Source organism: Stenotrophomonas sp. JAG2 (assembly GCF_041080745.1).
GTDB lineage: Bacteria > Pseudomonadota > Gammaproteobacteria > Xanthomonadales > Xanthomonadaceae > Stenotrophomonas > Stenotrophomonas maltophilia_AA.
Genome location: NZ_JBEUMH010000005.1, coordinates 1 through 56,930 on the forward strand (window position 1 = coordinate 1; position 56,930 = coordinate 56,930).

Sequence of the window (56,930 nt, forward strand, 5' to 3'; positions counted from 1 at the left end):
TGCGAGCCGCCTATTATGTCAGGCTTTTCGTTTCCGTCAACACCTTCTTTCGAAGCTTGTTGCCGTCGCTGCGGGTGGGTGTTCACCGGGGTGAAGACCGCGTCGCAGCGAGGGAGCGAATACTAAAGACTTCTGAAAATTCGTCAAGCGTTTTCGTCGATCTTTTTCATCAACGCGTCATCCCTACGTGCTGCTCATCAACAAGCGCGGCAGCACGCGCGTTGCGCGTGCTGCCGCTGGCTTGCTAACAATGCATCTCTTGTCATCAGGAATGCATGCGATGTCTGCGGTCGGCAAACGTTCGTTGTGGCGCGATCTCTCTCTGCCAGCGGTGATGGCAGGCTTCATTACGGTATTGGTGGGCTTCGCCAGTTCGGCGGTGATCGTGTTCCAGGCCGCACGTGCGGTGGGCGCAGATCAGGCGCAGATCGCTTCATGGATGTGGGCGTTGGGCCTTGGCATGGGCGTGACGTGCATTGGTCTGTCACTGCGTCATCGGATGCCCGTCGTCACCGCATGGTCGACGCCGGGTGCTGCCATGCTCGTGGTGGGTGCGAGCGCCGTCGGCTACAGCGATGCGATCGGTGCATTCGTCCTTGCCGCGGTGCTGGGGATGCTGGCCGGCTTCTCGGGGATCTTCGCGAAGGTGATGAAGCGTGTACCGATGGCGTTGGCCGCCGGCATGCTCGCCGGTGTGCTGCTGCGCTTTGGACTGGATGTATTCGTCTCCATGGGCACCCAGCTCGGGATGGCGCTGGCGATGTTCACCACCTGGCTGATGGGGCGACGGCTGTTCCCGCGCTATGCGGTGATCGCCACCCTGCTGGTAGGGGTGATGGTGGCGGCCGGCCAGGGCCTGCTGCATATGCAGGACGTAAGGCTGGAACTGGCGACGCCGGTGTTCGCGTGGCCGACGCTGTCATGGTCGGCCGTGTTCGGCATCGCCCTGCCCCTGTTCGTGGTCACCATGGCCTCGCAGAACATCCCGGGCGTGGCCGTGATCCGCGCCTCCGGCTACGACACGCCGGTGTCGCCGGTGATCGGCTGGATCGGGGTGGTCAATACGATGCTTGCCCCCTTCGGCGCCTTTGGGCTCAACCTGGCCGCCATCACCGCGGCGATCTGCATGGGGCGCGAGGCACACGAGGATCCGGCGCGGCGTTACACCGCAGCGGTGGCCGCCGGCGCCTTCTATATCGTGGTCGGGCTGTTCGGGGCGACGGTGGCGGCCGTGTTCGCCGCCTTCCCCAAGGAACTGGTGGCCTGCGTGGCCGGTATCGCGCTGTTCGGCACCATCGCCAACAGCCTGGCGATGGCGTTGCGTGAGGAGGCGGATCGGGAGGCAGCGCTGGTGACTTTCCTGGTCACTGCCTCGGGCCTGTCGCTGGCCGGGATCGGCTCGGCGTTCTGGGGGTTGGTGGCCGGTGGCATCTGCCTGGTGGCGCTGCGACCGCGCCCTGCCTGATACAGCCGGGGCAGCGCGCGACGAACGCCCTGCCCCCGGCCATGACTTACTGGAGCGGCAGCACCCGGAAGGTCTGGGTCAGGGTGTGGCTGGCCCCCGCCGCCAGGGTCACCACGTCCGGACCGGCGTTGGCCGCCTCCAGACATACATAGTTGCGCCAGCCTGCCCCGACATCGGCCATCCTGCTGGCGCCCGCCTCGCCCGGGTTCCACGCGACCAGCGAGCGGCTGCCGGTGGTGGTGATCTCGATGCGCCGCTTCAGGCCCGGGTCCTTGAGCAGGTAGCGTCCGCCGGCCTGCGTATAGATGCGGTCGCTGCGCCCGGGATCGCGCGGGTCGCGCAGGCTCCACTCGCCCTGCTGCTGGCGCGGCGCGGCATAGTCCTCGAACTTGTCCAGGTAGGACAGGCCGTCCAGGCCTTCGACGCTGACCTGCATCGCGTCGCTGACATGGAAGTAGTTGTGCAGGGCCTGGGTGAAGGCGACCGGCTGCCGGCCGGTGTTCTCGGTGATCAGGCGCTGCTCCAGGGTGCGGCCGATCCGCAGTTCCATGCGCAGGCGCAGGTCCAGGTTCTCCAGCACCGGCGGGGCCAGGGTCAGCACCATCGTGCCGTCGGCCTCGCGGCGTGCCTGCTGCAGGGTCCACGGCACGTTGCGGACGAAACCGTGCGAGGGCACGTCATTGCCCTGCCCCTGGCGGCCGAAGTAGGGCCAGCACACGGGGGTGCCGCCGCGGATCGGCGTCGGCAGCGGCTGGGCACTGGGCGAGAGCCACATCACGTCCTGCCCGCCCTTGGGCACATAGGACAGCAGCTGGCCACCGAACACGCTGATCGCGGCGGTGGCGAACGGGGTCTCGACCGTCCACGCGGGGAAACCCTGCACATCGGCCAGGCTGAGGCCGGGCACTTTGGGCAGGGCAGCGCGCGGCGCGGCCGGCGACTGGACGTACTGGGCGTGGTTGGGCGGCAGGGTGAAGACGGTGGATGCGGGCATGGTCGGCGTTGAAGAAGGAGGAGCACCGCGCAGGGCGGTAAGGATGCGCTGGCCGGCACGGCCATCCGCAGGGGTCCAGCCCAGGCGCTGTTGCTCGGCCTGGATGGCGCGGCGGGTCGCGGTGCCGATCATGCCGTCCGCGGTACCGATCTCGTGGCCGCGGGCCAGCAGCAGGGTCTGCAGCTCGCGGCGTTCGGTCCGGCCGATGCCGGGATCGTCGGTTGGCCAGGCCGCGACGATACCCGTTCCACCACGCAGGCGGTCGGCCAGCGTGGCGATGGCCAGCGCGTAGCTCTCGGCGGCGTTGTAGGCGTAGATCGCGTCGTAGTTGCGGAACACCAGCCAGGCCGGGCCCTTGGCACCGGTCGGGAGCAGCAATGCCGCGTTGCTGTCGGCCGGGAGCCCGGTAGGCGCCAGGGCACCCCCGGCGATCGGCACGATGCCCAGCGCGCGCCAGTCGGCCAGCGGCTTGCGCTGGGTGCGACCGGCCAGGCCGGCGTTGAAGCCGGCCGGAATCTTCACCTCGACGCCCCACGGCTGCCCGGTGCGCCAGCCGGCCTTCTTGAGGTAATTGGCAGTGGACGCCAGGGCATCGGGAATGGACGCGACCAGATCACGACGACCATCGCCATCGCCGTCCACCGCGATGCGCGCATAGGTGGATGGCATGAACTGGGTGTGGCCGAACGCGCCGGCCCAGGAGCCGGTCAGGCCTTCGGCACGCAGGTCGCCGGCGTCGATCAGCTTGAACAGGGCCAGCAGTTCGCCCCGGAAGAAGGGCTGGCGACGGCCCTCGCAGGACAGCGTGGCCAGCGACTGCAGCAGCGGGCGCTTGCCGAACACGCGCCCGTAATCGCTCTCCACCCCCCAGACCGCCACGATCGTGGCCGGATCGACACCGTACTCGGCCGATACCCGCGCCAGCAGATCACGGTGCTCGGCCAGGCGGGCGCGCCCATCCGCCACGCGCTGGGTATCCACCAGGGCGGCCAGGTAATCCCACAACGGGGTGGTGAACTCGGGCTGCGCATCGAGCAGCGGCAGCACGCTGGGATCCGGGGTCAGCCCGGCGGTGAGCACGTCGAACCGCTCGCCCGTGATGCCCTGCTTGCCGGCCTGCGCCTTGAGCGTGCCCAGGCACGTGGAGAAGGCATCCGGCGCCGCGATCGCGAGCGACGGTGCGCCGAGACACAGCCCGGCCAACAACAGGGGCGACCATCGCATTGGCGGGAATCCTTGCAGCCAGTGGACCTGCATCATAGCGGCAATGCCGCGCAGGTCAGGCCGGCTGCAGCAGGCGCAGGCCGAAGGCGGGATCGGTGGCGTTCCAGTGCGCCGTCACCTGCAGACCGGCGTCGGCGGCCATCCGGGCGAACACCGCGTCGGTGTACTTGTGGCTGTACTCGACGGTCATCGCTTCACCTTCGGCGAAATCGAAGCTCTGCCCATCCACATGCACGCGCTGGTCGCGCTGGCTGACCAGTTCGGTTTCGATGCGCAGGCGCGGCACGCTGTAGCGGGCGCGATGGCGGAAGCCGTCCAGATCGAAGTCGCTGCCGATGTCGCGATTCAGACGCCGCAGCAGGTTGAGGGTGAACTCGGCGGTCACCCCGGCGGCGTCGTTGTACGCGGCCTCGATCAACGCCGCATCCTTGTGCAGGTCGATGCCGATCAGGGCCATCCCCTCCGGACCCATGGTCTGGCGCATCGCCTTCAACAGCGCGACCGCCTCGTCATGGGCAAAGTTGCCCAGCGTCGAGCCGGGGAAGAACACCAGGCGGCGGGCCGGTTCGCGCTGCGGGGACGGCAGCTGCACCGGCTGGGTGAAGTCGGCACACACCGGCAGCATCTCGATGTCGGGCAGCGACGCGGCCAGCCGGCTGATGCTGTCCAACAGCGCGGCACGGGAGATTTCGATCGGGGTGTAAGCAACCGGATCGCGCAGCGCATGCAGCAGCAGTTCGGTCTTGCGCCCACTGCCGCTGCCCAGCTCCACCACGTGCAGGTGCGGGCCGACCACCTTGGCGATATCCCGCGCGCAGTCCTGCAGCAGCTGCAGCTCGGTGCGGGTCGGGTAGTACTCGGGCTGCCGGGTGATCTGCTCGAACAGCGCCGAGCCGTGGGCATCGTAGAAGTACTTGGACGGCAGCTGGCGCGGCGTGGCCGAGAGCCCGCGCAGGATGTCGGCGGTGATCTGGTCGCGATCCGGCTGCAGATCGGTCAGTGCGTCGAGCGCATCCCGGACCGAACTCATGCGGCGTCCCGTGCAAGGCGCACGCCGGCGAACTGCCACCGGGCCGACGGGGCGAAGAAATTGCGGTAGCTGGCGCGCAGGTGATCCGCCGGCGTCACGCAGCTGCCGCCTCGCAGTACCCACTGCCCGCACATGAACTTGCCGTTGTACTCGCCCAGGTTGCCCGGGAAGGTGCGGAAGCCCGGATACGGCCCGTAAGCGCTGCTGGTCCATTCCCAGACATCGCCGAACAGCTGGACCATGTCCCCGTCCTCCTCCGCGCCGCCGGGGTGCAGCTGATCGGTCTCGACAAAGCGCCCCCGCAGCGGACGGCCCGCGGTCGCCGCTTCCCACTCGAACTCGGTGGGCAGGCGGGCATCCTGCCAGCGCGCATACGCGTCGGCTTCGAAATAGCTGAGATGGCAGACCGGTGCGTGGGGATCGAGCGCGCGCCAGCCACCGAGGGTGAACTCGCGCTCCAGTGCGTCGTCCCAGTACAGCGGATGCTGCCAGTGCTGGTCCTGGCACAGCGTCCAGCCTTCGCTCATCCACCAGCGCGGCTCGCGGTAGCCGCCGGCCTGCACGAACTGGCGGTACTCGTCGTTGCTGACCGGGCGGTTGGCCAGCGCATGGGCGGGGACCAGGGCACGGTGCACCGGCGATTCGTTGTCATAGGCGAACGCAGGCTGGGTCGGCCAGACCGGCGCGCCGATCTCCACGATCTGCTCGGGACTGCTGATCCACTGCAGCGGCAGCGCAGGCGCCGGTGTCGCCACGAGGTCATCGCGGTAGGCGGGCTGCAGCGGGTTGCACCAGAACGCGTGCTTGATGTCGGTCAACAGCAGTTCCTGGTGCTGCTGTTCATGGTGCAGGCCGAGCAGCAACTGCTGCTGGGCCTGCCCGCTCAACGTGCTGGCCTGCAGTGCGGCGATCACGCGCTGGTCGATCTCGGCGCGGAAGCGCAGCACCTCATCCAGCGTCGGCCGCGAGAGCAGGCCGCGCTGGGGACGCGCATGCGCCGGGCCGATGCTCTGGTAGTAGCTGTTGAACAGGTAATGCCAGTCCGCATCGATCGGCACGTAGCCGGGCCGGGTCGCCAGCACGAAGCGCTCGAAGAACCAGGTGGTATGGGCCAGATGCCATTTCGCCGGGCTGGCGTCGGGCATGCTCTGCACCATGGCATCTTCGGCGCTGAGCGGCGCGGCCAGCGCGACCGTGCGTGCGCGCACACCGGCATAGCGGGCGGCCAGCGACGACGGCGGGGCGGCAGTGAGGGGAAGTGCGGCAGCAACGGCGGTATTCATTCCGATCAGGATCGACCAGCCGGGGTGAGTGCGACGTCATGGCACGGCATCGGTACGGTGACAGCTCAAGTTGAATACGCGCAGGCCGCTATCGGGGGAGACCCCTTGCCTGTGTTGTCCGGTTTGCACGCTGCAGCCTCGGCGCGCCGGCCCACCACTGGACCCCTTCTTGCGGACGCACCTGCTACGCCAGCCCAGCCACTATCTGTTCGTGCTGCCTGCCGTGCTGGTGGCCGTCGGGCTGTGGGGCGCCACGCCGGCGGCCGAGGTCGGCAATCCCGTGCACCGCCTGCTGCCGCTGGTGCTGGCCTGCCTGGGCGTCGGCCTGGGACTGATCTACGCCCGCGTGCGGGCCGTGTGCCTGATGCTGGCGATCGCGCTGGCCTTCGCCGTGCTGCACGGCGTGGTCGGCACCTTCCTGCGCGAGGGCACGATCTCGGCGCTGACCCCGCTGATCTTCCATGCGGTGTCCTGGTGGCTGCCGCTGCTGTTCCTGCTGCATGGGCTGTGGCCCGAGCGCGGGCGGCTGCGCCAGGACCTGCTGCTGCGCGGCGTGGTCAGTGGAACCGCACTGGGGATTTTCCTGCTGCTGGCCGCCCAAGGCCCCGACGGCATGCAGGCGCTGCTGTCGGACCGGCACCTGGCGTGGCTGCCCAGTGGCTGGAGCGCGCTGGCCCAGTTCCCGGCGCTGCTGTTCGTGGTGACCACCGCAGCGCTGGCGGCGCAGGCCTGGCGCCGGCCGCGGCCCCTGCACACCGCCCTGCTGGTCGCCCTGCTCTGCCTGTGGTGGATGTTGCCGCGGGTGTTCGTCTCTCCCGCGCTGTTGCCCGCGGTCAGCTGCATGGCCCTGCTGCTGATCACCTCGGCGATGCTGCAGGAAGCCTTCCACATGGCCTACCGCGACGAGCTGACCGGCCTCCCCGGACGCCGGGCCTTGAACGAGTGCCTGCAGCGGGTCGGCACGACCTACACCATCGCCATGGTGGACGTGGACCATTTCAAGCGTTTCAACGATACCCACGGCCACGACGCCGGCGATGACGTGCTCAAGCTGGTGGCCGCGCGCCTGGCCGACATCGGCGGCGGTGGCCGCGCGTTCCGCTATGGCGGCGAAGAATTCGCGCTGGTGTTCCTGGATCGGCCTGCCCCGGCCTGCGTAGCGGCGGTGGAGGCGATCCGCGCCCGGATCGAGGGCGGGCGCATGCACCTGCGCGACCGCGCCGCGCGCAGCCGCGATGATGCGGCAGGGCAGCTGCAGCGCGGGCGCGGTGGCAGCGGCGAGGTGGTGCAGGTGACGGTGAGCATCGGCGTGGCCGACAGCCGGGTCGCCAACAGTCCGCAGGCGGTGATCAAGGCCGCCGACCAGGCCCTGTATGCGGCCAAGGACGCCGGCCGCAACTGCGTGCGCGCGCATGGCCAGCAGGGAACCGTGCCGGTGCGCACGGCCGCGTTGGCTCAGGGCACTGCGTCGAGATAGAACCAGCGGCCGTCTTCGCGGACGAAGCGGCTGTGTTCGAGCATCTTCACCGCGCTGCCGCCGCCGACCTTGTAGCGCGCGGTGAAGCGGACCTGCGCGTGGTCGGCATCCGAGCGGGTATGTGCGTGGATCGTCAGCCCCAGCCACTGGGTGCGCTGCCCGGGTGCTTCATCCAGCGACAGCTCGGCCGGACGCGTGGACGGGTGCCAGCTGGCCAGCAGGTAGTCGGCCAGGTGGCGCACGTAGGCGCTGTAGCGCGAACGCATCAGCGCTTCGGCATCCGGTGCGGGGGTGCCGGCGTGATAGAGGCCGCAGCACGCGGCGTAGGCCAGCGGGCGGCCGCAGGGACAGGGATCGGAGGGGACGATGGTCATGGGGGTATTGTCGCGCGATGGGCGGGCGTATGCTGGCGCGCCTTCTGCCGCGATGTGCCGCCGTGCTTGAGCTGGTTCCCCCTGAGCTGTTGTGGTTGGTGGCGATCGCCTTCATCGCCGGCCTCGTCGATGCCGCCGTCGGCGGCGGTGGGCTGGTGCAGTTGCCCGGGTTGTTCACCGTCTTGCCGCAGCACACGCCGGCGATGCTGTTCGGCACCAACAAGTTCAGCTCGATGTTCGGCACCGCGGCCGCGGCATTCCGCTATGCGCGCAATGTGCGCTTCCCGTGGCGGCCGGTGCTGTTCGCGGCGGGCACGGCCTTCGTGTTCTCGTTTGCCGGGGCCACGGCGGTCAGCCTGCTGCCCAAGGACGCGGTGCGCCCGCTGGTGCTGGTGCTGCTGGTGGCGATGCTCGGCTACACGCTGTGGAAGAAGGACTTCGGTGCCCTGCACCGCCCGCGCGAGATCGGCCGCAGGGAGCTGGTGACCGCACTGGCGATCGGTGCGGTGATCGGGTTCTACGACGGCTTCTTCGGGCCCGGCACCGGCAGCTTCCTGATCTTCCTGTTCGTGCGCTTCTTCGGGCTGGACTTCCTGCGTGCGTCGGCCGCGTCCAAGGTGGTGAACCTGGCGACCAACGTCGCGGCGATCTCGTTCTTCGTGCCGACCGGCAACATCCTGTGGCTGTTCGCGCTGCCGATGGCCGCGGCCAACATCATCGGCTCGGTGGTCGGCACGCGGATGGCGCTGCGCGGTGGCACGCCCTTCATCCGCAAGCTGTTCGTCGGCCTGGTGGTGGTGCTGATCGCCCGGATGGGCTGGGATACCTTCGCCGGTTAGCCGGACGGGCCAGCCCTGGGGCTGACCCGTCGATGGCTCAGCGCTTGGGCTTGGCCGGCTTCTTCGCGGCGGCCTTCGGGCCGGCCTTGGTGGCCGTCTTCGTGGCGGCTTTCTTTGCCGGCGCCTTGGCTGCGGCCTTGGCTGCGGCCACCTTCGGGCGCGATACCGCTGCCGGTGCGTCGACGGCGTCCACCGCGGCGTCGGCCTGCCCGGCGGGCGATCCGGCGATCCCCTCGTCGGCAACCTCCTTCGGGGCATCGACCACGTCAGACACCGCGATCACCGCGGGTGCCGATGCCGATGCCGCGGCCGTCTCACCCGTGCGGGCCCGCTCCGGCAGCTTCAGGCGCCGGCCCTCGTCGTCGTACTCGATCAGCAGCACGCCGGAATCGTGGCGACCACTGATTTCCACGAAGCAGGCACCCCCGATGAAGGGCTCCAGCGTCATCACCGACTTCAGCGGGGTGGCCACGACCATCTGGAACCCGAAGTTGTCGAAGATGTTCATCGCCAGCGCGGTGAACTCGTTGTCGGCCTTGTCGAAGGCTTCATCGAGCACCACCGCCGCGTAGCTGGGCAGCTGGCCGTCGGCACCGCCGAGCTGGTAGCGCAGCGCAGCGGCCAGGCAGGTGGTGGCCAGCTTCTGGCGCTGGCCGCCGGACTTGCCCGCACCGCTGCGGTAGATCTCGACCTGCTGGCGGGTGGCGGCATCGAGTTCGACGCCGACGAACTCCACATGCAGGCGTACGTCCAGCACCAGCTCGCGCCAGCGCTTGTCCTCGCCTTCCTGCGAGCCGAGCTTGGCGACCAGCTCACGCAGCACCGCGAACTGCGCTTCGGCCAGTTCGCGCTGCTCGGTCTGCTGCTGGGACAGCACATCGCGCAGGCGCTGATGGAAATCCAGTACCTCGGGCAGGCGGCGGTCGGTCAGTTCGATGGTCAGCAGGGTGCCGCGGTTGAACGGCACCTGCTCCAGCGAGGCGTTGACCTCGTCCAGGCGCTGCGCGATCGACTTGCGCGCCTCGGCCGTGTGCCGCTGCAGGGCCAGCAGGTTGTTCTTGCTCTGGCTCTGCAGCAGATCGAAGAAGCGCGCTTCGTGCTGCGGCAGGCCATCGTTCTCCAGCCGCTGCAGGCGGGCGAGGAAATCCTCGGCGCTGGACAGGCTGACGGTGAAGTCGCCGCTGTCTTCCGGCCAGGCCTGGCAGTAACGGCGGAAGCAGCCGAGCAGCAGGTTCTCCAGTCGGTTGTGTTCGGCCTGGGAACCGCCGAGCTGTTCGTTGAGCGTGTTGCTGATCTGCCGGAAATGGGCTTCCAGGTTCTCCAGGCTGAGCACGCCGAGCGCTTTCAGGCGTTCGTCCAGGCCCTGTTGCTGCAGCGGCGTGACCACGCGCTTGGCCAACGGCGCGCACTGCTCGTGCAGGCGCTCCAGGCGTTCGTGCTCACGGCCGAGCTGGCCGCGCTCCACGCGCACGTCTTCATAGGTGCGCTTGGCCTGGGCCACATCGGCCCGGGTCTTCTCGATCTGTTCGCCCAGCCTGCGCAGATCGGCATTGCCTTCGCGCAGGTCGTGCAGGGCCTGGGCGATGTCGTCCAGACGCTGCAGCGGTGCGGCCACATCGATCTCGTCCCAGCCCAGCGTGCACAGCTGATGGCAGGCCAGGCGGGCCTTGCCGTCCTGTTCGCGCTGCGCGCGCAGGCCGGCCACGTCGCTGTCGCAGGCGGCGATGCGCTGGGCCAGTTCGATCGCTTCGCGCTCGTACAGGTCCAGCTTGTCGCGGTTGTTGAAGCCGAGCAGCCAACGACGGCGATCGCTGATGTTGTGGCGATCGTCCTTCTCGAAGCGCTCGCCCGGATGCTTGACCTGGCCTTCCTTGGTGATGCCGCGGTCGGTATCGCGCAGATGCCGCGCATCCACGCATTCGTAGTCGAAGCGCTTGCCCAGCTCGCGGCGCAGCCAGCCGGCATAGCCGTGCTCGCGCAGTTCCAGCTTGTGCAGCAGAGAACGCGCGCCCGGCTCACGGCCGTGCAGCGCATCGTCGTTGCGGCGCACCCGGTAATACACCAGGCGGGTACCGAGGTGGGTCTGGTTGATCCACTCCGAGACCTGGGCGTGGTGGCGCTCATCGACCAGCAGCGACTGCGCGAAGCCGTGCAGCACGCGCTCGATGGCGCCCTGCCATGCGGCGTCTTCGTCGCGGACCTGCAGCAGTTCGCCCACGAACGGCAGCGCCGCCTCGGGAATGCCGGTGTCGCTACTCAGCCGCGCGCGCAGCTGCTGCATGGGTGCGGGAATGCTGGACGGGGTGCGCTTGAGCGCGTCCAGTTCCGAGCGCACCTCGGCGAAGCGGCGCTCGTCGTCGCGCTTGCCCCCCATGCGTTCGGCGATGGCCTCGTCCAGTTCGGCCGCGGCGCGCTGGCCGTCGTCCAGGCGGGCCTGCGCGCGGGCGAGCTGCTCGGCAAAGCCATGCGCGGTCTCGGCCAGGGTTTCCCCCAGTTCGCGGCTGGCATGGTTGGCCTGGCTGCGCTTGGCAAGGCGGCGGTCGCGTTCCTGGGCGACACGGCCCTGTTCGCGCTCCAGCTCTTCGATGCGTTCGCCGCCCTGCTGGCGGCGCTGCGCCTCCAGTTCGGCGAGGTGGCTTTCATGGTTCTCCAGCGCACTGCGGCGCTGGCCTTCTTCCCCGGACAGACCGCGGTCGCGGGTATCCAGTTCCAGCAGGCGTGCCTCGAGCAGGGCCAGGCGACGCTGCTCGCGCACGCCGTCGATGCCCAGCTTCATCTCGTCCAGGTCTTCGCGCTGGCGGCGCAGTGCCTGCAGGTCGGCGTAATGCCCACGCGCCGGCAGCAGGGTCTCGACCTGGCGACGCGCGGTGACCACGGCCTGGTGGGCGCCATCGAGTTCGGCGAAATCATCGACCAGCCGCTCGGCCGCATCGAAGGTGCGCGGTGCATCGAGCATGAAGTCGCGCAGGAACACGTTCAGATCGCCGAGGTTCTTCGCCGACTGCGTCTTGTGTAGCAGGCGCAGCGCCATCTCGTTCTCGATCCCGAGCACGTGGCGGAAACGTTCGGCATAGCTGGCGAAGCTGTCGAAGTGATGCACGTCGCCCAGGCGCTGCTTGAGCTTGCGCAGGTCCAGGTCGAAACCACCGAGGTCGCGCGCAATGTCGAAGCTGCGCTCGGCCACCATGTAGTGCTTGCGCACATCGGCCGCGGCGGCGCCGTTGCCGGCGATCCAGAACAGGCGCACCAGGCTGACGATGCGGCCGTCGTTGCTGCGGTATTCCAGCACCAGCGCGGTCCAGGTGGCGCCCTTGCGCAGGTACTGGGTGGCGATCTCGCCGGTGCCGCTGTCCTGCTGGTCGGCCCAGGCGCCACGCACGTAGGAGACCAGGTTGCGGTCGCGGCCACTGCGTTCGGCTTCGCGCGCGGCGGCGTTGAAGTCGACCAGGGCCGGCGGTACCAACAGCGCGGACATCGCATCGAGCAGGGTCGACTTGCCCGAGCCGGAGCGGCCGACGAACAGGAAGCCGCGTTCGGCGATCGGCACTTCGGTCAGGCCGGAGAACGTGCCCCAGTTGTGGACCTGCAGGCGGCGCATGCGGAACTGCTGCGCGCGCGGGTCGGGCTGGTCGCCGGGGAACAGAGCGGGTGCGGGAATGTGGACGGTCATGGCAGGGCTAGCAATCCAGGCAGGGCAGCGGCGCGCGGGCGCGCGCTCAGGCGTCGAGGTCGGCCGGCGCTTCGCGCAGGCGGCGGTACACCTGCGCCAGGGCGGCGACATCTTCGGCGGAGAACATCAGTTTCAGTGCCGGCGAGACTTCATGACGCGCATCGTCACCGCCGAGGCGGGTGAGGATGTGGTTGTCCTTCATCTTCTGCACGGCACTGGCGACGCGGCGGTTGAAGCCGGCGCGGTCGGTGGACAGGTGGCGCTCGTACACGGCCAGTGCTTCGGCCAGTTCGGCATCCTCGACCACCGCGCGCACGCCGCGCGCATCGGCTTCGGCCAATTGCTGGCGCAGGTGCAGCAGCAGCACCGAGTCGATGAAGGTCAGCGGCGAGGTACGCAGCAGCACCGGCGCATCGATATCTTCGGTATCGGCCTGGCGGGTGAAGGCCACGCCGCTCTCGCGGTCCAGCACCAGTTCCAGGAACAGGTCCGAGAGCGCCGAGCGGATCGCCGCTTCGCTGCGGATCAGCGCCGGCCACAGCTTGGCGTGGCGCAGCTGGTCGATGCTCGGGCCGATCAGCAGCTGGCACAGCGCGCGGCGGCCATCCAGCGGCAGCCGGCCGGTGTCGCCCATGTAGAACACGTCATTGTTACGCCGCAGGACGGGCGTCACCACGACCGGTTCGTCGTCGTGCTCGTCTGCGCCGCCGTCGATCGGGGCGTCGGTGGATTGGTCATGCCAGCTCATGGCGTTTCTCCTGGGTGAACCAGATCAGCGGAATGCGGGCGCGACGCCAGTGGCCATCGCCGCCGCGCCATTGCGCGATCTCCTGTTGGTCGGCGGCGACCTCGCCATGGCGGGTGCCAAGGGAGAGGTAACCGATGATGCTGCCGAGGCCCTGCGGGGCTTCGCGGTGTTCAAGCACCTGGGCGATCGACAGCCGCGGCTGCGCGCCGAGCAGGTCATGCAGGTCGCGGCGCAGGGTGCGGAAGTCGATTTCCGAGGCCGCCACCAGGTCGCCGACGCTCTCCAGCGAGATCGCGGCGGTGTCGTTGCGCTGCACGCTGCCATCGACCTGCGCCTGGCGCGGATCGTGCAGCTTCCATTGCGAGAGCGAGCGCAGCCGGCTGGTGGTCAGCTGCAGGTCGCGGCCGATGGAGCGCTGCGCCGGGATGTGGTCGCGCAGGCCCAGCGCCTCGCCCTGGGCCTGCTTGAGCAGCTGGTTGAGGCGGCGCTGTTCCAGGTAGCCACGGCTCTGCACGAAGCCGCGCAGGCTGCGCGCGAAGTGCTGCAGCACGTCGTGGACCTGGCCACCGCGCTCGAGCATGGTGGTGGTGAAGCCGCGCAGGAAGGTGCGCTCGTTACGGTCCAGCTTGCGCGCGAAACCACGCGCGAGCACGGTCTCCAGCGCGGCATCGAGCTGGGCACTCTGTTCGGCATCATTGAGCAGGCGCCAGAACGCCTCGAAGCTGCGCCCGGCGTCACTGTCGCCGATCACGTCCACGCCTTCGAACAACTTGGACAGCACGTCGCCGCGCTCGCCCTCGTCATCGATGATGCGTTCGCGGAATTCACGGTTAAGGCGTTCGAAGTCGTCGCGCACGCGGCGGAAGTCTTCGGTCAGCTCGTCGGCCAGGCCGATGATCTGGCGGGTCCGCTCCAGCGCGCGCTTGCCGTCCAGCGAGGAGACCTTGCCGCCACTGACACGGGCGATCTCGGCATCGATGCGGTCGCGCTCGTCGCGCAGCGCGGACAGGCGCGCATCCGGGTTGGATTCGGTCAGCGCGGCCAGCTGCGAGAGCTGCTCGATCACCAGCGCCAGCCGGCTCTCGGTTGCGGCGGCGCGCGCCTGCTCCAGGCTGTCGGCGAAGCGGATCGCCTGCGCGGCCTGGGTGGACAGTTCGTACTGTTCCTGGTCGGCGCCTTCCGGCAGGCGGCGTTCCAGCCAGCCCTGGGCCAGCCAGTGCGCGATGTAGGCCTGTGCGGTGCGCGGCAGGTCGCGCGACAGCTCATCGGCCTTGAGGTCATCCAGCGCGCGCTGCAGGCGTTCATGCAGCACCGCGGTGGACAGGGTGCGCTCGTCCTGCATCAGCAGGCTCTGCAGCAGGCCGATGATCTCCGGCGCGTGATCGGCCGCCAGCAGCTTCCACTGCGACTGTTCGCGCAGGTGGCGGTAACGGGTAATGCGCTCGCGATGTTTCATTCGAGACCGGGGACAGGAAGACGGGCCGCGCGGATCGCGGCGGCCGGGAGGGAAACGGGACGCGCACGCACCCGCAGGGCCGGGCCGAAGCCCAGCGCCTGCCGGTCGCGCGCGACAGCGCGGGGAATCAGCGCTTGCCGCCCACTTCGATGAAACGCAGGAACTCGGCGCGGGTGCGCGCGTCCTCGCGGAAGCTGCCCAGCATCTTCGAGGTGACCATGCTGACGCCGCGCTTGTGGATGCCGCGGGTGGTCATGCACTCGTGCGCACCTTCCACCACCACGCCCACGCCGACCGGCTGCAGCACGTCCTGGATGCACTGGGCGATCTGCGCGGTCATCTTTTCCTGGACCTGGAAGCGGCGTGCATACGCCTCGACCACGCGGGCCAGCTTGCTGATGCCCACCACCTTGCCGGCCGGCAGGTAGCCGACGTGCACGCGGCCGATGATCGGCGCCATGTGGTGTTCGCAGTGGCTTTCGTACTCGATGTCGCGCAGCACGATCAGTTCGTCGTAGCCGGCCACTTCCTCGAAGGTCCGCTCCATGTAGGCGCGCGGGTCGTCGCGGTAGCCGCTGAACCAGTCGCCATAGGCTTCGGCAACGCGGCGCGGGGTATCCAGCAGGCCTTCACGGGTCGGGTCTTCACCGGCCCAGCGCAGCAGGGTGCGCACCGCCGATTCGGCCTCGGCCTGGGTGACGGGGTTGGCGTCGTTGTCTTGCTTGCTCATTACATACAGCACCCGAAGGGGGGCGAGCATCGTACCCGACAGACCCCTCGGGCGTCCTGCGCGGCGGCGCCCCGGCCTCGCCCGGGCAGGCGCTCATTGGGCCGCGGTTGTGCCACGGGTATTGATAGGACGCGAATTAGTAGTATCCTATCTATTCTGATGAACCGATCCCTCGACGAACGTACCCAGCTGCAGATGCAGCTCAGTTCCGGCCTGCTCTATGCAGGGCGGCAGTGGCAGCGCCTGGCCGACCAGGCCCTGGGCAGCTACGGCATCTCGGCCGCCTGCACCATGCCGCTGCTGATGATCGGGCGCGCCGGCGGGGGTATCCGCCAGGTGGCATTGGCCCACCAGCTGGGCATGGAAGGCCCCTCGCTGGTACGCCTGCTGGACAAGCTGGCCGCCAGCGACCTGGTCCGCCGCGAATGCGACGCCAGCGACCGCCGCGCGAACCTGCTGTGGCTGACCGACAAGGGCGAGGCCCTGGTCAGCGAGCTGGAAACCCAGTTGATCGGCCTGCGCCAGGACGTGTTCGGCGAGCTGACCATGGATGAACTGCGCACCGTCCTGAAGCTGTGGCAGCTGCTGGCCGATGCGGCCGACCGCGTGACGTAAGCCTGTTCCCCCGTTGTACCGCCCGGTGTCGTACTGCGACGGCATGACGTACGACGACCAACGGTCGTCGCCTACCTTTCTCCTGTGAATCCTTTGCCTCGATGTACGGTGAATTCAGTCTCTATGGTGTGTTCGTCCCGACCCTGCTCGGGCTGATGCTGCTTGCCTACCTGCTCAAGAGCGGGTTGCGCGTGGTCCTGCAGCGCACCGGCGCCTACCGCCACATCTGGCACCCCGCCCTGTTCAACCTGGCCGTGTACGTGATCGTGCTCGGCGGGTTGTTTTCCCTGATGCGTTGGATGCAATCGTGAACAATATCCTCAAGCAGACATTCCCGGTCGTGTTGACCGTCGTGGCCGTGGTAACCGCCGTGCTGGTGCTGCGCCACCTGTGGGCGTACTACATGGACGAGCCGTGGACGCGCGATGCGCACGTCAGCGCCGACGTGGTCCAGGTCGCGCCGGACGTGTCCGGGCTGGTGGAGGCGGTGAAGGTCGCCGACAACCAGCCGGTCAAGCGCGGTGACGTGCTGTTCGTGGTCGACCGCGCGCGCTATGAGATCGCGCTGGAACAGGCCCAGGCCGCGCTCGGCGAACGCCGTGCCACGCTGGACCAGCTGCGCCGCGAGATCGCGCGCGACCGCAGCCTGCAGGATCTGGTCGCCGCCGAGGATGCCGAAGTGCGCCGCGCCAAGCTGCTCGCCGCGCAGGCCTCGATGGCCACCGCGCAGGCCGCCGTGGATCTGGCCAAGCTCAACCTGGCGCGTACCGAAGTGCGCAGCCCCAGCGATGGCCACCTCAACGACCGCACCGTGCGCGCGGGCGACTACGTGACCGCCGGGCGCCCGGTGATGGCCGTGCTCGATACCGGCTCGTTCCGCGTGGACGGCTACTTCGAAGAAACCCGCCTGCAGGGCGTGCATGCCGGCCAGAAGGTCGACATCCGCCTGATGGGCGAAGCGCAGCCGCTGCAGGGCCACGTGCAGAGCATCGCCGCCGGCATCGAAGACCGTTACCGCAGCGAAGGCAGCAGCCTGCTGCCGAACGTGACCCCTGCCTTCGACTGGGTACGGCTGGCCCAGCGCATCCCGGTGCGCATCCATATCGACCGCGTGCCGGCCGGCGTGAGCCTGATCGCCGGGCGTACCGCCACGGTCACCATCCAGCCGGACACCGCCCCGGCCACGCCGGTGCAACCGGCACGGACGGCGCTGTGAACCGCCCGGCGCTGCACCGCATCGCGCTGGGGCTGGCGCTGACCACGCTGGCCGCATGCCGCACCGTCGGCCCGGACTACGCGGTGCCGGCCGGGTCCGCATTCCAGCGGCCGGAGGCGAATGCCGCCTTCCTCGAGACCGGCAACCCGCAGGTCGCCGCTGGTGCCGCGCTGCCCGCACGCTGGTGGGAGCTGTACCAGGACGACACCCTCAACGCGCTGGTGCAGCAGGCGCTGCGCGACAACGTCGAACTGAAGGTCGCCGATGCCAACCTGCGCCGCGCCGCCGCCGTGTACGAGCAGGCGCTGGATGCCGGTGGCTTCGAGTACGAGGCCGAGGCCGGCGTGAGCCGCGCGCAGCTGTCCGCCGAATCCTTCCTGCTGGAGCACGAACTGCCGCCGATCAACCTGGCCGACGGCAAGTTCGCGGTGTCCTACCAGTTCGATCTGTTCGGCAAGCTCAAGCGCGCCTCCGAGGCAGCGCATGCCGACGAGCAGGCCACCGCCGCCGCGATGGACCTGGCGCGCGTGTCGCTGGTCGCGCAGGTGGCCGGCAGCTACGTCGACATCTGCCACGCCAACCATGAGCTGCACGTGGCCGAGCACTCGCTGCAGCTGCAGCAGCGCAGCCGCGAGGTCACCCAGCGCTTGATCACGGCCGGTCGCGGTACGCCGCCGGAGCTGGCCCGCGCCAATGCCCAGGTCGCGATGCTGCAGGCCGCGCTGCCGCCGCTGCGTGCACACCGCCAGGCCTCCGAATACCAGCTTGCCGCTCTGCTCGGCCGCACCCCGGGCCAGCTGCCCAAGGGCGTGAGCGACTGCAGCCAGGCCCCGACCCTGGCCCAGGCGCTGCCGATCGGCGATGGCCGCGCGCTGCTGCAACGCCGCCCGGACATCCGCCAGGCCGAGCGCAAGCTGGCCGCCGCCACCGCGCGGATCGGCGTCGCCACCGCCGAGCTCTACCCGGACATCCGCCTGGGCGCCTCGGTCGGTGCGGCCGGCCTGCTGGAAGACTTCGGCACGCCGCTGACCCAGCAATGGTCGATCGGTCCGCTGATTTCCTGGACGCTGCCCTCCTCCGGCACGCACGCACGCATCCACGCCACCGAAGCCGGTGCCGACGCCGCGCTGGCCGAGTTCGACCACAGCGTGCTGCAGGCGCTGCGCGAAACCCAGACCGCGCTGAGCCGCTATGCCCAGGATCTGCAGCGCCTGCAGTTCCTGCAGCAGGCGCAGCAGCAGGCCGACCTGGCCGCCAGCCAGAACCGCCGTCTGTACCAGGGCGGCCGCACGCCCTACCTGGCCAGCCTGGATGCCGACCGCAGCCTGGCCAGCGCCGATGCGACCCTCGCCGAGGCGCAGGCGCAGGTCTCGCGCGACCAGATCCAGCTGTTCCTGGTGCTCGGCGGCGGCTGGAATGCCGACGCCGTCGCCACCGGCACGGCCGCGAGGTAAGCCATGCTGCTGCTGGACAGACAGGCCTGGTTGTTCTCGGTCAAGACCTTCCTGGCCGCGATCGCGGCGCTGTACATCGGGCTGGCCGGCAACCTCTCGCGCCCGTACTGGGCGATGGCCACGGTCTACATCGTGACCCAGCCGATGCTCGGCCCGACCCGCGCCAAGGGGGCCTACCGCATCCTGGGCACGCTGATCGCCGGCGCGGCCACGCTGTGGATGCTGCCGCACCTGGTGGAAACGCCACTGCTGCTCAGCGCGGCGATGTCGCTGTGGCTGTCCGCGTGCCTGTTCATCGCCCTGCTCAACCGCGGCCCGCGCGGCTACGCCTTCCTGCTGGCCGGTTACACCACCGCCTTCATCGGTTTCCCGGCGGTGACGTCGCCGGACACCATCTTCGACACCGTGGTGGCACGCAGCGAGGAGATCATCCTCGGCACCGTGGTGGCCGTGCTGTTCGCCTCGCTGTTCTTCCCCGCCTCGGTGCGGCCGATGCTGCGCTCGCGGATCGGCAGCTGGATGGGCGATGCCGCCGACTGGTGCCGGCAGATCCTGACGCGCGGCCATGCGCACGGCCCGCGCAACCGCCTGGCCGCCGACCTGGTGCAGTTCGAGGCGCTGATCGAATTCATGCGTCGTGACGACCCGCGCCATGCCGGTGCGGCGGTCTCGATGGAGCGGCTGCGCGAGCGCATGCTGCTGATGCTGCCGGTGCTCTCTTCGATCGCCGACCGGCTCGGTGCACTGCGTGCGGGGGGCCGCGCGCTGCCGCCCGGACTGGAGCCGTTGATCGCCGATCTGGCGCACTGGCTGGAGCAGCCGGGCCGATCAAGTGCCAGCGCCTACGCCACGCTGCGCGCGCGCATCGTCGCACTCAAGCCGGCGGTGGACGGCGAGCTGGATCACCTGCTGCTGGTCACCCTGCTGCTGCGCCTGGAAGAACTGGTCGACCTCTGGCAGGACTGCACCACCCTGCACGCGGCCATCGACGAAGGCATCGCGCCCCGCGATGCCGCGCACTACCGCGTGCGTACCCAACGCGTGGACCATGTACGGCACGTGGACTACGGCATGGCGCTGTTCTCCGCGGCCAGTGCCGGTGTCGCCCTGATGACCTACTGCGTGCTGTGGATCGGGCTCGGCTGGGAAGGCGGTGGCAACGGCGCGATGATGGCCGCGGTGGCCGCCGCGTTCTTCGCCGCGCAGGACGATCCCGCACCGAGCATGCTGTCCTTCCTGCTGTGGGCCATCGTGGCCAGCCTGGTGGCCGGTGTGTACCTGTTCGGGATCTTCCCGGCGGTGCACGACTTTGGCAGCCTGGTGCTGGTCCTGGCGGTGATCTTCCTGCCGCTGGGCCTGCTGCTGCACCGGCCCAAGACCGCGCTGATCGGCCTGCCGCTGACGGTGAACCTGGTGGCGCTGCTGAACGTGCAGAACACCTACAGCGCCAACATCCAGAGCTTCATCAACTCGGCCGTGGCGATGTTCATCGGGATCGGCTTTGCGGTGGTGATGACGCGGCTGTTCCGCTCGGTGGGTGCCGAGTGGACCGCGCGCCGGCTGGTGCGCCAGGGCTGGAACACGCTGGCCGATGCGGCCGAGGGCCGCGGCCAGCAGGACCGCCAGCAGTTCGCCGCGCGCATGCTCGATCTGCTCGGCCTGCTCGCACCGCGCCTGGCGGCCACGCCGGAAGGCAGCGACATCGCCTCGGTGGACATGCTCACCGAAGCGCGGATCGGTCTGAACATCCTGCAGCTGCGCCGCTCGCGGCATGGCCTGCCGGCGCCCAGCGTGGCCGCGATCGACGCGATCCTGGACGAGGTGGCGGCCCATTACCGCGCGCAGGCGGCGCGTCGGCGTCCCCTGCCCGCCCCCACCGGGCTGCAGGCCCGGCTGGAGGCCTCGCTCAAGCGCGTGCAGACCGTGGAGGCCGGCAAGGCCCGCGATGAGGCCCTGATGGGCCTGATCGGGCTGCGCTATGCGCTGTTCCCCGAGGCACCGGTGGCCGCCGCGCCGGCCGAGACCACCGCAGGCCCACCCGGCCTGCCCGCGCCGCGCTGAACCGGCGGGGGCGCGGGCCGGCCGGTCCGCGCCGATCAGGGCTATCCTGACGCATGCATTTGCGCATGGATCAAGGTGATTCCCGATGAGTTACGACCTGATGGTGTTCGACCCCGCCGTCGCCCCGCGCGAGGCCGAGGCCTTCCTGCAGTGGTATGACGCCCAGACCGAGTGGAACGAGACGCACGACTACGACGACCCGAAGGTGTCGGTACCGGCGCTGCAGGCGTTCTTCGCCGCGCTCGCCGAGCATTACCCGCCGATGGACGGCCCGCTGTCCGATGAGGAAGACGACCGCCCGGAAGTGACCGACTACAGCATCGGCCAGCACGTGGTCTACGCCTCGTTCGATGACGAGGTGGCCGAGAACGCGCACGGCCTGGTGCAGGTGCTGGCCAACACCCACCAGCTGGGCTTCTTCGATGTCAGCGGTGACGGCGCCATCGTGTTCCCCGATGGCACCGTGGTGATCCCGGAGTAAGACCGGACACGGGGCTAGAACAACTGCCCCTGGGCCGGCGCCGTCACGACGGCGTCGGCCAGCGTTTCCTCCACGCCGCCCTGCAGGCGTGCGGCCAGGCCCGACAGACGGCTGGCATGCCGCGCCAACGCGGCCTCCAGTACCTCCGCATTGCCGAGCACATGCAACGACTGCCGCGCGCGGGTCATGCCGGTGTAGATCAGCTCGCGCGACAGCACGCGGTTGTCGCGTCGCGGCAGCTGCAGCCAGACCTCATCGAACTCCGAGCCCTGCGCCTTGTGCACGGTCATCGCGAACGCGCTTTCATGTGCGGGCAACGCACCCGGGTGGAAGCCGCGAGGTTGGTCCGGCGTCTCGCCGGGGAACCAGGCGGTCACGCTGCCCTGTCGATCGATCAGGCAGATGCCGATGTCGCCGTTGAACAGGCGGTGCCGGTAGCTGTTCTCGGTGATCAGCAGCAGCCGGCCGTGGAAGTAGCCCGGCGCCATGCCCGGTCGCGGCACACCGGCCAGCAGCGCTTCGATACGGGCATTGAGTCCGCGTGCACCCTGTGGGCCTTCGCGCACGGCGGTGAGCAGGCGGATGCGGCCGGCATTGGCCAGCGCCACGCCGGGATCGGCCGCTTCACCGAGGCCACGCCAATGCCCCAGCAGCTGCTCGCGGTGATGCTGCAGCGGATCGCTCTGGTCTTCGTGGAAGTGCACACCGGCCAGCCTGCCCATGCGTAGCAGCGCCAGTGCGGTGGCACTGTTGCCGTCGCGCACGGCATGCGCCAGCGGCACCAGATCGAGCGCGTCGGTCTGCCGGTAGCCCCGCTGCAGCTGCACGCGCCGGCCGCCGAACCGACGTGGCGGTGCCAGCGGTTGCAGCGCATCGGGCGCGAGCAGCGGGCGCAGAGCCTGCGCGTCATCGGCCTGGGTGCCCAGGCCATCGCCACTGGCGCGCAGGACCGCACTGAGCACATCACCGGCTTCCACCGAGGGCAGCTGATCGGGATCGCCGAGCAGCACCAGCCGGCTGCCGTCGGCGACGGCCTCGACCAGCTTGGTCATCAGCGGCAGGTCGATCATCGAGGCTTCGTCCACCACCACCACGTCATACGGCAGCGGGTTGTCGGCGTGATGGCGGAAGCGCGGCGAATCGGGGATCACCCCGAGCAGGCGATGCAGGGTGGTGCCCGTGCTCGGCATCGCATCGCACAGGGCCGGCGCGATGCCGACCAGGCGCAGCCGCTGCACGGCCAGGCGCAGGCTCTCGGCCATGCGCTCGGCGGCGCGGCCGGTGGGCGCGGCCAGCGCGACCCGTGGCAGTGCCTGGTCGGCCTGCACCGCCTGTGCGGCCAGCAGCACCAGCAGCCGCGCGATGGTGGTGGTCTTGCCGGTACCGGGGCCACCGGTCACCAGCACCAGCGGATGGCGCAGCGCGACAGCGGCGGCACGCGCCTGGTGATCGATGCCGTCGCGCGCCTGCGGGAACAGCTGGCCGAACAGCGTGGCCAGGGTGCCGGGATCGGCCTCGGCCAGCGGATGCGTGGCGATGCGCTGCAGACCAACGGCGAGGCGGCGCTCATACTCGCGGTAACGGCGCAGATAGAGCAGCCCGTTCTCCAGTACCAGCGGCGCATCCCCGGCGACCACGTCATCCGTCTCCGGCACATCCACCCACGGCGAGGCGCGCAGCTGCGCCAGCCACACGTCGGGCGCAGGCCACTCGATCTCGGCGTCGATCAGCCGCTGCGGTTGGTGCGGGTCCAGACCCGCGTGGCCTTCCGAGACCGCCAGCGAAGCGAGCGCGGCACCGAGCAGCACCGCATCGGGCGTGTCCGGGCGCAGCCGGCGCAGGCTCTGCGCCAGCGCGTGATCGAGTGTGCGCAGCGCGTTGCCGCGGTACAGCGTGGTGAGCAGGCTCATGCCTCCCCCCGTGCGCGCGCGGCCATGCGGGCCTGGGCGTGTTCGCCACCGGCGAACAGCGCATCCAGTGCATCGACCAGGGCCGGATCGAAGCGGTGTGCGTACAGGCCGGGACTGTCTTCGCGGCGGGCATCCAGGCCACGGCAGAACAGGTAGCGGATGCCGCCCATGTCGCGCGTGTAGTCGTACTGCGCGCCCAGCCGGAAGCGCAGCCAGCGATGCAGCGCCACGGTGTAGATCAGCGCCTGCAGGTCGTATTCGCTGTGCTGCATGGCACTGGCCAGTCGGGCCGCGTCGTAGCCGGGCAGGCGGTTGGATTTGTAGTCGAGCACGTACCAGCGCTCCGCGCGCACGTAGGTGAGATCGATCTTGCCGGTCATCAGGCCCTCCAGCCGCCGCCGCGTGCCGAAGCCATGGCGGTCGCGGACCAGCCCGTGCGCGTGCAGCAGGGTCAGCAATGCCGGGACCGCGGTCGGCTGCATCGCGAAGTGGAACTCGATTTCGGCGCGGCGTGCCTCGGCCGGCAGGTCGTGCAGTGCACCGCCTTCCGGCAGGGGCACGGTCAAGGTCTGGCCGACCAGCGCGGTCAACATGGCCACGCCATCGTCCAGGTCTTCCTCGGCATAGCCTTCCGCGCGCAGCGAAGCACGCAGGATGTCGGCTTCCTCGCCGGGTGCCGGTTGCCCGGCCTGCCATCCGCCCCATTGCGCGAAGTCGGTGTTTTCCAGCGCATCGTGCAGCACGTTGCCGAAGCGGCTGCCCATGAAGCGCGGATCGATCTCTTCCAGGGGAACGGCCGGTTGCTCCGTCTCCAGCGTGAGGTCCACGCCGGCCGGTTCGTCGGCAGCGGGGGCCGGTACTTCGGTCGCGGCCGCATCGGTGTCATGGCCCGCGTCGGCATGCGCCAGCTGGGTGAAGCTGTACACCCACCAGTCGTGCGGCACGCGGCGGGTCAGCGCGCGTACCGGTGGCAGCTCGCCCTCGCGCTCGAACGCGAGCTGCGCCGGGCGGGGTTCCACCGGGCCCTCGATCACGGCGATGTCCGGATGCGCACGCAGCGCCTCCAGGTCCGACAACATCGGCGCCAGGCGGGTTCTGGCCAGCCCGGCGAGATCGCCGGCGGCGATCCACAGCGCGTGCTCGGCACGGGTCAGCCCGACGTAGAGCAGGCGCGCGTCTTCGGCTTCCTGTTCCTGCGCGCTGCGCGTGCTGGCCGCACTCCAGCTGTCGTCCTTGTCCAGCTTCCAGTGCAGCTCACGGCGGCCGTTGGCGTACACCGTGCAGTTGGCCTCGGTGTTGGGCGCGCCGCCGCCGATGCCGACGAACGGCAGGAACACCAGTGGATACTCCAGCCCCTTGCTCTTGTGCAGGGTGATGATCTGCACGCGGCGCGCATCCGATTCCAGGCGCAGCAGCTGCTGCTCGTCGTCCTGGTCGGCATGCGCCATCTGCACCTGCAGCCAGTCGAGCAGGCCATGCATGCCCAGGGTCTGCCCGGCCGCCTGCTGCAGCAGTTCGCCCAGCTGCAGATAGTTGGTCAGGCGGCGCTCGCCATCCAGCAGAGCGAGCAGGCGCTCGGCATGTTCGGCGCAGAGATCGGCGATCACCGCGAACGGACCGCCGCGCTGCCAGCGCTCGCGCCATTCCAGCAACCGCACCTGGAACGAGCGCTGCGCATCGCCTTCGCGTTCCAGCGCGTCGATAGCCTCGGCATCTTCGCCGAGCAGCACGGTCGACAGCGCGGCGCGCAGGCGCCCTTCGTCGGCCGGCTGCAGCAGGGCCAGCAACAGCAGGCGCAGGTCGTGTGCCTCGGGCGTGGCGTACAGGCTCTGCTTGCCCGCGGCGACCGCAGGAATGCCCACCGCGCCGAGCGCCTGCTGGATGCGCGTGGCCTCCTTGTGCGAGCGCACCAGCACCGCGATGTCGCCGGGCTGCACGGGCGCACCGCGCAGCAGCGCGCGCCCTTCGCGGGCCTCGCTGAGGATCTGGTGGATCGCGGCGACGCAGGCGTCGCTGGCCTGCTGCCGGGAAGGATCGGCCTTGAGGTCGCCGCCCTCGGTGTTGTGCAGCACGCGCACGGTCAGGCCGGGCGCGGGAGTCCCATCGCGCAGGAAATCCGCATCCACCCGGGTGCTGCCGGGATGCACCGGCTCGAAGGCGATGTCGGCCTCGAGGAAGGCACGTTCGCCGGCATTGGCGTACAGCGCTTCGATCGCGTGCAGCACCGCCGGACGCGAGCGGAAGTTGCGGTCCAGCGCGGGCGCGGCATCGGCCTGGCGCTTGGCCTTCAGGTAGGTGTGGATGTCGCCGCCGCGGAAGCCGTAGATCGCCTGCTTGGGATCGCCGATCAGGAACAGCGCCGGGGCCAGGCCGGCCTCGCGGGTCTCCTCCGAATCGCCGAACACGCGCTGGAAGATGCCCCACTGACGGTCGTCGGTGTCCTGGAACTCGTCCACCAGCGCGATCGCATACTGCGCACGCAACTGCTGCACCAGGGTCGCCCGGTGCGGGCCCTCCAGTGCATCGGCGACACCGTCGATCAGGTCATCGTAGGTCTGCACGCGGCCGATCCGCTTGAGCTCGGCCAGGCGCGCACGCGCTTCGTCGCGCAGGTCATGCAGGAACGCGGTGGCCTGCTGGCGCAGCCACTGCTCACGCGCGTCGGCGGCATGCCACCAGCACTGCAGCGCATCGAACAGCGGCGAGACCGGGCACTGTCCCTCCATGCCGTCCTTGCAGAAGGCCAGCAGCTGCACCGGCAGCAGCTTGCCCAGGTGGCTCTTGTCGCTGCGCGGCCAGTGCTGCGCGCTGCGGCCGGCAGACAGCTCGCCGAAGGCCTTGTCGAAACTCGGCCGTTTGGCTCGGCGGCCGTCGAAGACCTTGCGGTCGAAGGCGGTGGCGATCTGTGCCTGCGCGTCCTCGGCGTGCGCCTCGATCGCGTCGGCCAGGGCCGCAGCGGCGAGCCGCAGCTGCGGCGCCGGGTCGTCGACGCTGTGGGTGGGGCGCGGCGGCAGCAACGGCAAGGGCTTGATCAGCGTGGAGAGATCGCCGGCCAGCGCCTCGGGAGACGACCACAGCCAGGTCAGCGCATCGACCGTGGCCGGGTCGTTGGCATGCACGCGCCAGAGGTCGGCGGCGAGTTCCTCATGCAGCTCGCGCTCGCTGGGCAGCAGGGTCGGCGGATCGAAGGTATGTCCGCTCTCCAGGGCATGCTCACGCAGCACGCGGGTGCAGAAGCCATGGATGGTGAAAATCGAGGCGAGGTCGATTTCATCGGCCGCGGTCTGCAGCCGGCGCGCCAGCGCGGCCGGGGTTTCTTCGCCCAGCGCGAGCTGGCGTTGCAGGATCACCCGGGTCAAGGCGACCTCCGGGCTGTCCTGTTCGCTCGGCACGCGCTCCACCAGCTGTGCGGCCAGCGCCAGGCGCTCGCGGATGCGCTTGCGCAGTTCCTGCGTGGCGGCATCGGTGAAGGTGACGGCCAGGATCTGGCTGATGCGCCAGCCTTTCTCCACCACCAGCCGGGTGAACAGCGTGGCCAGGGTAAAGGTCTTGCCGGTCCCCGCGCTGGCCTCGATCAGGCGCACGCCGTCCAGCGGCAGCGCCAGGTAGGGATCGTCGAGCAGGTCGTGGTCGATCATCGCAGGGCTCCTTCCTCGTCGAAGCCCGGGAACACCCGGCCTTCGCGCACCGCGGTGAACACCACGAAGCTGTTGTGCAGCAGTTGTCGGTAACTGTCCGCGCTGGCGAAGGGATCATGGCCGCGCAGCGCCAGCTGGTAGCCGGCGCCGGTGGATTCGCCCCAGCTGCGGTCGCTGCCATGCCACTTGGCGCGGCCCTCGGCCTCGCGCTTGGCCTCGGCGGCGGTGTACAGCACCCAGCCGGTGGACGGGCCATACAACAGCGGCGCGCGCAGGCCTTCAGCGCGCAGCTGCAGCAGGCGGCGCAGGACCTGGCGCGCGCGCTCGGCGTCCAGCGGCGGCAGCGTATGCGGGCCCAGCCCGTCATCGCCCGCCTCGTGGAACTGGACCAGCGAGCGTGCATCGCCGGCCGCGTTGGCCAGCAGCCAGTCCAGGCCCTGGCGGATCGCGGCGCGGCCGTTGAGCGGGCCCGGGCGCAGGCGCACCAGGCCGTGCGGATGCAGGCCGTCGACCCGGCCGTGCAGGCGCACGCCATCGATCTCCACCTCGTAGCGGCGACTGTCGGCCGCGGTACCGGCCTGCCACTGGGCCAGGGCCTGCGCGTACGGCTCGGTCTGCGCCTGCAGCAGCGCGAACTGGCGCTCGCCCAGCGCACCGGAGGGCAGCAGCGCACGCGCGCGCAACCGGGGGTAAAGCGGCGCGGCATCCTCGTCGAGGGTGGCCTCGATCACCGCCTGCTGGAGCAGCGCGGTGTCGCTGCCGCGCGTGGCCATTACCAGCGGCTCGACGTCTTCGGCGTTGTCCACGTCGTCGGGCAGGCGCAGGCCGAGCCGTTGCGAGAGGAACTGGCTGGCCGGATCGGTGAGGAAGCGACGCAGTGCGTCCACGCTCAGGTCGGCCTCACCGCTGCCGCTCTCCATCGGCGGCAGGGGCCGCGCGAACCACGGCGCCAGCGCGCGGCGTGCACCGCCGAGCGAGCCGGCGGCCGGGTGCCACTGCTGGCGGTAGCTGAAGCGGCGCGGTTCTTCTCCGCCACCGAACGCGGCCGGCGCGAACGGCTGCAGCGAATGCCGCACCGTCATCTGCCTGGCGGCCGCGGGCGGATCCAGGTGGTAGTCGGCCGCCGCATCGATCAGCTCGCTGACCAGTACCGAGGGCTCGCGCACGCTGCCATCGCGCGGGTCGGCACCCAGATAGCTCAGGTAGAACACGTCCTGCGCCGAGGCGAACAACTGCAGGAACAGGAAGCGGTCATCCTCGCGCAGCGAGCGGTCGCCGTGCCGCCGCTTGTCGGTGCCCAGCTCGGCGGTAAGCTGGTTGAGCCCGGCCGCCGGGTCGCGGCGCGGGAAATCACCGTCGTTCAGGCCGAGCACGCAGATCACCCGGAACGGCAGCAGCCGCATCGGCACCATCCGGCCAAAGCTGACGCCGCCGGTCAGCAGCGGTGCACGCGTATCGGCCTGGGCGAGGACGCCGGCGAAATGCGCACGCAGCACCTCCGGCGGCACCTCGCCCTCGAAGCCGGCGGTGTCGGCGTCGCGGGCGAACTCGTTGATCAGTTTGCGCAGGCGCTCCAGTGCGCGCTGGCTGTTGGCGGCCTGCGGCGGCTCGGGCAGCAGTGCATCGAGCAGGGCCAGCAGGCGCTGTCGCCACTGCCCGGGCGACATCGCCTCGCCGAGTACTTTCTGGTAACGCGCCAGCACGCGCAGAAGGCGGAGCAGGCGGTCCAGCGCATCCAGCGCACTGCCTTCCAGCTCCGGCCACGGCGCGACCCCGGCGATATCGCCGTCGCTGCCACTGGCATGCCCGAGCAGCAGGCGATCGAGCGCGAACTGCCAGGTAAAGGCATCGTCGACCGGGGCCTGGTGCTGGCCGCGATGGATCGCATCCAGCCCCCAGCGCGCGCCGGCGGCCTGCAGCCAATCGTGCAGGCGGTCGAACGCCGCGGCATCGAGACCGGCCGCCTCGGCCAGCGGCGCGCTGGCGAGCAGGTCGAGCACTTCGTTCAAGCCGAAGCGCGACACCGGGAGCCCGAGCAGATGCACGAACACATCGGCCAGCGGCTTGCCGGCCAGCGGGCTGGTGTCGGCCAGCGCGTACGGAATGTGCTCGTCGCCCCCGCTGCGTCCGCCGAAGACCGCTTCCAGGTACGGCACGTAGGGATCGATGTCCGGCGCCAGCACCGCGATGTCGCGTGCCTGCAGTGGCGGATCGAAGCGCGGGTCCTGGAGCAGGCCGCGCAGCTGGTCGTGCAGCACCTGCAGTTCGCGCAGGCGGGTGTGGCAGGCATGCACCTGCAGGCTGGGATCGTCATGGCGCAGCCCGTCGCGCAGCGCTCCGGCCGGCTGCCCGCGACGGTGGAACAGGTCGCGCTGCAGGCGGTGCAGCAGGCTGTCGGACAAGCCACCGTCGTCCATGTCCGGACGCGCATCGTCTTCGGGATCATCGTAGGCGGCGATCTCGCCGGAGGGGTGCACGACCTCGTAGCTGCCCAGCACCGCCATGAAGTCGCGACCGGCCGCGCCCCAGGCCTGCAGCAGGCGGTTCTCGCCCGCCGCCTCGCCGAACGGATCGGGCGCGCCGCTGCGCAGCTTCTCGCCCAGGGTCTGCAGATCGCCCCAGTAGGCCTGGGTCGGCGTGGGCAGATAGAAGTGCATCGTGCCGACCCGCGCCTGGGTCGCCATCACCCGCAGCACGTCCGGGGAGATGTTGAGCGTGGCGAAGGCGAACACACGCGCCGGCAGGCCCTGCGGCAGCGGCTGCCCGGCGCCCTCGAAGCGGGCCAGATAGGCATCGATGCGGCGCGCACGGTACTGCTTGCCGCCGGCAATGCGCCGCCACAGGATCGCCTGCGGGTCGTTCGGTGCCGCCCCGGCCTCCCAGCGCAGCAGCCAGTCGCGACGCCAGGCCTGGTACTTCTCGAACACCGAGGCCAGCTCGGCGGCCAACGCCCACGGCTTGAGCGGATCGGCCGCGGACAGATACGCCTGCAGGGCCGCCATCGGCGGCTGCGCCATCAAGGCCGGGTCGCGCAGGGCGGCGTACAACCGCCAGCGCAGGCCCTCGGCATTGAGATCGTCATGTTCGCCGGGCACGTTGGCGTTGAGGGCGCGGGCGACCAGCTCACCGGGGGTGAGGAACTCAAGATTGGCGGCAATGCCATACTCGGCCGCCAGGGTCGACTGCAGCCAGCGGCGCATCGCGACCTGCGGGATCAGCACCACCTCCGGCACCAGGATCGATTGGCCCGGCACCGGCGTGCGCAGCGTCGTGGCCAGCAGGGCGGCCAGCACATCGAGCGAGTTGGAGTGGTACAGGCGGAAGTCTGAAGCAGCGTCGGTCATCGCAGGAGTGTGCCGCAGCCCGCGCACGAACGCAGCGCCGGCGCTATCTGGATGAGGGAAATGGCGTGGCCGTCACCGGCCCGACACGCTGTGTTGCAGCCCACGGCATGGCCGCCGGGGCGCTGCCCTCACCTGCCCGTGCGACAATACTGCACGGTGCAGTTCGGTTATGTTCAGCCGTTCACCACGATCTTACAACGTTGGAATTTTGTTAATGGCGCTCATGACGGTTTCCGAAGAGAGTCTGGTGCAGTTGTCCAACGTCCGCATCGACCGCGGCGGACGCACGATCCTGCGCGACGTTTCGCTGACCGTTCCGCACGGCAGCATCACCGCGGTGCTCGGCCCGTCGGGCAGTGGCAAGTCCACCCTGCTGGCCGCACTGACCGGCGAGCTGCGCCCGGCCGCCGGTGACATCACCCTGTTCGGCCAGCCCATCCCGACCGGCGCGCGCGCGCTGTTGGAGATGCGCAAGAGCGTGGGCGTGCTGCTGCAGGGCAACGGCCTGCTGACCGATCTGACCGTGGCCGAGAACGTGGCCCTGCCGCTGCGCACCCACACCCGCCTGCCCAAGCCCGTATTGCGCCGCCTGGTGCAGATGAAACTGCATGCGGTCGGCCTGCTGGCCGCTGCCGACGCCTGGCCGCGCGAGCTGTCCGGCGGCATGGCGCGCCGTGTGGCCCTGGCCCGCGCGCTGGCACTGGACCCGCCGCTGATGATCTACGACGAGCCGCTGACCGGGCTGGATCCGATCGCGTCAGGCGTGATCATGAGCCTGATCCAACGCCTGAACCACAGCCTGGGGCTGACCAGCATCATCGTCAGCCACCACGTGCACGAGACCCTGCCGATCTGCGACCAGGTGATCGCGATCGCCAACGGCGGCATCGTGTTCCAGGGCAGCCCGGCCGCGCTCGAATCCAGCCAGGACCCGCTGCTGCGGCAGTTCCTGCATGGTGAGCCGGACGGCCCGATCCCGTTCGATGCCGCACCGCGTGCGAGGGTTGCCTGATGCCGTTCGTTGACGCCACCCGCTCGCTCGGTCGCGCCGGCCTGTTCTCGGTGACGGTGCTGCGCGGCTCGCTGCCGACCGCCGATTTCCTGGCCGAGCTGACCCGCGAGATCTACAAGATCGGCGCACGTTCGCTGCCGATCATCGCCGTGGGCGGTGCCTTCGTGGGCCTGGTGCTGACCCTGCAGGGCTACCGCACCTTGACCACCTTCGGCGCCGCCGATGCCTTGTCGACCCTGCTAGGCCTGTCGCTGTACCGCGAACTGGCCCCGGTGCTGACCGCGCTGCTGTTCATCGGCCGCGCCGGCAGTTCGATCGCCGCCGAACTGGGCCTGATGCGCGCTACCGACCAGATCAAGGCCCTTGAACTGATGGCGATCGACCCGGTCGCCAAGGTCGTCGCCCCGCGCTTCTGGGCGGCGGTGCTGACCGTGCCGCTGCTCACCGGCATCTTCTGTTCGCTGGCGATCAGTGCCAGCTACTTCGAGGCCGTGCACGTGCTCGGCCTGGACAATGGCGTGTTCTGGTCGGCGCTGAGCAACAGCGTGGACTTCTGGGATGACTTCGGCGTGGCGATGCTGAAGTCGGCGATCTTCGGCGGCACGGCTGCCCTGGTCGCCTCCTATGTCGGTTTCCATGCCGAGCCCACCATCGAAGGCACCTCGGTCGCCACCACGCGTGCGGTGGTCAACGCCTCGCTGCTGGTGCTGGTCTTCAACTTCGTGCTGTCCGCCATGATGTTCCAGTAGGTACCGACCGTTGGTCGGTACGCCTCTTCGGTGCGCTTCTTCGGTACGCAAAGACTTCCCGCCCGGACACCTGTCCAGGCACCTGACAAAGAACAGTGAGATATCCCATGGCCATCCGCGGTCCCAGACTCGAATTTTCCGTCGGCGCCTTCCTGCTGCTGGCGCTGGCCTCGCTGCTGGTGCTGGCCGTGGCCTCCACCAACCAACGGTGGGGCACCGGCGGCAGCGGCTACGAACTCAAGGCGCGCTTCACCCAGATCGGCCAGCTGCGCAAGCAGGCGCCGGTCAAGATCGGCGGCGTGACCATCGGCCAGGTCTCGGGCATCGAACTGGATCCCCAGAAGTTCGACTCGATCGTGACCCTCAAGCTCGACGGCAAGTTCAAGGACCTGCCCGCCGACACCTCGGCCGGCATCTTCACCAGCGGTTTGCTCGGCGAGAGCTATATCGGACTGCAGCCGGGCGGAGATCCGGACGTACTCAAGTCCGGCGACGAGATCGTCTTCACCCAGCCGGCGGTGGACCTGCTCCAGCTGGTCGGCAAGTACATGTTCAGCGGTCCGGCCAATACCGGTGGCGCTGACTCCCACGATGGCAACGGCGCGCCCGCGCCTGCAACGGAACCGCAACCATGAAAAAGACCCTGATCCCGGCGCTGCTGGCCTCGGCCCTGCTCGCCGCCACGCCTTCGCTCTCCTTCGCCCAGGCCGCCCCGGCCGCCGCTGCCGCCCAGCAGGGCCAGGCCAGCAAGGCCGTGATGGACGCCAGCACCCGCATCCTGACCTCGCTGCAGCAGCGCCGCACCGAGTTCCGGGCCAACCCGGCCGTGCTGCGTGACTTCATCAACAGCGAGCTCAACAAGACCTTCGACCGTGACTACGCCGCCCGCCTGGTGCTGGGCGTGCACGGCCGCGGCGCCTCCGATGCCGACGTCAAGCTGTTCGCCGATGCCATGGCCGACAACCTGATGCAGCGCTACGGTTCGGCCCTGCTCGAGATCCAGGGCAAGCCGACCTTCCGCCTGAAGAGCGAGTCGCCGCTGCCGGGCAACCGCGGCGTGCGCGTGTCCACCGAGCTGATCCGGGCCGGCAACGAGCCGACCCCGGTCGACTACCTGATGCGCAACGTCAACGGCCAGTGGAAGATCTTCGATGTGATGATCGAAGGCATCTCCTACGTGCAGACCTTCAAAACCCAGTTCGACGCCCCGCTGCGCCAGAAGTCGATCCAGCAGGTGGCCACCGAGCTGCGCAACGGCAGCATGCAGGCCGGGCAGGCCCCGCGTGGCAAGTAACAGCGCCAGCGTGCAGCGCAACGGCACCTCGCTGGTCTTCAGCGGGCTGCTCGACCGCGCGGCGGTGACGGCCCTGTGGCCCTCGCTGACCGCGCTGGACGGCGTTCAGCAGTTGGATCTGGCGGCAGTGAGCCGGCTCGACAGCGCCGGTCTGGCGCTGCTGGCCGAGCTGGCCGCACGCCTGCACGCAAACGGGACAACGCCGACGATCGTCGGCAGCCCGGACGGTTTCACCGACCTCCGTGCCGCCTACCGGCTGGCACCCTCCCTGGATTTCCATGCCCTTTCTGCGGCGAGCTGACATGAACGTCATACGCACCTTCCCCCTCCTTGTGCTGGCGCTGGCCCTGAGCGCCTGTGCCGGCAAGCCCGCACGCGACAGCGCACCGGTCAGCGTCGAGGTCGCCCCTGCGGCGGCGCCGGCTGCCGATGTGGCCAGCACCGATGCGGTACCGGCCGAGGCCGTCGCCGACACGGCCGCCCAGGCAACGCAGGCCAGCACCGATCCGGCCGCCGCGCCGGTCACCGGCGGCACTGCGCCGACCAATGCCGAGGACGACTTCGCCGCCCTGTACGGTGGCCCGGCCCCGACCGCGGACGGCACCGAGCCCACCGGCGCGCCGTACGATCCTTGGGAACCGTTCAACCGCAGGGTGCACAGCTTCAACAACGTGGTCGACCGTGCGGTCGCACGGCCGCTGGCGGTGGCCTATACCAACGTCGTCCCGCGCTTCGCACGGACCGGCGTGAGCAACTTCTTCAGCAACCTGCGCGCACCGGTGACGATCACCAACCAGCTGCTGCAGGGGCGTCCGGATGATGCCTGGGACAGCCTGGGCCGCTTCCTGATGAACTCCACGCTGGGTATCGGCGGTCTGTTCGATCCGGCCAGCAAGGCCATGGTGCCGCGCCGCAAGGAAGACTTCGGCCAGACCCTGGGCACCTGGGGCTGGCGCCGTTCGCGGTACGTTGAACTGCCGTTCTTCGGCCCGCGTACCGTGCGCGATGTGTTCGGCCTGGCCGGTGACATGCCGCTCTCGCCGATCCGCACGATCGAAGAGGACAAGATCCGCATCGGCCTGCAGGGCCTGCAGCTGGTGGACATGCGTTCGCAGCTGCTGGCGGTGGACGACATGCGCGACAACGCGGTGGACGAGTATTCGCTGGTCCGCGATGCGTGGCTGCAGCGCCGCAACTACCAGATCGAGAACGACCTGCGCGGCAAGCATGCGCGCGGCAAGGACGATCCGGACGCGCCGATCCCGGTCGATGCGATGCCGATGCCGAACTGGGGTAATTGATCGGAGTACCGGCCAACGGTCGGTACCTACCGAGGCGGTAGACCACGACCGTTGGTCGTGGTGCGAGCAAAGAAAAAGCCCCGCCGAAGCGGGGCTTTTTCTGTTTCCGGGTCCGCCGATCAGGCTGCCAGCGCAGCGTCGATCGCGGCCACCAGACGGGCATCGTCGGCCGGCACGTCCGGGGCGAAGCGCGCGATGACCTTTCCGTCGCGGCCGATCAGGAACTTCTCGAAGTTCCACAGCACGCCCGGGGCGGCGTTGACCACCAGCTCCGGGTACTTGGCCACGGCGCCCTGCAGCTTCTCGCGCATCGGGCCTTCGCCGGTGGCGGCCGGCTGGGCGGCGGTCAGCTGCTGGTACAGCGGATGGGTGTCGTCACCGGCGACGCTGATCTTGGCGAACATCGGGAAGCTGACGTTGTATTCCAGCTGGCAGAACTGCTGGATGTCCGCTTCGCTGCCCGGCTCCTGCGCCAGGAAGTTGTTGGCCGGGAAACCCAGCACTTCCAGGCCGGCCGCCTGCTTGTCGGCGTACAGCGCCTGCAGGCCTTCGTACTGCGGGGTCAGGCCGCACTTGGAGGCGACGTTGACGACCAGCAGCACCTTGCCGCGGTAGTCGGCCAGCGAGGTCGGCTGGCCTTCGATGGTGGTGACGGGGATGTCGTAGACGGTCTGGCTCACTGCAGATTCCTTGCGTTGCATCGGGGGAGGCACAGCATAGCCGTGCCGTGGGGAGATCAGTCGACGCAGATCGTGCCGAGCGCCACGCCGCCATCGATGCGCTGGCGGCAGCCGAAGTTCTGGCTGACATCGCGCTGGCAGACGCCACGCGCGGCCGTTCCCGGCGCGACATCGCTGGTGGCCAGGCACTGGCCACTGCAGTCGGCCTTGGCGCTGCAGACCTTGCCGGCATCGGCGTAGGGCACCACGCACTGCACGCGCTGCAGGCGGCCCAGCGGCTGCAGGCTGCCACCGGCGGCGGTGCATTCGGCGGCGCTCGGCGTGGCGGGTGTGACCGCCGTGGTATCGGCGGAGGGCGTGCTGCTGCACCCGGCCAGGGCAAGCACGAGGGACAGCATCAGGGTCAGACGCATGGACGGTTCCTTGAAAGGTGGAAGACGACAGGGAAAGGACGTGCCACGCAGCATGCGCGATCACCTGCATGCATGGTGTCGGCGCTCAGTCCTGCAGGGTGCTGGCCTCGTCGCCGGCCACATCCTCGTCCTCGCCGCTCATGTCGCCGAGCAGGTCCTGGGTCTGTTCTCCGCCCAGCGTTTCCACGCTGCGCAGGCGGCGTTCGATGGTGCGCGTCTTGCGGCTGGCTTCGCCGAGGCTGCGACCCACCGTGGTGATCTGCTTCTCGGCTTTTTCCAGAATGCCGGCGAACTTGCCGAACTCACTCTTGACCGCGCCGAGCAGGCCCCACACTTCGCTGGAGCGCTGTTCGATGGCCAGCGTGCGGAAGCCCATCTGCAGGCTGTTGAGCAGCGCGGTGACGGTGGTCGGGCCCGCCACCACGACGCGGTGATCGCGCTGCAGCAGGTCGATCAGGCCGGGCCGGCGGATCACTTCTGCGTACAGGCTTTCGGTGGGCAGGAACATCACCGCGAAATCGGTGGTGTGCGGCGGCGCGATGTACTTGTCGCAGATCGACTTGGCCTGGATGCGGATCGCGCGCTCCAGCTGGGCGCCCTGCAGGCGCACGCCCTCGACATCCCCCTGTTCCTGCGCATCGAGCAGGCGCTCGTAATCCTCGCGGGGGAACTTGGAATCGATCGGCAGCCACACCGGGGTGTCTTCATGGCCGCGGCCCGGCAGGCGCACGGCGATGTCGACGATCTCGTTGCTGTCCGGGCGCACTTTGACGCCGCGCGCGTACTGCTCCTGGGTGAGCGTCTGCTCGAGGATGTTGTCCAGCTGCACTTCGCCCCAGCTGCCGCGGTTCTTGACGTTGGTCAGCACACGCTTGAGGTCGCCCACGCCGGTGGCCAGCTGCTGCATTTCACCGAGGCCACGCTGGACCTGCTCCAGCCGCTCGGAGACCAGCTGGAAGGAGGCGCCCAGGCGGGTTTCCAGCGTGGTCTGCAGCTTCTCGTCGACGGTCACGCGCATCTGGTCGAGCTTCTCGGCGTTGTCGCTCTGCAGGCTCTTGAGCTGCTGCTCGAGCGTGGCGCGCATCTCGCCGATACGCTGTTCGTTGCGCTGGGTCATCTCCTGCAGGCGCAGGCCCAGCGATTCGGCCAGGCGCTGCTGCGACTGCCCGGTTTCCTCGCGGCCCAGGCGCGCATCTTCGGCCAGGGCCTGGCGCAGCGCGGCCATGTGGCTGTCGGTGCGCGTGGTCAGTTCCACCAGCTGCTGGCCGAACGCTTCGATGCGTGCCTGCTGCTGTTGCCCGAACGCTTCCAGCTGCGCGCGCACTTCCTGCATGCGCAGCGCCAGCAGGTCGCCGGTGCGCTGCTGGCTGAGCGTGCTTTCCTCGCGGGCCTTGCGCGCGTCTTCGCCGAGCGCATCGCGCAGCAGGTCCAGGCGCTGGTCGGTGCGGGTGGACAGATCGGTCAGCGCGCGCGCGAAGCTCTCCAGCCGCGCGTCCTGCTGGCGGCCCAGGCCTTCGAGCTGCTCGCGCAGTTCGCTGCGGCCGACCCGCGCTTCTTCGCGCAGGGTCTGTTCGAGGTCGCCATGGCCGGAACGCCGCAGCAGCGCGAGCAGCTGCAGCACGAGGACGGCACACACCAGGCCGCCGAGGATGAGGAATTCGGTTTGCATGCGGCAAGTGTAGGCCGCGGCGGTCTCAAAGGCTGCGTCAGAACCCTTCGAGGACGAGCTTGCCGCGTGCGCGGTGGCTCTCGATCAGGGCGTGCGCCTGGCGCAGGTTGGCGGCGTTGATCCGGCCGTAGTGCTCGCCCAGCGTGGTGCGCAGGACGCCGGCATCGATCAGTGCTGCCACGCGTTCGAGCAGGTCGTGCTGGCGCTGCACGTCGGGGGTGTTGAAGCTGGAGCGGGTGAACATCGATTCCCAGTGCAGCGACAGGCTCTTGCGCTTGAGCGCCATCACATCGAGCTGGCCGGGGTCGTCGATCAGCGCCAGCTGGCCCTGCGGGGCGAGCACGCTGACGATCTGGTCGTAGTGCTGGTCGGTATGGGTCAGGCTGGCGACGTGGCTGACCTCGGCGATGCCCAGGCGCTGCAGGCCTTCACTCAGCGGCTGGGTGTGGTCGATCACGTGGTGCGCGCCCAGCGCATAGACCCAGTCCTGGGTATCCGGGCGCGAGGCGGTGCCGATCACGGTCAGGCGGGTCAGCTGGCGGGCCAGCTGGACCAGGATCGAGCCGACGCCACCGGCCGCGCCGATCACCAGCAGGGTCTGGCCTTCACCGCCGTTCTCGGGGATGCGCAGGCGGTCGAACAGCAGCTCCCAGGCGGTGATCGCGGTCAGCGGCAGCGCGGCCGCGGCGGCGTCATCCAGGCTGGCCGGCTTGTGGCCGACGATGCGCTCGTCCACCAGCTGGTACTCGGCGTTGCTGCCGGCGCGGCCGATCGCACCGGCATAGAAGACCGCGTCGCCGGGCTGGAACAGCGTCACCTCGTCGCCCACGGCATCCACGATGCCGACCGCGTCGAAGCCCAGCACGCGCGGCTCGGTCACCGCCACGCCGTTGCGGACCTTGGTGTCGACCGGGTTCACCGAGATCGCGCGGACCTCGACCCGCAGGTCGCGCGGGCCGGGTGTGGGGATCGGCAGGGTGATGTCCACCAGCGCGGCGGGGTCGCTGATCGGCAGGCCATGCTGGGTATAGGCGACGGCTTTCATCGTGGGGAGATCCGTTGGGGAAGACCGACAGCGTGCGCTTCACGGCCGGGCGGAGAAAGGCGCAAAATCGGGCAGCACTTTCACTGCAGGAATGAAAATGATCCGGTTCGACGACCTCGCCCTGTTCGTCCGCACCGCCGCGCTGGGCAGTTTCTCGAACGCCGCGCGCGAGGCCGACCTGCTCCCGGGCCAGGTGGCCGCGGCCGTCGCGCGGCTGGAGCGGGAGCTGGACCTGCGCCTGTTCGTGCGCTCCACCCGCAGCCTGCGCCTGACCGCCGAAGGCGCGCTGTACCTGCCCTACGCGCAGGAGGTGCTGGCCGCGCTGCGCGAGGGCGAAGCCCGGGTGCGCGGCGAGGATGCCGAGCTGCGCGGCACGCTGCAGGTTGCCGCACCGTCGGACCTGGGCCGCAACCTGCTGCTGCCGTGGCTGACCGAATTCCACGCCGCCCACCCGAAGCTGCAGCTGCGCCTGCAGTTGTCCGACCAGGTCGCCGATGTCTTCCGCGATCCGGTCGACATCGCCTTCCGCCTGGGCCGCTTCGACAACGCCAGCTACGTCGCCCTGCCGCTGCTGCCCGGCAATCGCCGGGTGCTGGCGGCCTCGCCGGACTACCTGGCCCGGCACGGTGCGCCGGACAGCCTGGAGGCCTTGAAGGACCACCACTGCCTGCTCTACCAGCTGGCCGGGCGCGCGTATGACCGCTGGAGTTTCGAGCTCGATGGCCGGCGGACGGTGATCCCGGTGCGCGGCAACATGGTCTGCGACGATGCCGACGTGGTGCGCCGCTGGGCGGTGGCCGGGCAAGGCATCGTGTTCAAGTCGTGGCTGGATGTCTGCGCCGATGTCCAGGCCGGGCGCCTGCAGGTGCTGCTGGACGGCGCGGGCGACAGCCTGCCGTTGAACCTGGTGTGCCCGCACCGCAAGCAGTTCTCCCCGGCGATCCGGCAGCTGCATGCGATGTTCGCGCACCGCCTGCAGCCGCTGCTCGCCGGATTGCCCGCCAGCGCGCGCTGACGCTATCGCCCGGCGCGCGGCTGCCGGACAATGCCCCTCCCCGTTGTCGAGTCGCCGCCATGCCGTGGATGGGCATCCAGGATCTGTGGACCTTTGTCGCTGCCGTGCTGGTGTTCCTGGCGTTGCCCGGACCGGGCACCTTCACCCTGCTTACCGCCACCGGTCGCGGTGGGGTGCGCGGCGGCTACACGGCGCTGTTCGGCCTGTTGCTGGGCGACCAGATCCTGATGTGGCTGGCGGTGGCCGGCGTGGCCGCGCTGCTCAAGGCCAACCCGCTGGTGTTCCACGCCGTGCAGTACCTGGGCGCGGCCTACCTGGTGTGGATCGGCATCGGCCTGCTGCGCCAGCCGCGCGCCCAGGGCGAGGAAGGCGGTATCCGGCTCACCCCCGGCCACTACTTCCGCCAGGCGGTGCTGATCAACCTGCTCAACCCGAAGGCGATCATCTTCTACATGGCCTTCCTGCCGCTGTTCATCGATCCGGCCCGTCACCAGGGCGTGGTGACGTTTGCGACCATGGCGCTGATCATCTTCGCCATGGGACTGGCGTACTGTTCGGTGCTGATCGGGGTCGGCAATCTGTTGCGCCGTCGGATTCTCCAGCACCCGCGGGTCGGGCTTTGGCTGAGGCGCGTGGCGGGCGTGTTCCTGGTCGGGTTCGGCGTGCGGCTGGGCGTCAGCGGCTGAGGCCCCGCCGCCGCGGGAAAGGCGGCCACCGCGCGCGCGCCGTTCGTCAGCGCCGCATCGCGTCGCGCAGGTAGTCGATGAACACCCGCAGCTTGGGCGCCATCTGCTCGCGGGCCGGGTAGTACAGATGGAACCCGGCGAACGGCTGCTGCCAGTCCTGCAGCACGCACTGCAGGCGGCCGGCCGCCACATCGCCGGCGTACAGCGCCTCGAACCCCTGCGCCAGGCCCATGCCGCCGATCACTGCGGCACGGATCAGGCCGGCGTCGTTGAACACCAGCCGGCCGGCCACCTCGACCTCGAGATCGCGGCCGTCGCGGGTGAACTCCCATGCCATCCGCCGGCCGGTGCTGAGCCGATGCACGATGCACTCGTGGGTGACCAGTTCGGCCGGGGTGGGGGGTATCCCGTGCCGGGCCAGGTAGTCCGGCGTGGCCACCACCACCTGGCGCTCCAGCGGCCCGATCGGTACCGCGATCATGCCGCGGGCCAGGCTTTCGCCCAGCCGGACCCCGGCGTCGAAGCCACCGGCGACCAGGTCGCTCAGCGCGGTTTCCACGAACAGCTCCACCTCGATTTGTGGATACCGCGCCAGGAAGCCCGGCAGGTGCGGCAGCACCAGCAGTTCGGCGGCGATCCGGGGCACGTTGATGCGCAGCTTGCCTGAGGGCACATCGCGTACCTGGTCCAGGTCCTCGAAGGCGGCGTCGATCCGGGCCAGGCCCTCGCGCACCTGTACCAGGAAGCGCGCGCCCTGCTCGGTCAGGCCGACCCGGCGCGTGGTCCGCTGCAGCAGCCGCACGCCGAGATGGGCTTCCAGCGCGCGCACGGTCTGCGACAGCGCCGAGGGCGACACGCCCAGCTCATCGGCGGCCCGGGTGAAGCTGGCATGGTGCGCGACGCGGGCGAAGGCGACCACGGCGGGCAGCGGGTGCTGGGGAGTCATTGTGAAGGCTGGCTTCAAGGACGATGCAGGAGCAGCCAGTTTATCCACATAGTCCACAGGAGGATGCTGGGGGTATTCCCTCTCTTCCCCCGGAGTACCCGATGCAGACCCGTACCCTTGGCCGCACTGGCCCCACCGTCTCCGCGCTCGGCCTGGGCTGCATGGGCATGAGCGCCTTCTATGGCGGCCGCGGGAGCGATGCCGAATCGATCGCGGTCATCCACCGCGCGCTGGAGAGCGGCGTCACCCTGCTCGACACCGCCGACATGTACGGCCCGCACACCAACGAGGTGCTGGTCGGCAAGGCGATCGCCGACCGCCGCGACCACGTGTTCCTCGCCACCAAGTTCGGGATCAGGCTGGAGCCGAGCGACACCGCCGCGCGCAGCGTCGATGGCCGCCCCGAGTACGTGATCGCTGCCTGCGAGGCCAGCCTGCAGCGGCTCGGCGTGGACCACATCGACCTGTACTACCAGCACCGCGTGGACGGCACGGTGCCGATCGAAGACACCGTGGGGGCGATGGCGCGGCTGGTCGAGCAGGGCAAGGTGCGTTTCCTCGGCCTGTCCGAAGCCTCGGCCGGCACGATCCGCCGCGCCCATGCGGTGCACCCGATCACCGCGGTGCAGACCGAGTACTCGCTGTGGTCGCGCGATCCGGAGGAAAACGGTGTGCTGGCAACGGTGCGCGAGCTCGGCATCGGCTTCGTGCCCTACTCGCCGCTGGGCCGCGGCTTCCTGACCGGCGCGATCCGCAACCCGGCCGATTTCGAGGCCGATGACTATCGCCGCCAGTCGCCGCGCTTCCAGGGCGAGAACTTCGACCGCAACCTGGCCCTGGTCGACGCGGTCACCGCGATGGCCAGCGACAAGGGCGTGACACCCGGGCAGCTGGCCCTGGCCTGGGTGCTGGCGCAGGGCGACGATCTGGTGCCGATCCCGGGCACCAAGCGGCTGGCCTACCTGGAGGAGAACCTCGGCGCGCTGCAGGTCGAGCTCAGTCCCGATGACGTGTCGCGCATCAATGCGATCTTCCCGGCCCATGCCGCTGCCGGCCCGCGCTATGCCCCCGCGGCGATGGCGACGTTGAACCGCTGAGCTTCATCGGCCGGATCGGCAGGCGCGATCCGGCCGATTCCCCCTGCGGGTGCGCCGGGAGGACAATGACCCCCTCTCTGTCTGGATGGACCCTGGCCCATGCGTTGGCTCACCCCGTTGTTGCTGCTGCTGGCCATCGCGCCGGCCCACGCCGATGAAATCCGCTGCCTGACCGGCGGCAGCCGCCAGCAGATCCACCTCGAATGGAAACTCCCCGAGGGCACCGCGGACGGTGAACGGGTCAGCCATGTGCGTTATGCCGGCAAGACCCAGTGGCTGCGGCTGACCCTGGCCTCGCAGGAGAGCACGGTGCTTGCCGAGGACCGCCCCTGGCAGTTCGACACGGTGTGGGACGAGCACCTGGACGGCAAGGTCATCGGCCACTATGCGGTCAGCTCGCAGGGCGCGCGCATCTATGGCTTCTCGTACACCGACGCCCGCACCGGCCAGCAGACCGCGTTCGGCGAAGACGTCGAGGCGATCACCGACACCGGCTGCCACTGGGAATGAGTGTCCGGCCTTTGTGCCGCTTTCGTCACCTTCGCCTCAGTCATGCGGGCCGCGCAGCTGCTTACGACGCTTGGCAGTAGTAATGCTGCGCCGCGTTCGGTAAAACTCGCAGACTTGTCGTTAACAGTCATCCACCGCGAGGCCCCATGTCATTGCTCCGGCGCAAGTCCCTAGACACCGTCACCGTCCATGAAGCCGGCAGGCAACTGATCCCGACCCTGAGTTGGCCGCACCTGATCGCGCTGGGCATCGGCGCGATCGTCGGCACCGGCATCTACACCCTGATCGGTGTCGGTGCGAACCTGGCCGGCCCCGCGGTGCTGATCTCCTTCGCGATCGCCGGTGCGGTCTGCGCCTGTGCGGCCCTGTCCTACGCCGAGCTGTCGACGATGATGCCGGCCGCCGGCAGCGCCTACACCTACAGCTACACCGCGCTCGGCGAGGTGGTGGCCTGGGTGGTCGGCTGGAGCCTGATCCTGGAGTACTCGCTGGTGGTCAGTACGGTGGCCGTCGGGTGGTCCGGCTACGCGGTCGGCTTCCTGCATGGCTTTGGCATCGACCTGCCCCTGATGCTGACCGCTGGCCCCCACGTGGAAGGCGGCTTCATCAACCTGCCCGCGGTGCTGATCACCTTCCTGGTGGCCGGCATGCTGATGGCCGGCACCAAGGAGAGCGCCACCCTCAACGCGGTCCTGGTGGTGATCAAGATCATCGCGCTGACCGTGTTCGTGGCGATCGCCCTGCCGCACTTCGATACCGGCCACATGGAGCCGTTCATGCCGTTCGGCTTCGTCAAGTCGCTGGGCGCCGATGGCGTGGAACGCGGGGTGATGGCGGCCGCAGCGATCATCTTCTTCGCGTTCTACGGCTTCGATGCGATCTCCACCGCGGCTGAAGAAACCAAGAAGCCCGAGCGCGACCTGGCGATCGGCATCATCGGCTCGATGGTCGGCTGCACCATCATCTATGTGCTGGTGGCGTTGGCCGCCGTGGGTGCGATGAGCTACACGATCTTCGGCCAGAGCGCCGAGCCGCTGGCCCTGATCCTGCGCGAGCTGGGCAGCCCGGGCGCGGCCAAGTGGATCGGCGCAGCGGCGGTGATCGCACTGCCGACCGTGCTGCTGGCCTTCCTGTATGGCCAGAGCCGCATCTTCTTCGTCATGTCGCGCGATGGCCTGCTGCCGCGTGGCCTGTCCAAGGTCAGCGCGCGCACCGGCACCCCGATCGCCACCACGCTGTTCACCGCCGTGCTGGTTGCGGCACTGGCCGGTGTGGCGCGGCTGGATGAGATCGCCGCACTGGCCAACGCCGGCACGCTGGCCGCGTTCACCGCGGTGGGCCTGTGCCTGGTGGTGCTGCGCAAGCGCGAGCCGAACCGGGTGCGCAAGTTCCGTACGCCGCTGGCCTACGTGGTCGGCCCGCTGGCGGTGATCGGCTGCGTGTACCTGTTCTTCAGCCTGCCGAGCACCACGCAGTTGTACTTCCTGGCGTGGAACGTTCTGGGCCTGATCGCCTACTTCGCCTATGGGCGTCGCAATGCGGTGCTGGGCAAGGCCTGATCCGGGCGTGTGCCGACCCACGGTCGGCACCTACCGACGCCATGGACCGGTAGAGCCGAGCATGGCTCGGCACTACCGGTCCGGGATCAGGGTTTGGCTGCCTGTTGGGCATGCGCCTGGGCCTGCGCCATCACCCTCAGCAGGTTGCCGCCCCAGATACCGGCGATCTGCTTCTCGCTGTAGCCCTTGCGCAGCAGCCACGCGGTGATCTTCGGCAGCTGGCTCACGTCCTGCAGATCAGCCAGGCCACCGCCGCCATCCCAGTCCAGCCCGATGCCCACGTGCTCAGGGCCGACCACCTTCAGGATGTGCTCGAAGTGGGCGAAGAAATCGTCGAGCGTGGCCTTGCGCAGCGGGATGCGCTGGTCGATCTCTTCCAGCCCCTTCTTCAGCGCGACGCCCTGCTGGATGCTCATGCCGTCGTAATCGGTACCGAGCTGTTCCATCAGGGCCGTCTCGGCCTTCTTGCGCGCCTCGCTCTTGCCGGTATCGATCAGGTAACCGCCATACGCGTTGACCTGGATCACGCCGCCGGCCTTGGCCAGCCGCTTCAGGCGCACATCGTCGAGATTGCGCGGATGGTTGTAGATCGCCTTGGCCGAGCTGTGCGAGAGCACGAACGGCACCGGCATGCGTTCGATCAGATCATCGAACACCGCATCGGAGGCATGCGACTGGTCGATGACGATGCCCAGCCGCACCGCTTCATCGACCAGCGCCTTGCCGGCCGGGCTCAGGCCCTTCCACTCGGCGCCCTTGGGGTCGGTGGCCGAATCGGCGAACTCGTTGTTGGCGAAGTGCACCGTGCTGAGCAGGCGCAGACCGGCCAGGTGGTAGTAGCTGAGCAGCGTGGGGTCGTCGACCAGCGGGCTGGCGTTCTCCATGCTGATGTAGACCACGCGCTTGCCGGCGGCCTTGATGCGCGCGGCATCGGCGGCGGTCAGCGCGAGCTGGAAGGTGTCCGGATGCGCGGCGAGCATCTCGCGGATCTCGGTCAGGCGCAGCAGGCCGGCATCGCGGTCATGCTGGTGCGCCTGCGCGCTGCGGTCGCCCTGGTCGGTGTAGATCGCCCAGAAGCCGCCATCGAGCGCACCTTCGACCATGCGCGGATAGTCCACCTGCGACAGCGCGTTGTGATCGTGCCGCTGGGTGATGTCGAAGCCGTCGCGGTGGAAATTGGCCGGCGTGTCGAGGTGGCTGTCCAGGGTCAGCAGCCGGTGCTGCAGCGTAGACGCCCTGGCCAGTTCCTGCGGGGTGAATTCGATCGCGTGGGCGGCCAGTGGCGTGCACAACGCCAGCGAAACCAGCAAAGACAGACTGCGCAACGTCATGACGCCTCACCTTGGATGGGAAGCGTCAGACCATAGCGCCGTAGCGCCTAGCTGGGTAGGTGCCGACCGTTGGTCGGTACCGGCAACAGAGCGCACCGACCAACGGTCGGTGCCTACCCGATGCCTAACGTGGCCGGGATCCCGGTGCGGATCAATCCACCACGCGGCAGAACACGGCCTTGAGGTAGCGCGATTCCTGCACGTGGGCCATGAACGGGTGGTCCGGGCCGGCGCCGGCCACCTTCAGGATCTGGATGGTGCGGCCGGCGTAGAACGCGGCGCGGCGCAGCATGTCCAGGAACTGATCCTCGGCCACCAGGCCGGTGCACGAGAACGTGGCGAGCAGGCCACCGGGCTTGACCACGCCCAGCGCCAGCTTGTTCATGTCCAGGTACTTCTTCAGCGCGGTGATGACCTGGTCGCGGTCGCGGGTCATCTTGGCCGGGTCGAGGATCACCACGTCGAACTGCTCGCCGCGGTTGGACGCATCGCGCAGCCACGGGAAGATGTCGGACTGGATGAACTTCGGTCGCACGTTGTTGAGCTTGGCGTTGCCCTTGGCGATGGCGATCACGTCTTCATCGATGTCGATGCCGACCACCTCGGCCGCACCGCGCGCGGCGGCGTACACCGCAAAACCGCCGGTGTTGCAGCACAGGTCCAGCACGGTCTTGCCTTCCACCTGCTGGCTCAGCCACTGGCGGTTCTCGCGCTGGTCGGCGAAGAAGCCGGTCTTGTGCGCGCCGGCCGGGTCGGCGCGGAACTTCACGCCGTACTCGGTGATCACCGACGCTTCGGTGGTGGTGTTGCCGTGGAAGTCGAAGCTCTCCTGCTTCTGCACGTGTTCGTCGGCGAAGCTGTGGAAACGGCAGCCCGGGAACTGCTCGCGCAGGGCCTCGTAGACCCACTCGCGGTGGCGGAACATGCCGGCGGCGAAGAACTCGACCACGACCAGATCGCCATAGCGGTCCACGACCAGGCCGGACAGACCGTCACCTTCGCTGTGGACCACGCGCCAGGCATCGGAGATCTCGTCCAGCTTGAGCACCTCACGACGCAGCGACACCGCCTGGGCGATCTTGCGCGAGAACCAGCCGGCGTCGACCGGGATGGCCTGATCGGTCTCCAGGATGCGCACGGCGATGCGCGAGTGACCGTTGTAGAAGCCACGCCCGATCCACTCCCCATCCACGCCGACGACGTCGACGAGGGCACCGGGTTTGGGACGGACGGCCGGCTTTTCGACCAGTTTCTGGAAGATCCACGGGTGGCTGGAGCGCCAGGAGTTCTTGAGGCGGACAACGGGAAGGGGGGTATTCATGGGCGTATTGTAAACGGCCCCCGGCCCCGGCCGGCAGGCCGCCAGTTGACGGCGGCCGGGCCACCCCGCAGAATCGGCCGCAGAAGGGGAGTAGCTCCCAGACGTTGTCGCCGTCAATTCGAGCCCGCAGGCTCCGGTGCAACGGCAGTCCCATCCATCGGGATTGCGAGCGAGACCTTCGCCGTATGGCGAAGCTCTGTCCCCGGATCCCCCCGATCCTCCGTTGCAGATCCTCGCCGTCCGGCTTGAGGCATTCTATTTTTCCAACGGACAAACCCAATGCAGACGATCGGTAATGTGTGGTTGTGGGGCGGCTTCGGCGCGGTGGTGATCATCGCGTTGCTGGTCGATCTCGTTTTGATGCGACACGGCGGGCCGCACAAGGTCACCTTCAAGGAGGCCCTGTGGTGGTCCATCGGCTGGGTCGCGCTGGCCCTGGCCTTCAACGGTGGCCTCTGGTACTACCTGAATGAGACCGCCGGCCAGGTGGTGGCCAACAAGGTCGGCCTGGAGTTCCTGACCGGTTACCTGGTCGAGAAAGCCCTGGCCGTGGACAACATCTTCGTGTTCCTGATGATCATGGGCTACTTCGCGGTGCCCGAGGAACAGCGCCAGAAGGTGTTGATCATCGGCATCCTGGGCGCGATCGTGCTGCGTACGATCATGATCTTCGCCGGCAGCGTGCTCCTGACCAAGTTCCACTGGCTGCTCTACGTGTTCGGCGCGTTCCTGCTCTTCACCGGCTGGAAGATGTGGTTCTCGGCCGGCAGCGAGCCGGATCTGGAGACCAACCCCGCCCTGCGCTGGATGCGCAAGCACCTGCGCCTGCTGCCGGACTATGCCGGCAATGCCATGAGCGTGATGCGCGATGGCAAGCGCTGGTTCACGCCGCTGTTCGTGGTGCTGATCCTGATCGCGGTGACCGACGTGATCTTCGCGGTGGACAGCATCCCCGCGATCTTCGCGATCACCACCGACCCGTTCATCGTGCTGACCTCCAACGTGTTCGCGGTGCTGGGCCTGCGTGCGATGTTCTTCCTGCTGGCCGGCATGGCCGATCGCTTCCACCTGCTGCCGTACGGCCTCGCCCTGGTGCTTGCCTTCATCGGCATCAAGATGATGCTGATCGACATCTTCAAGATCCCCACCCCGATCTCGCTGGGCGTGGTGGCGGTGATCATCGCCGCGACCGTGGTGTTGAGCCTGAAGAACCCGCCGAAGGAAGGCGGCCACGCCTGACCGACCGTGCCGCCTGCGGGATTGTCCCGCAGGCGGTACCTCTCTCTCCCACGGCGTTGCCCTTGTGTTCATCCGGGGCGACGCCATCCCTAAGGGTATGAACGCCAACCTGCCCCAGCCCACCGGCGCGCCGCCGGTCCCGTCCCGCAACGACCGTGGTGGTGTGCTGCGGGCGTTCAACCTGAGCCTGGCCTTCGTGCTGCTGCTGGTGGCGGTGTATACCGCCCAAGGCCACTTCGACTGGCGTCCGTGGGCGGTTGCCCCGCTGGACAAGGCCGGCCTGCTCGGCATTCTCGGTGCACCGCTGCTGCACGGCTCGATCCAGCACCTGGGTGCCAATGCGGCGGCCCTGCTGATCCTCGGCACCCTGGCCGGCAGCGTCTATCCCAAGGCCACCGTGCGCGCGCTGCCCCTGTTGTGGGTCGGCTCGGGCCTGGGCGCCTGGCTGCTCGGCGATCTGGGCAGCCGCCATCTGGGTGCCAGTGGGATCACCCACGGCCTGATGTTCCTGGTGTTCGTGCTCGGCCTGCTGCGCCGCGACCGGCCGGCGATCGCGGCCGGACTGATCGCCTTCCTGTTCTACGGCAGCATGCTGCTCACCATCCTCCCGCACGAACCGGGCGTGTCCTGGCAGTCGCACATGGGCGGTGCCTTCGCCGGCATCATCAGCGCACTGCTGTTCCGCCTCTCCGACCCGATGGCGCCACGCAAGCGCTACAGCTGGGAGGACGAGGAAGAGGACGACACCGAGGCAGCGCGCGACGCCGATCTGGAACCGCCCTCCCCGACCCGCGTCCCGGTGCTGTGGCAACCGCGCGAGGGCCGCGACTTCGTGGTGCTGCCGTTCCGGCGGCGCGATGAAGGGTCATCGCTGGACTGACCGGCGACGCCATCTGATGGCATGCCGGGGTAGAGCCACGCCATGCGTGGCTGCCGTGCGCCGGACATTCCGATATCGCGCCGATCACCATCGTACCGACCAACGGTCGGTACCTACCGGGTCGCCGGTGTGCCATCCCCATCCACCGCACGCCGGCCCAGCGCTGGATCATCGGTGAAGAACGCATCGATGCCGGTGGCCAGGTAGGCCCGCATCTCGGCGACCGAACCTTCCGCGTTGCGGGCATTCGGCTCGCCGCTGCGGAACTCCGCGGCCTGGAAGTAGTTCTCCGGCCGGAACGTATACGGCACCACCATCAGGCCGGCCGCATGCGCATCGCGTACCAGCGACGTCGGGGTGCCCAGTTTTCCCTGCGCGTCCAGCGGAATGACCATGCGCAGGCTCGGGCCGATGCCATCGGCGTAGGTGGCCACCTCGCGCAGCCCGGCCGGGGTGATCAGGTCGGCATAGCGCTGGCTGCCCTGGGCGGCCAGCACGTCACCGGGCTGCTGCTTCGGGTCACCGAGCAGCTGCAGCAGGCGGATGTTGCTGTCGCGACCGAGCTTGCCGCGCAGGTAACGCAGGTTGCCGACCTCGAAGGACTGGATCGTCACCGGTGCCACGCGCGTATAGGCGTTGCCCTGCAGCGCGGCGACCACCTTGTCTTCCATCGGCAGGCCGATGCGCGTGAAGTAGGTGCCGTGCTTGATCTCCGGTACCAGCCCGATGCCGCGGTTGGCGCGGCCGGCCTGCTGCACCAGGAAAGCGATGATCTCGTCCAGCGTGGCGATGCGGAACTGGCCGTCGAACGCGGTGCTGCGCAGCTGCGGCAGGCGCTCGCGGGCGTACAGGGTTTTCAGTTCGGCAAGGGTGAAGTCTTCGGTGAACCAGCCTTCGATGCGTTCGCCATCGATGGTCTTGACCGCCTTGCGGCTGGCGAACTCGGGGTGCGCGGCCACATCGGTGGTGCCGCTGATCTCGTTCTCATGGCGCGACACCAGCACACCGTCCTTGGTCATCACCAGGTCCGGCTCGATGTAGTCGGCGCCGTCGGCGATGGCCTGGGCATAGGCGGCGAGCGTGTGCTCGGGCAGCAGCGCACTGGCGCCACGGTGGCCGTAAACGGCGGCCTTGGCCGGCGGGGAGGAAGACGATTCAGCGCTCATGGCCACCGATGGTGCCACGGCCAGCGACACCAGCAACACACCTCCCCACAACTGCTTGGACACTGCAAACCCCTGTCGACAAAGAACGCGGTCAGTCTGCTGCAAGGCTGTGACAGCGCGAAGAAAGGCGACCCCCTACTTCCCGATGCAGAAGCTCGAGAAGATCCGCCCCAGCAGGTCGTCGGCGCTCATCCGCCCGGTGATCTCGCCCAGCGCCTCATGGGCCAGGCGCAGTTCCTCGGCGGCCAGCTCCAGGTGCTCGTGGACGAGCTCGGATTCGGCGCGCTCGGCATGGCCGATGGCCTGGCTGATCGCCTCCACATGGCGGGCACGCGCGGAGAACTCGCCGTCCACGCTGTCGCCGGCGCTGCCGCTGGCCAGCGCGCGCAGGCGCGCGTGCAGCTGATCCAGGCCGAGGCCGGTCGCGGCCGAGACATGCACCACGTCCGCGGGGTCGTCGGACGGGATCACGTCCAGCAGGTCGCTCTTGTTGTGGATCCACAGCTGCTGCGGCACCTCGGCGATGCTGTCGCCCACCGCGTCGCGGCCGGCCTGCGGGTCGCGCGCATCGACCACCACGATGGCCAGGTCGGTGCGCTGCATCTCCGCGCGCGCCCGGCGCATGCCTTCGCGCTCGATGGCATCGCCACCTTCGCGCAGGCCGGCGGTGTCGACCAGGGTCAGTTCCAGGCCGTCGATGCGGATGGTTTCGCGCAGGGTGTCGCGGGTGGTGCCGGCGATGTCGGTGACGATCGCCCGCTCACTGCCGGCCAGCGCATTGAGCAGTGAACTCTTGCCGGCGTTCGGCGGGCCCACCAGTACCGCATGCAGGCCGTCGCGCAGTTTGCGGCCGCGCTCGGCATCGTCGCGCAGCCGGCGCAGCGCCTGCAGCGCGGTGACCAGGCCACTGCGCACCTGCGCCCCGCCGAGGGTATCGAGCGGTTCGTCGGCGAAGTCGATTGCCGCCTCCACGTGGATCCGCAGCAGAACAAGCTGTTCTGCGACCTCATCGACGCGGCGCGAGAACACGCCGTCCAGCGAGCGGCGGGCCGCGCGAGCGGCACGGGTGTCACTGGCGGCGATCAGGTCGGCGATGGCCTCGGCCTGGGCCAGGTCGAGCTTGCCGTTGAGGAAGGCGCGCTCGCTGAACTCTCCGGGCCGGGCCTGGCGTGCGCCCAAGGCAATGCAGCGCGCGACCAGCTGCTGCAGCACCACCGGGCTGCCATGCCCCTGCAGTTCCACCACTTCCTCGCCGGTGAAGCTGTTCGGCGCCGGGAACCACAACGCGATGCCGTCGTCGATCACCTCGCCGCCCGCATCGCGGAAGCGCGCGTAGTGCGCGTGCCGCGGCTGCATCGCGCGCACGCCGACTGCTTCGGCAATGGGGCGCGCCTGCGGGCCGGACAGCCGCAGCATGCCGACGCCGCCAGCGCCGGGCGCGGTGGCGATGGCCACGATGGTGTCGGGGGCATGGGTCATGTCGGGCTCACTGCAGCGTGCGGGGAATCAGGGGGCATTCTACGGACCACGCGGCTGCGCGGGCCGCAGATGCAGGAAACCCGCCTTGCGGCGGGTTTCCTGTGTGGCTTACTTCTTGGCGGTGACGACCGGCAGCGGATCGCTGCCATGACGCTTGGTCATCCACCACTGCTGGAGCAGGCCCAGGCCACCGTTGACGACCCAGTACAGCACCAGACCGGACGGCATGAAGGCCATCATGACGCCGAAGACCAGCGGCATCAGCTGCATCATCTTGGCCTGCATCGGGTCCATGCCCGGCGCCGGGGTCAGCTTCTGCGTGGCCCACATCACCGCCACGTTGATCACCGGCAGGATGAAGTACGGGTCACGCGCGGTCAGATCCTGGATCCAGCCGAGCCACGGGGCCTGGCGCAGTTCCACCGATTCCACCAGCACCCAGTACAGCGCGAAGAAGATCGGCATCTGGATGAGGATCGGCAGACAGCCGCCCATCGGGTTGATCTTCTCTTTCTTGTACAGCTCCATCATCGCGGTCTGGAACTTCTGGCGGTCATCGCCATAGCGTTCCTTGAGCTGCGCGATGCGCGGCTGGAAGCGACGCATCTTGGCACCGGACTTGTACTGCACGGCCGAGAGCGGATACAGCACCAGCTTCAGCAGCACCACCAGGCCGACGATCGCCCAGCCCCAGTTGTTGACGACCTTGTGGACCTGGTTGAGCACCCAGAAGAGGCCCTGGCCGATGATCGCCATCAGCGAGAAGCGGCTGTAGTCGACCACGCGGTCCAGGCCCTTCACGTCTTCCTTGGCGATCAGGTTGACCAGCTTCGGGCCGACCCACAGGCGGGCCTCGGTGCTGACCTGCTGGCCCGGGGCCACGGTGAAGGCCGGGCCACGCGCTTCGATCTGGTCGCGGCCGTTGTTCTGCGCCAGCGAGTACTGCGCGGCCTGGTCGGCCTGCGGAATCCACGCGGTGAAGAAGTGGTGCTGCAGCATCGCCAGCCAGCCACCTGTGATGGTGCGGTTGAGGTGGCCGTCGTCCAGGTAATCCTTGAACGCGCGACGCTCGTAACCGTCCTGCGGGCTGAACCAGGTCGCGCCGTTGAAGCTGAACGAGTCCGGGTTGGTCATGCTGCGCGAAAGGATGGTCGGGGTGCGGTCCAGGGTGCGGAACACGTAGCCGCTCCACGGAGCGCTGCCGCCGTTGACCACTTCATCCTTCACCGTGATCGCGTACTCGTTGCGACCCAGCGAGTAGGTACGGCGGATGGTCACGCCGTTCGGGCCGGTCCATTCGAAGGGCACCGTGACCTCGTCCTGGCCCTTGGCCAGCACGAAGTCGTGGTTGTCGCCGACCAGCTTGAAGCCGTTGGCGGCCGGCACCGGCATGGTCTTGTCCTCGCTGATCCAGCCACTCACCGCGCGGTACGGGTGGGTCGCCTCTTCGGTCAGCAGGCGGACCGGCGGGCTGCCTTCTTCCTTGGTCTGCGGGAACTGCAGCAGCTCGGCGTCCAGCACCGTGCCACCGTCCAACACCAGGCGCAGCACGTCGGTGGTGATGGTCACGCGGGCCGGGCCCGTCGCGGCCTGCGCGGTCGGCTGGGTCGCCGGCAGCGTGCCGTCGGCCTGGGGCACGGCGGCACCGGGGATGCTGCCGGCAGCGGCACCCGGCACGCTGGCCTGGGTGGTCTGCGCGGCCACGGCCGGGGTCGGCGGCGCGGCTTTGTCGCGGCCCCACTCCATCCACAGCAACACGGCCACCATCAGCCAGGCAAAAATCAGGAAAACGCGGGTCTGGTTCATCAGCGTGCAGGCTCGGCGGGGCCGGCACGCAATGCCGGCTCGGACTGGGAAAGGGGTGCAACGCCCAGGGGCGGCGGCATTGTGCCGTCCGCGCCCGGCATGGGCAATGCGCCAAGGCGGCGCAGCAGGCGTTCAAAGGCCTGGCGGATTTCGGGATTGCTGGCGGTACGGGCGGCGCTGCGGGCAACGACGACGTAATCGCCGGCACTCATCCACGGCCGTAGATGGCGTGTGGCATCGCGCAACACACGCTTCACTCGGTTGCGACCCACGGCTCGGGGATCGACTTTGCGCGACACCGCAAGACCCAACCTGGCTGGCGTATCGCTCTTCAGCCAGTGCAGGGTCATCAGCGGATCGGACACACGGCGGGCGCCGTTGAAGACCGTTGTATATTCGGCACGCGTACGAACCCGCGCAGAGCGAGGAAATCGCTTGCGCGGGTCGGAACTGCTCACAGTCAGGATTGCGTCTGCCGCGGAAAGCGGCATTGCAATCAAGCGCTCAGGACTTTACGGCCCTTGGCGCGGCGACGCGACAGGATTTTGCGGCCGTCAGCGGTCTTCATACGGGCACGGAAGCCATGGTCGCGCTTACGCTTGAGGTTGCTGGGTTGGAAAGTGCGCTTGGTGGCCATGCGGGCCTCTATATGAAGGGGACGGAAAGAACCGGAAATTCTATAGACCTCATCGAGGTCCCGTCAAGTGTCTGTCACTACGGGAATTCACCGGGCTGTGCAATAGCTGTGGATCATTTTGTGAATAACTTTGGGACAACCATTCCCGGCCCCTCTCGTCGGTGGTAGTCTGCGCCATCCATTCTTCCCCCCTTCCGGCCTGCGGTGCGGCGCTTTTGTTCGCCTATCCGCTGGCCTCAGACGATTATTGCCGATGGATGCCTGGTCTCGTTCCCTCGAACGCCTCGAAGCGGAGTTCCCGCCCGAAGATGTTCACACCTGGTTGAAGCCGCTGCAGGCAGATCTGCGCGCGGACAGCCTGGTGCTTTATGCGCCAAACGCCTTCATCGTCGACCAGGTGCGCGAGCTGTACCTGCCGCGCATCAAGGAGCTGGTGGCGCACTTCGCCGGTTTCGGCGACGTTTTTCTTGAAATCGGCTCGCGTCCGCGTCCGGTAGAGGCGCAGATCGCGTCGATTCCGGGCCTGTCGGCGCCGGCAGCCCCGGCTGAGCCGCTGGTGCCGTTTGCCGGCAACATGGATTCGCACTACACCTTCGCCAACTTCGTGGAAGGCCGCAGCAACCAGCTGGGTCTGGCCGCGGCGTTCCAGGCGGCGCAGAAGCCGGGCGACCGGGCCCACAACCCGTTGCTGCTGTACGGCGGGACCGGCCTGGGCAAGACCCACCTGATGTTCGCGGCCGGCAATGCGATGCGTCAGGCCAACCCGGCAGCCAAGGTGCTGTACCTGCGTTCGGAACAGTTCTTCAGCGCGATGATCCGTGCGCTGCAGGAAAAAACCATGGACCAGTTCAAGCGCCAGTTCCAGCAGGTGGACGCGCTGCTGATCGATGACATCCAGTTCTTCGCCGGCAAGGACCGTACCCAGGAAGAGTTCTTCCATACGTTCAACGCCCTGTTCGACGGCAAGCAGCAGATCATCCTGACCTGCGACCGGTACCCGCGCGAAGTCGAGGGCCTGGAAGCACGGCTGAAGTCGCGGCTGGCCTGGGGCCTATCGGTGGCGATCGAGCCGCCGGACTTCGAAACGCGTGCAGCGATCGTGCTGGCCAAGGCCCGCGAGCGTGGCACCGATATCCCCGACGATGTGGCGTTTCTGATTGCCAAGAAGATGCGCTCCAATGTCCGCGACCTCGAAGGTGCGTTGAATACCCTGGCCGCCCGCGCCAATTTCACCGGCCGTGCGATCACCACTGATTTCGCCCAGGAAACCCTGCGCGACCTGCTTCGCGCCCAGCAGCAGGCGATCAGCATTCCCAACATCCAGAAAACCGTGGCCGACTACTACGGGCTGCAGATCAAGGATCTGCTGTCCAAGCGTCGGACCCGGTCGCTGGCCCGTCCCCGTCAGGTCGCCATGGCCCTGACCAAGGAACTGACCGAGCACAGCCTGCCGGAAATCGGCGACGCCTTTGCCGGCCGGGACCACACCACGGTGCTGCATGCCTGCCGGCAGATCCGGACGTTGATGGAAGCGGACGGCAAGTTGCGGGAAGACTGGGACAAGCTGATCCGGAAGTTGAGCGAATGATGCATGTACGCCGCTAAGGCGTCATCGCATAAAACGGTGCAGAATCCGGTAGTAAGCGCGGGATAGGTTGTGGATAAAAAAGCCGCTCGATTCGACGGTAAAGTTATCCACACCTTTCCCCACCCCTTGGGGGCTAGTAATGCAGAGGGTTTCGCGGTCAGAAATCCTTTTGTTTACAACGGCTTAGTCGTGTTTTCCCGCGATTCTGGCCCTACCAGCACCACCAAGCTTTTGATTTATTCCACATTTTTTTAAAGCATAGGGGCACGGAACCACATGCGTTTCACACTGCAGCGCGAAGCCTTTCTCAAGCCGTTGGCACAAGTCGTCAACGTGGTCGAACGCCGCCAGACCCTGCCGGTTCTGGCTAATTTCCTGGTTCAGGTCCAGAACGGACAGCTGTCGCTGACCGGCACGGACCTGGAAGTGGAAATGGTGTCGCGGATCGCGGTGGAAGATGCCCAGGACGGCGAGACCACCATCCCCGCCCGCAAGCTGTTCGAGATCATCCGCGCCCTGCCCGATGGCAGCCGGATCACCGTCTCGCAGACCGGTGACAAGATCACCGTCCAGGCCGGGCGCAGCCGCTTCACCCTGGCAACGTTGCCGGCGAACGACTTCCCGTCGGTAGACGAAGTCGAAGCGACCGAGCGCGTGGCCATCGGCGAAGCGACCCTGAAGGAACTGATCGAGCGCACGGCGTTCGCGATGGCCCAGCAGGACGTGCGCTACTACCTCAACGGCCTGCTGTTCGACCTGCGCGGCGATGCCCTGCGTACCGTGGCGACCGACGGTCACCGCCTGGCGCTGTGCGAAACCGAGCTGGAAAAAGCCAGCGGCGCCAAGCGTCAGATCATCGTGCCGCGCAAGGGCGTGACCGAGCTGCAGCGTCTGCTGGAAAGCGGCGATCGCGAGATCGAGCTGGAAGTCGGCCGCAGCCATGTCCGCGTCAAGCGCGACGATGTGACCTTCACCTCCAAGCTGATCGACGGTCGCTTCCCGGATTACGAGGCCGTGATCCCGATCGGTGCCGACCGCGAAGTGAAGGTCGATCGTGAAGCGCTGCGTGCCTCGCTGCAGCGCGCTGCGATTCTGTCCAACGAGAAGTACCGCGGCATCCGCGTGGAAGTCTCGCCGGGCAACCTGAAGATCAGCGCGCACAACCCGGAGCAGGAAGAAGCCCAGGAAGAAATCGAGGCCGACACCACGGTCAGCGATCTGGCCATCGGCTTCAACGTGAACTACCTGCTGGACGCGCTGTCGGCACTGCGCGATGAGCACGTCGTGATCCAGCTGCGCGATTCGAACTCCTCCGCCCTGGTCCGTGAGGCCAGCAGCGAGAAGTCGCGTCATGTGGTGATGCCGCTGCGTCTGTGACCTGAGACGCGTAGGTTCCACGTGGAACCGAGTGGTTCAGAGAAGCCCGGCAATGCCGGGTTTCTTTTTGGGCGGAAGAACCGATGTTCCACGTGGAGCATTCAGGGGATGGGCGGATATC

Annotated in this window: 48 protein-coding genes; 25 read left to right on the forward strand and 23 right to left on the reverse strand. The window is 68.7% G+C overall.

Features of this window, described 5'->3' with window-relative positions:
• Positions 1-248, forward strand: a 248-nt coding sequence (locus AB9O74_RS07500; RefSeq protein WP_369348925.1) for a hypothetical protein, incomplete at its 5' end; no start/stop codon positions are given.
• 32 nt (positions 249-280) lie between these two features.
• Positions 281-1,465, forward strand: a complete 1,185-nt coding sequence (locus AB9O74_RS07505) for a benzoate/H(+) symporter BenE family transporter (RefSeq protein ID WP_369348926.1) — start codon at positions 281-283, stop codon at positions 1,463-1,465.
• Between the two features lie 46 nt (positions 1,466-1,511).
• Here the strand turns inward: AB9O74_RS07505 and AB9O74_RS07510 are convergent, their stop codons facing one another.
• From AB9O74_RS07510 to egtB, 3 genes are read right to left on the reverse strand one after another with little or no spacing between them, the layout of a single operon-like run.
• Entirely contained in the window at positions 1,512-3,683 is a 2,172-nt protein-coding gene (locus AB9O74_RS07510; protein WP_369348927.1) for a lytic murein transglycosylase, read from the reverse strand.
• 55 nt (positions 3,684-3,738) lie between these two features.
• Positions 3,739-4,713, reverse strand: coding sequence for an L-histidine N(alpha)-methyltransferase (gene egtD / locus AB9O74_RS07515; protein ID WP_176991036.1), 975 nt, complete (start codon positions 4,711-4,713; stop codon positions 3,739-3,741).
• Complete coding sequence (gene egtB / locus AB9O74_RS07520) at positions 4,710-5,996, reverse strand: ergothioneine biosynthesis protein EgtB (RefSeq protein ID WP_369348928.1); 1,287 nt, start codon at positions 5,994-5,996, stop codon at positions 4,710-4,712. The genes egtD and egtB overlap by 4 nt, the downstream gene beginning before the upstream one ends.
• A gap of 169 nt (positions 5,997-6,165) precedes the next feature.
• Here egtB and AB9O74_RS07525 point away from each other — a divergent pair, with 169 nt between their 5' ends.
• The gene (locus AB9O74_RS07525; RefSeq protein WP_369348929.1) at positions 6,166-7,473 is read left to right on the forward strand and encodes a diguanylate cyclase; all 1,308 of its coding nucleotides are present in this window, start codon (positions 6,166-6,168) and stop codon (positions 7,471-7,473) included.
• Here the strand turns inward: AB9O74_RS07525 and AB9O74_RS07530 are convergent.
• The gene (locus tag AB9O74_RS07530) at positions 7,452-7,847 is read right to left on the reverse strand and encodes a YchJ family metal-binding protein (protein WP_346488506.1); all 396 of its coding nucleotides are present in this window, start codon (positions 7,845-7,847) and stop codon (positions 7,452-7,454) included. The genes AB9O74_RS07525 and AB9O74_RS07530 overlap by 22 nt on opposite strands.
• Positions 7,848-7,909: 62 nt before the next feature.
• On the opposite strand from AB9O74_RS07530, the gene AB9O74_RS07535 reads away from it, so the two are divergent.
• Complete coding sequence (locus AB9O74_RS07535) at positions 7,910-8,686, forward strand: TSUP family transporter (RefSeq protein WP_176991032.1); 777 nt, start codon at positions 7,910-7,912, stop codon at positions 8,684-8,686.
• A 37-nt stretch (positions 8,687-8,723) separates the two neighbouring features.
• Here AB9O74_RS07535 and AB9O74_RS07540 read toward each other — a convergent pair whose 3' ends face one another.
• The 4 genes from AB9O74_RS07540 to folE all read right to left on the reverse strand — a co-directional run bounded on the left by AB9O74_RS07540 (position 8,724) and on the right by folE (position 15,290).
• Positions 8,724-12,356: an ATP-binding protein gene (locus AB9O74_RS07540; protein WP_369348930.1), complete on the reverse strand. Its 3,633-nt coding sequence runs from the start codon at positions 12,354-12,356 to the stop codon at positions 8,724-8,726.
• 46 nt (positions 12,357-12,402) lie between these two features.
• Complete coding sequence (locus AB9O74_RS07545; protein WP_179460692.1) at positions 12,403-13,104, reverse strand: DUF4194 domain-containing protein; 702 nt, start codon at positions 13,102-13,104, stop codon at positions 12,403-12,405.
• Complete coding sequence (locus AB9O74_RS07550; RefSeq protein WP_346478949.1) at positions 13,091-14,560, reverse strand: DUF3375 domain-containing protein; 1,470 nt, start codon at positions 14,558-14,560, stop codon at positions 13,091-13,093. The genes AB9O74_RS07545 and AB9O74_RS07550 overlap by 14 nt, the downstream gene beginning before the upstream one ends.
• Before the next feature lie 127 nt (positions 14,561-14,687).
• Entirely contained in the window at positions 14,688-15,290 is a 603-nt protein-coding gene (gene folE, locus AB9O74_RS07555) for a GTP cyclohydrolase I FolE (RefSeq protein ID WP_019183982.1), read from the reverse strand.
• 159 nt (positions 15,291-15,449) lie between these two features.
• Here folE and AB9O74_RS07560 point away from each other — a divergent pair, with 159 nt between their 5' ends.
• The 6 genes from AB9O74_RS07560 (at position 15,450) to AB9O74_RS07585 (ending at position 21,117) form a co-directional block, all read left to right on the forward strand.
• Positions 15,450-15,905: a MarR family winged helix-turn-helix transcriptional regulator gene (locus AB9O74_RS07560; protein ID WP_176991028.1), complete on the forward strand. Its 456-nt coding sequence runs from the start codon at positions 15,450-15,452 to the stop codon at positions 15,903-15,905.
• Positions 15,906-16,006: 101 nt separating this feature from the next.
• A complete protein-coding gene (locus AB9O74_RS07565; protein ID WP_019183984.1) occupies positions 16,007-16,216 on the forward strand; it encodes a DUF1656 domain-containing protein in 210 nt (69 codons plus the stop codon).
• Positions 16,213-17,121 carry an efflux RND transporter periplasmic adaptor subunit gene (locus tag AB9O74_RS07570; RefSeq protein ID WP_369348931.1) on the forward strand — a complete coding sequence of 303 codons (909 nt, stop codon included), beginning with the start codon at positions 16,213-16,215 and terminating at the stop codon, positions 17,119-17,121. Before AB9O74_RS07565 ends, AB9O74_RS07570 begins: the two co-directional genes overlap by 4 nt.
• On the forward strand, positions 17,118-18,575 hold the full coding sequence (locus AB9O74_RS07575; RefSeq protein ID WP_369348932.1) for an efflux transporter outer membrane subunit: 1,458 nt from the start codon (positions 17,118-17,120) through the stop codon (positions 18,573-18,575). The genes AB9O74_RS07570 and AB9O74_RS07575 overlap by 4 nt, the downstream gene beginning before the upstream one ends.
• A gap of 3 nt (positions 18,576-18,578) precedes the next feature.
• The gene (locus AB9O74_RS07580; protein ID WP_369348933.1) at positions 18,579-20,636 is read left to right on the forward strand and encodes an FUSC family protein; all 2,058 of its coding nucleotides are present in this window, start codon (positions 18,579-18,581) and stop codon (positions 20,634-20,636) included.
• A gap of 85 nt (positions 20,637-20,721) precedes the next feature.
• Positions 20,722-21,117, forward strand: coding sequence for a hypothetical protein (locus tag AB9O74_RS07585; RefSeq protein ID WP_088435243.1), 396 nt, complete (start codon positions 20,722-20,724; stop codon positions 21,115-21,117).
• 14 nt (positions 21,118-21,131) lie between these two features.
• Here the strand turns inward: AB9O74_RS07585 and recD are convergent, their stop codons facing one another.
• The 3 genes from recD to recC are packed head-to-tail and all read right to left on the reverse strand — an operon-like array spanning position 21,132 to position 30,009.
• A complete protein-coding gene (gene recD / locus AB9O74_RS07590; protein ID WP_369348934.1) occupies positions 21,132-23,027 on the reverse strand; it encodes an exodeoxyribonuclease V subunit alpha in 1,896 nt (631 codons plus the stop codon).
• Positions 23,024-26,665: an exodeoxyribonuclease V subunit beta gene (recB, locus tag AB9O74_RS07595; protein WP_369348935.1), complete on the reverse strand. Its 3,642-nt coding sequence runs from the start codon at positions 26,663-26,665 to the stop codon at positions 23,024-23,026. Before recB ends, recD begins: the two co-directional genes overlap by 4 nt.
• Positions 26,662-30,009, reverse strand: a complete 3,348-nt coding sequence (gene recC, locus AB9O74_RS07600) for an exodeoxyribonuclease V subunit gamma (protein WP_369348936.1) — start codon at positions 30,007-30,009, stop codon at positions 26,662-26,664. The genes recB and recC overlap by 4 nt, the downstream gene beginning before the upstream one ends.
• 223 nt (positions 30,010-30,232) lie before the next feature.
• Between recC and AB9O74_RS07605 the strand changes: the two genes are divergently transcribed.
• The 6 genes from AB9O74_RS07605 to AB9O74_RS07630 all read left to right on the forward strand — a co-directional run bounded on the left by AB9O74_RS07605 (position 30,233) and on the right by AB9O74_RS07630 (position 34,365).
• Complete coding sequence (locus AB9O74_RS07605; RefSeq protein ID WP_369348937.1) at positions 30,233-31,021, forward strand: ABC transporter ATP-binding protein; 789 nt, start codon at positions 30,233-30,235, stop codon at positions 31,019-31,021.
• Complete coding sequence (locus tag AB9O74_RS07610; protein ID WP_176991020.1) at positions 31,021-31,770, forward strand: MlaE family lipid ABC transporter permease subunit; 750 nt, start codon at positions 31,021-31,023, stop codon at positions 31,768-31,770. The genes AB9O74_RS07605 and AB9O74_RS07610 overlap by 1 nt, the downstream gene beginning before the upstream one ends.
• A gap of 107 nt (positions 31,771-31,877) precedes the next feature.
• Positions 31,878-32,405, forward strand: coding sequence for an outer membrane lipid asymmetry maintenance protein MlaD (mlaD, locus tag AB9O74_RS07615; RefSeq protein ID WP_019183994.1), 528 nt, complete (start codon positions 31,878-31,880; stop codon positions 32,403-32,405).
• Positions 32,402-33,064 carry a phospholipid-binding protein MlaC gene (locus AB9O74_RS07620; RefSeq protein ID WP_019183995.1) on the forward strand — a complete coding sequence of 221 codons (663 nt, stop codon included), beginning with the start codon at positions 32,402-32,404 and terminating at the stop codon, positions 33,062-33,064. Before mlaD ends, AB9O74_RS07620 begins: the two co-directional genes overlap by 4 nt.
• Positions 33,054-33,365: an STAS domain-containing protein gene (locus AB9O74_RS07625; protein WP_369348938.1), complete on the forward strand. Its 312-nt coding sequence runs from the start codon at positions 33,054-33,056 to the stop codon at positions 33,363-33,365. The genes AB9O74_RS07620 and AB9O74_RS07625 overlap by 11 nt, the downstream gene beginning before the upstream one ends.
• Before the next feature lies 1 nt (position 33,366).
• Complete coding sequence (locus AB9O74_RS07630) at positions 33,367-34,365, forward strand: VacJ family lipoprotein (protein ID WP_346478956.1); 999 nt, start codon at positions 33,367-33,369, stop codon at positions 34,363-34,365.
• 119 nt (positions 34,366-34,484) lie between these two features.
• Here AB9O74_RS07630 and AB9O74_RS07635 read toward each other — a convergent pair whose 3' ends face one another.
• The 4 genes from AB9O74_RS07635 to AB9O74_RS07650 all read right to left on the reverse strand — a co-directional run bounded on the left by AB9O74_RS07635 (position 34,485) and on the right by AB9O74_RS07650 (position 38,172).
• Complete coding sequence (locus tag AB9O74_RS07635) at positions 34,485-35,045, reverse strand: glutathione peroxidase (RefSeq protein WP_369348939.1); 561 nt, start codon at positions 35,043-35,045, stop codon at positions 34,485-34,487.
• A gap of 56 nt (positions 35,046-35,101) precedes the next feature.
• The gene (locus AB9O74_RS07640; RefSeq protein WP_369348940.1) at positions 35,102-35,458 is read right to left on the reverse strand and encodes a hypothetical protein; all 357 of its coding nucleotides are present in this window, start codon (positions 35,456-35,458) and stop codon (positions 35,102-35,104) included.
• Between the two features lie 85 nt (positions 35,459-35,543).
• Complete coding sequence (rmuC, locus tag AB9O74_RS07645) at positions 35,544-37,127, reverse strand: DNA recombination protein RmuC (RefSeq protein WP_346478959.1); 1,584 nt, start codon at positions 37,125-37,127, stop codon at positions 35,544-35,546.
• Positions 37,128-37,164: 37 nt separating this feature from the next.
• Complete coding sequence (locus AB9O74_RS07650) at positions 37,165-38,172, reverse strand: zinc-binding alcohol dehydrogenase family protein (RefSeq protein ID WP_346488492.1); 1,008 nt, start codon at positions 38,170-38,172, stop codon at positions 37,165-37,167.
• 91 nt (positions 38,173-38,263) lie between these two features.
• Between AB9O74_RS07650 and AB9O74_RS07655 the strand changes: the two genes are divergently transcribed.
• Together AB9O74_RS07655 and leuE are read left to right on the forward strand one after the other, a co-directional pair.
• Positions 38,264-39,187: a LysR family transcriptional regulator gene (locus AB9O74_RS07655; RefSeq protein WP_369348941.1), complete on the forward strand. Its 924-nt coding sequence runs from the start codon at positions 38,264-38,266 to the stop codon at positions 39,185-39,187.
• Between the two features lie 59 nt (positions 39,188-39,246).
• The gene (gene leuE, locus AB9O74_RS07660; protein ID WP_176991010.1) at positions 39,247-39,873 is read left to right on the forward strand and encodes a leucine efflux protein LeuE; all 627 of its coding nucleotides are present in this window, start codon (positions 39,247-39,249) and stop codon (positions 39,871-39,873) included.
• Between the two features lie 46 nt (positions 39,874-39,919).
• Here leuE and AB9O74_RS07665 read toward each other — a convergent pair whose 3' ends face one another.
• On the reverse strand, positions 39,920-40,819 hold the full coding sequence (locus AB9O74_RS07665; protein WP_369348942.1) for a LysR family transcriptional regulator: 900 nt from the start codon (positions 40,817-40,819) through the stop codon (positions 39,920-39,922).
• A gap of 101 nt (positions 40,820-40,920) precedes the next feature.
• On the opposite strand from AB9O74_RS07665, the gene AB9O74_RS07670 reads away from it, so the two are divergent.
• From AB9O74_RS07670 to AB9O74_RS07680, 3 genes are all read left to right on the forward strand, one after another.
• Complete coding sequence (locus AB9O74_RS07670; RefSeq protein ID WP_346491409.1) at positions 40,921-41,916, forward strand: aldo/keto reductase; 996 nt, start codon at positions 40,921-40,923, stop codon at positions 41,914-41,916.
• 99 nt (positions 41,917-42,015) lie between these two features.
• Complete coding sequence (locus AB9O74_RS07675) at positions 42,016-42,426, forward strand: hypothetical protein (protein ID WP_369348943.1); 411 nt, start codon at positions 42,016-42,018, stop codon at positions 42,424-42,426.
• Between the two features lie 146 nt (positions 42,427-42,572).
• A complete protein-coding gene (locus AB9O74_RS07680) occupies positions 42,573-43,985 on the forward strand; it encodes an amino acid permease (protein ID WP_176991006.1) in 1,413 nt (470 codons plus the stop codon).
• A gap of 86 nt (positions 43,986-44,071) precedes the next feature.
• Here the strand turns inward: AB9O74_RS07680 and AB9O74_RS07685 are convergent, their stop codons facing one another.
• Positions 44,072-45,316 carry a dipeptidase gene (locus AB9O74_RS07685; protein WP_369348944.1) on the reverse strand — a complete coding sequence of 415 codons (1,245 nt, stop codon included), beginning with the start codon at positions 45,314-45,316 and terminating at the stop codon, positions 44,072-44,074.
• A 151-nt stretch (positions 45,317-45,467) separates the two neighbouring features.
• Positions 45,468-46,637, reverse strand: a complete 1,170-nt coding sequence (locus AB9O74_RS07690; protein ID WP_369348945.1) for a class I SAM-dependent rRNA methyltransferase — start codon at positions 46,635-46,637, stop codon at positions 45,468-45,470.
• Between the two features lie 279 nt (positions 46,638-46,916).
• On the opposite strand from AB9O74_RS07690, the gene AB9O74_RS07695 reads away from it, so the two are divergent.
• Complete coding sequence (locus AB9O74_RS07695) at positions 46,917-47,876, forward strand: TerC family protein (protein ID WP_123730941.1); 960 nt, start codon at positions 46,917-46,919, stop codon at positions 47,874-47,876.
• Positions 47,877-47,973: 97 nt separating this feature from the next.
• Positions 47,974-48,756, forward strand: coding sequence for a rhomboid family intramembrane serine protease (locus AB9O74_RS07700; protein WP_176991003.1), 783 nt, complete (start codon positions 47,974-47,976; stop codon positions 48,754-48,756).
• A 113-nt stretch (positions 48,757-48,869) separates the two neighbouring features.
• Here AB9O74_RS07700 and AB9O74_RS07705 read toward each other — a convergent pair whose 3' ends face one another.
• The 5 genes from AB9O74_RS07705 to rpmH all read right to left on the reverse strand — a co-directional run bounded on the left by AB9O74_RS07705 (position 48,870) and on the right by rpmH (position 53,844).
• On the reverse strand, positions 48,870-49,922 hold the full coding sequence (locus AB9O74_RS07705; RefSeq protein ID WP_369349077.1) for a glycerophosphodiester phosphodiesterase: 1,053 nt from the start codon (positions 49,920-49,922) through the stop codon (positions 48,870-48,872).
• Between the two features lie 135 nt (positions 49,923-50,057).
• Positions 50,058-51,401, reverse strand: coding sequence for a tRNA uridine-5-carboxymethylaminomethyl(34) synthesis GTPase MnmE (mnmE, locus tag AB9O74_RS07710; RefSeq protein ID WP_369348946.1), 1,344 nt, complete (start codon positions 51,399-51,401; stop codon positions 50,058-50,060).
• A gap of 108 nt (positions 51,402-51,509) precedes the next feature.
• The gene (gene yidC, locus AB9O74_RS07715; protein WP_176990744.1) at positions 51,510-53,207 is read right to left on the reverse strand and encodes a membrane protein insertase YidC; all 1,698 of its coding nucleotides are present in this window, start codon (positions 53,205-53,207) and stop codon (positions 51,510-51,512) included.
• Positions 53,207-53,698, reverse strand: a complete 492-nt coding sequence (gene rnpA, locus AB9O74_RS07720; RefSeq protein WP_176990745.1) for a ribonuclease P protein component — start codon at positions 53,696-53,698, stop codon at positions 53,207-53,209. The genes yidC and rnpA overlap by 1 nt, the downstream gene beginning before the upstream one ends.
• A gap of 5 nt (positions 53,699-53,703) precedes the next feature.
• Entirely contained in the window at positions 53,704-53,844 is a 141-nt protein-coding gene (rpmH, locus tag AB9O74_RS07725; RefSeq protein ID WP_006404565.1) for a 50S ribosomal protein L34, read from the reverse strand.
• A gap of 253 nt (positions 53,845-54,097) precedes the next feature.
• On the opposite strand from rpmH, the gene dnaA reads away from it, so the two are divergent.
• Positions 54,098-55,432 carry a chromosomal replication initiator protein DnaA gene (gene dnaA, locus AB9O74_RS07730; RefSeq protein ID WP_176990746.1) on the forward strand — a complete coding sequence of 445 codons (1,335 nt, stop codon included), beginning with the start codon at positions 54,098-54,100 and terminating at the stop codon, positions 55,430-55,432.
• A gap of 276 nt (positions 55,433-55,708) precedes the next feature.
• The gene (dnaN, locus tag AB9O74_RS07735) at positions 55,709-56,809 is read left to right on the forward strand and encodes a DNA polymerase III subunit beta (protein ID WP_019184048.1); all 1,101 of its coding nucleotides are present in this window, start codon (positions 55,709-55,711) and stop codon (positions 56,807-56,809) included.
• The last annotated feature ends 121 nt before the right edge of the window (positions 56,810-56,930 follow it).

Bases quoted from the DNA above. Each gene is read 5' to 3' on its own strand.
- AB9O74_RS07680 (WP_176991006.1), top strand. From the start codon at position 42,573: ATGTCATTGCTCCGGCGCAAGTCCCTAGACACCGTCACCGTCCATGAA.
- AB9O74_RS07545 (WP_179460692.1), bottom strand. From the start codon at position 13,104: ATGAGCTGGCATGACCAATCCACCGACGCCCCGATCGACGGCGGCGCA.
- AB9O74_RS07630 (WP_346478956.1), top strand. From the start codon at position 33,367: ATGAACGTCATACGCACCTTCCCCCTCCTTGTGCTGGCGCTGGCCCTG.
- AB9O74_RS07700 (WP_176991003.1), top strand. From the start codon at position 47,974: ATGAACGCCAACCTGCCCCAGCCCACCGGCGCGCCGCCGGTCCCGTCC.
- AB9O74_RS07695 (WP_123730941.1), top strand. From the start codon at position 46,917: ATGCAGACGATCGGTAATGTGTGGTTGTGGGGCGGCTTCGGCGCGGTG.
- AB9O74_RS07665 (WP_369348942.1), bottom strand. From the start codon at position 40,819: ATGACTCCCCAGCACCCGCTGCCCGCCGTGGTCGCCTTCGCCCGCGTC.
- AB9O74_RS07565 (WP_019183984.1), top strand. From the start codon at position 16,007: ATGTACGGTGAATTCAGTCTCTATGGTGTGTTCGTCCCGACCCTGCTC.
- yidC (WP_176990744.1), bottom strand. From the start codon at position 53,207: ATGAACCAGACCCGCGTTTTCCTGATTTTTGCCTGGCTGATGGTGGCC.
- AB9O74_RS07705 (WP_369349077.1), bottom strand. From the start codon at position 49,922: ATGAGCGCTGAATCGTCTTCCTCCCCGCCGGCCAAGGCCGCCGTTTAC.
- rpmH (WP_006404565.1), bottom strand. From the start codon at position 53,844: ATGGCCACCAAGCGCACTTTCCAACCCAGCAACCTCAAGCGTAAGCGC.
- AB9O74_RS07610 (WP_176991020.1), top strand. From the start codon at position 31,021: ATGCCGTTCGTTGACGCCACCCGCTCGCTCGGTCGCGCCGGCCTGTTC.
- AB9O74_RS07560 (WP_176991028.1), top strand. From the start codon at position 15,450: ATGAACCGATCCCTCGACGAACGTACCCAGCTGCAGATGCAGCTCAGT.
- AB9O74_RS07670 (WP_346491409.1), top strand. From the start codon at position 40,921: ATGCAGACCCGTACCCTTGGCCGCACTGGCCCCACCGTCTCCGCGCTC.
- AB9O74_RS07690 (WP_369348945.1), bottom strand. From the start codon at position 46,637: ATGAATACCCCCCTTCCCGTTGTCCGCCTCAAGAACTCCTGGCGCTCC.
- dnaN (WP_019184048.1), top strand. From the start codon at position 55,709: ATGCGTTTCACACTGCAGCGCGAAGCCTTTCTCAAGCCGTTGGCACAA.
- dnaA (WP_176990746.1), top strand. From the start codon at position 54,098: ATGGATGCCTGGTCTCGTTCCCTCGAACGCCTCGAAGCGGAGTTCCCG.
- egtD (WP_176991036.1), bottom strand. From the start codon at position 4,713: ATGAGTTCGGTCCGGGATGCGCTCGACGCACTGACCGATCTGCAGCCG.
- mnmE (WP_369348946.1), bottom strand. From the start codon at position 51,401: ATGACCCATGCCCCCGACACCATCGTGGCCATCGCCACCGCGCCCGGC.
- AB9O74_RS07620 (WP_019183995.1), top strand. From the start codon at position 32,402: ATGAAAAAGACCCTGATCCCGGCGCTGCTGGCCTCGGCCCTGCTCGCC.
- AB9O74_RS07605 (WP_369348937.1), top strand. From the start codon at position 30,233: ATGACGGTTTCCGAAGAGAGTCTGGTGCAGTTGTCCAACGTCCGCATC.
- AB9O74_RS07510 (WP_369348927.1), bottom strand. From the start codon at position 3,683: ATGCGATGGTCGCCCCTGTTGTTGGCCGGGCTGTGTCTCGGCGCACCG.
- AB9O74_RS07650 (WP_346488492.1), bottom strand. From the start codon at position 38,172: ATGAAAGCCGTCGCCTATACCCAGCATGGCCTGCCGATCAGCGACCCC.
- AB9O74_RS07580 (WP_369348933.1), top strand. From the start codon at position 18,579: ATGCTGCTGCTGGACAGACAGGCCTGGTTGTTCTCGGTCAAGACCTTC.
- egtB (WP_369348928.1), bottom strand. From the start codon at position 5,996: ATGAATACCGCCGTTGCTGCCGCACTTCCCCTCACTGCCGCCCCGCCG.
- AB9O74_RS07655 (WP_369348941.1), top strand. From the start codon at position 38,264: ATGAAAATGATCCGGTTCGACGACCTCGCCCTGTTCGTCCGCACCGCC.
- AB9O74_RS07585 (WP_088435243.1), top strand. From the start codon at position 20,722: ATGAGTTACGACCTGATGGTGTTCGACCCCGCCGTCGCCCCGCGCGAG.
- recB (WP_369348935.1), bottom strand. From the start codon at position 26,665: ATGATCGACCACGACCTGCTCGACGATCCCTACCTGGCGCTGCCGCTG.
- AB9O74_RS07550 (WP_346478949.1), bottom strand. From the start codon at position 14,560: ATGAAACATCGCGAGCGCATTACCCGTTACCGCCACCTGCGCGAACAG.
- AB9O74_RS07685 (WP_369348944.1), bottom strand. From the start codon at position 45,316: ATGACGTTGCGCAGTCTGTCTTTGCTGGTTTCGCTGGCGTTGTGCACG.
- recD (WP_369348934.1), bottom strand. From the start codon at position 23,027: ATGAGCCTGCTCACCACGCTGTACCGCGGCAACGCGCTGCGCACACTC.
- AB9O74_RS07640 (WP_369348940.1), bottom strand. From the start codon at position 35,458: ATGCGTCTGACCCTGATGCTGTCCCTCGTGCTTGCCCTGGCCGGGTGC.
- AB9O74_RS07530 (WP_346488506.1), bottom strand. From the start codon at position 7,847: ATGACCATCGTCCCCTCCGATCCCTGTCCCTGCGGCCGCCCGCTGGCC.
- leuE (WP_176991010.1), top strand. From the start codon at position 39,247: ATGCCGTGGATGGGCATCCAGGATCTGTGGACCTTTGTCGCTGCCGTG.
- rmuC (WP_346478959.1), bottom strand. From the start codon at position 37,127: ATGCAAACCGAATTCCTCATCCTCGGCGGCCTGGTGTGTGCCGTCCTC.
- mlaD (WP_019183994.1), top strand. From the start codon at position 31,878: ATGGCCATCCGCGGTCCCAGACTCGAATTTTCCGTCGGCGCCTTCCTG.
- AB9O74_RS07675 (WP_369348943.1), top strand. From the start codon at position 42,016: ATGCGTTGGCTCACCCCGTTGTTGCTGCTGCTGGCCATCGCGCCGGCC.
- rnpA (WP_176990745.1), bottom strand. From the start codon at position 53,698: ATGCCGCTTTCCGCGGCAGACGCAATCCTGACTGTGAGCAGTTCCGAC.
- AB9O74_RS07505 (WP_369348926.1), top strand. From the start codon at position 281: ATGTCTGCGGTCGGCAAACGTTCGTTGTGGCGCGATCTCTCTCTGCCA.
- AB9O74_RS07540 (WP_369348930.1), bottom strand. From the start codon at position 12,356: ATGACCGTCCACATTCCCGCACCCGCTCTGTTCCCCGGCGACCAGCCC.
- recC (WP_369348936.1), bottom strand. From the start codon at position 30,009: ATGACCGACGCTGCTTCAGACTTCCGCCTGTACCACTCCAACTCGCTC.
- folE (WP_019183982.1), bottom strand. From the start codon at position 15,290: ATGAGCAAGCAAGACAACGACGCCAACCCCGTCACCCAGGCCGAGGCC.